The sequence below is a fragment of the Dyella sp. genome (assembly GCF_035486915.1).
Lineage (GTDB): Bacteria > Pseudomonadota > Gammaproteobacteria > Xanthomonadales > Rhodanobacteraceae > Dyella_B.
Window position 1 is genome coordinate 1 of the sequence record NZ_DATHMR010000015.1, and the last position, 57,671, is coordinate 57,671.

Sequence of the window (57,671 nt, forward strand, 5' to 3'; positions counted from 1 at the left end):
CTGCGTCCCGGCAATAAACGTTCGCCGCGCTGCCCCGCGCGATCTTCAACGGTCGTCGTCGATACATGCATGGCAATTTCGACGCCCTCAAGTTGAGGACGCACCTCAATGCTTTGCAACTCATCGGGCGTTGCGATCAAACCTTCGCTCAACGAAAACCCGAGCGCAAAATCTTCAAGATCGAGCGGCGTCACCATCATCACAGCGAACGGCACGTCGTTGTAGATCATCGCAACCGGCACTTCTTCGGTGATGGCGTCGTTCGTGTGCTCATGCTCACCGCGGCGATAGCGATCAACGCGACGCGTCACGTAACCCTTGCCGACGGGTGGCGCTTCAGGGTGTTTCGGCGGCATCCAGCGATTGCTCCAGCAATGATTGCTGTTCTTCGGAGAACGCCTGATACCGCTTCTGCCATTCAGACGGCTGACTCACGCGCGTCACCTGTACGGCAGTCACCTTGTACTCCGGACAGTTTGTGGCCCAATCGGAATTTTCGGTGGTGATGACGTTGGCACCCGATCCCGGGAAGTGGAAGGTCGTGTAGACCACGCCAGGCTGCATGCGCTCGGAGATGCGTGCACGCAGCACGGTTTGACCCGCGCGGCTCTCAATGCCAACCCAGTCTTCATCCTGGATGCCGCGCTCCTCCGCATCGTGCGGATGAATTTCCAGACGGTCTTCGTCGTGCCACATCACGTTGGCGGTGCGGCGCGTCTGAGCGCCCACGTTGTACTGACTCAGTATGCGCCCAGTGGTGAGAATCAGCGGATGCACTGCGTTGACCTTTTCCGACGTTGGCACGTACTCGGTCAACATGAAACGACCTTTGCCGCGGACAAACTCATCCACATGCATGACTGGCGTGCCGTTCGGATGTTCCTCGTTGCATGGCCACTGGATGGAGCCAAGCTGATCGATTTTCTCGAAGCTCACCCCGTGGAAGGTCGGTGTCAGTCGTGCGATTTCATCCATGATCTCCGAGGGATGCTTGTACTGCATCGGATAACCCATCGCGTTCGCCAGCAGCTGGGTCACTTCCCAATCGGCGTAACGCCCCTTCGGTTCCATCACTTTACACACGCGCGAAATGCGCCGTTCGGCGTTGGTGAAGGTGCCATCCTTTTCCAGAAACGAACACCCTGGCAGGAAAACGTGCGCGAATTTCGCAGTTTCATTGAGGAATAAATCCTGTACCACCACGCACTCCATAGCCTCCAATGCAGCGGTGACGTGCTGCGTGTTGGGATCGGATTGCGCGATGTCTTCACCTTCGATGTACAGCCCCTTGAAGCTTCCATCGACGGCAGCCTCAAACATGTTGGGGATACGCAGCCCGGGTTCGTCGTGCAGAGACACGCCCCAGGCAGCTTCGAACTGGCCGCGCACTACCTTGTCGCCGACGTGGCGATAGCCTGGGAATTCGTGCGGGAAAGAACCCATGTCGCACGAACCTTGCACGTTATTCTGACCGCGCAGCGGATTCACACCGACGCCTTCGCGGCCTATATTGCCGGTCGCCATCGCCAGATTGGCGATAGCCATCACCGATGTCGAACCCTGCGAGTGCTCAGTGACGCCCAGACCGTAATAGATTGCAGCGTTGCCGCCTGTCGCATACAGACGCGCCGCCGCACGCACGGTGGCAGCAGGAACGCCGGTCTGGGCCTCCATCGCTTCCGGACTGTATTTATCCTGCGCAACGAATGCGCGCCACTTGTTGAAAGCCTCCGGTTCGCAGCGCGCGGCGACAAACGCCTCGTCAACCAGACTCTCGGTGACGATCACATGCGCCAGTGTGTCGAGCAGAGCAACGTTGGTACCGGGTTTGAGCTTGAGATGGTAATCGGCCTTGATATGAGGCGTGCGCACCAGATCGATACGGCGCGGGTCGACGACGATCAGCTTCGCGCCTGCGCGCAGACGCTGCTTCATCTGCGAGCCGAAGACCGGATGGGCATCCGTCGGATTGGCGCCGATCACCAGCACGACGTCGGTTTGCTCGATGGAATCGAAATCCTGCGTACCGGCCGATTCACCCAGCGTCGCCTTCAAGCCATAACCGGTGGGCGAATGACACACGCGCGCGCACGTATCCACGTTGTTGTTGCCGAAGCCGGCACGCACCAGCTTCTGCACCAGATAGGTTTCTTCATTTGTGCATCGCGACGAGGTGATACCGCCGATCGAGAATTTCCCGTACGTAGCCTGCAGACGCTTGAACTCGCTGGCAACGTAAGCTATTGCCTCTTCCCAACTGACAATCCGCCACGGATCGCTGATCTTCTTGCGGATCATCGGCGTGTTGATGCGATCCGGATGCGTTGCGTAACCGATGGCAAAACGCCCCTTGACGCACGAATGACCGTGATTCGCATGGCCGTCCTTGTTGGGCACCATGCGCACGATTTCCTCGCCTTTCATTTCAGCGCGGAAGCTGCAGCCAACGCCGCAGTAAGCGCAGGTGGTGACGACGCTGTGTTCGGCCTGACCGCGGTCGATCAGTGATTTTTCCGACAGCGTGGCGGTAGGACATGCCTGCACGCATGCGCCACAGGACACGCACTCTGAATCGAGGAAGCGATTGTCCTGACTTGCTGAAACCTTCGACTCGAAACCGCGCCCCTGGATGGTGAGCGCAAAGGTGCCCTGCACTTCGTCGCAGGCGCGCACGCAGCGCGAGCAGACAATGCACTTGGACGGGTCGAAGGTGAAATAAGGATTCGATTCGTCTTTGGCAACGAAGTGAGGATTGGCCTCGCCCTGCTTCGTTTTGGCATACACGTGGTTTTCGCCGTCGTAGCCATAACGCACTTCGCGCAGCCCCACCACGCCTGCCATATCCTGCAATTCGCAATGGCCGTTCGCCGGACACGTCAGGCAATCCAGCGGATGATCGGAGATGTACAACTCCATCACGCCGCGGCGAATCTCCGCCAGCTTCGGCGTTTGCGTGCTGACTTTCATGCCTTCGGTGACGGGTGTCGTGCACGAGGCGGGATAGCCCTTGCGGCCCTCAATCTCAACCAGGCAAAGACGACAGGAGCCAAACGCTTCCAGCATATCGGTCGCGCAGAGCTTGGGAATGCTGATACCCGCCTGCGATGCAGCGCGCATCACCGAGGTGCCGTCCGGCACGCTGATGCTGCGGCCATCGATCTCCAGCACAACCATCTTGTCGGATTTGACTTGCGGTGTGCCGCGGTCGATTTCGACGATGGACAGCATAAGGTTTTACCTCCTCAGGACGCCGCGCGTTGCGGCGTACCCTCGAAATCTTCGGAAAAGTGATCGAGCGCGCTCAGCACCGGATACGGCGCCATGCCACCCAGTGCGCAAAGCGAACCAGCGAGCATGGTCTGACAGAGATCGCGCAACAACACTTCATTGCGCTCGCGCTCGGCGATGCTGCCCGCGACCATACGATCGATCACTTCGACGCCGCGCGTGGAACCGATGCGACAGGGGGTGCATTTACCGCACGATTCAATAGCGCAGAACTCCATCGCGAAACGCGCCTGTGCCGCCATGTCGACGGTGTCGTCGAACACGACGACGCCACCATGGCCGACCATGCCGTTGATCGCAGCAAACGCTTCATAATCGATAGGTGTATCGAGACGCGACACCGGGATATAAGCGCCCAACGGGCCGCCCACCTGCACCGCGCGCACGGGCCGACCACTTGCCGTGCCGCCACCGTAACCCTCAATGAGCTCGCGCAGCGTGACACCGAAAGCGCGCTCGACCAGTCCGGGACGTTTAATATTGCCAGCGAGCTGTATCGGCAACGTGCCACGCGAACGGCCCGTACCAAAATCGCGATAGAACGCAGCGCCGCGATCCAGAATGATCGGCACCGTTGCCAACGTAATCACGTTATTGATTACGGTAGGCTTGCCGAACAAACCCTGGATGGCAGGCAGCGGTGGTTTGAATCGCACTTGCCCGCGCTTGCCTTCCAGGCTTTCCAGTAGCGACGTTTCTTCGCCGCAGATATACGCGCCCGCCGCCATGCGCACTTCCAGATGGAAGGCTTTGCCGCTGCCGCCGATGTTGTCGCCGAGATAACCCGCTACTTGCGCCGCGCCGATCGCCGCTTCGAGCGCGTGCTGCGCATGCGGATATTCGACGCGCAGGTAGATATAACCGCGCGTGGCACCGACAGCGAGTCCGGCGATCGTCATGCCTTCGATCAGCACGAACGGATCGCCTTCCATGATCATGCGATCGGCGAACGTGCCCGAGTCGCCTTCGTCCGCGTTACAGACGATGTATTTTTGATCGGCAGACGCATCGAGGCACGTCTTCCATTTGATGCCGGCAGGAAACGCAGCGCCACCGCGGCCGCGTAAACCGGAATCGGCGACCGCTTGTACGATGGCAGCTGGCTCTATCTTCAAGGCCGCGTCCAGCCCGCGATATCCGCCATGCGCGCGGTAATCGTCGAGGCTGCGCGGATCGACAATACCGACACGGGCAAACGTCAGACGCTGCTGGCTCTTCAGCAACGGAATGTCTTCGGTCGGTCCGAGAGAAAGTTTGTGCTTGCCCGCGCGCAGGAAGTCGGCATCGAACAAACCCACCACGTCGCTTTTCTGCACAGGACCGTAAGCGACTCGCCCTTCGGGCGTTTCCACTTCGACCATCGGTTCGAGCCAATATAAACCGCGCGAACCGTTGCGCACCACACGTACGTCGGCGTTGCGCTTGGCCGCTTCGGAAGCGATAGCGTTCGCCACGGCTTCCGCACCTAGCGAGAGCGCACTAGCGTCACGCGGTATGTAGACCGTCACGCTCATGGTGCCTCCGACTGCAGCCATGCGTCGAAGCTTTCGGGTGTGACACGACCTTTCAATTCGTCATCGACCATTATGGCGGGGGAGCACGCGCAATTGCCCAGGCAGTAGACCGGTTCGAGCGTCCATGCACCATCTTTCGTCGTCTGATGAAAATCCACGCCAAGACGCTGTTTGACGTGCTGCTCAAGCTTCACCGCGCCCATCGACTGGCACGATTCGGCGCGGCACAGGTAAATCACGCGCTTGCCTGCAGGGTGTGTGCGGAAGAAGTGATAGAAGGACACAACACCGTGCACATCTGCGCGCGACAGATTCATTTCGCGTGCAATAAGCGGAATGGCGTCTTCCGGCACATAACCGAGTTCGGATTGAACACCGTGCAGCACGGGCAACAGCGCACCCGGCTGATCCTTCAGCCGGGTCGTTACGCCCAGTACCGCGTCGCGAACTTTCTCGTCGATCGGCGGCAACGACGACACGTTCTTGACGGATTTCATGCACTCGACCTCAGAACAATGCGGCGGCTTTGCTGAGCGCTATCCATACGCCGATCAGGAAGGGGATTCCGACCAGCGCCCACGCAACAACGCCAACTACGCCGAAGCTGCCACGTGCGGCGTCTGCTGCATTTGCCGTCACTTGAGGCGCTTCATGCTGCAGCGCGCGTTCGCGTGCAAGCTCCTCAGGTGTCATATGGTGCGCTTCCTTAACCGGCTTGACCAGCAAGTTGGCGACCAGCCCGATGAACAGCAGACCCGCCAGGATGTACAAGGTTCGGTCATAAACCAGACTTTTCGCGACACCCGCATCGAGCTGCGCCTGACGCACGGCGGCGATCAGGAACGGCCCGGCAACACCGGCTACGGACCATGCAGTCAGCAAACGCCCGTGAATGGCACCGACCATTTGTGTACCGAAAATGTCCGCCAGGTAAGCAGGCACCGTCGCGAATCCACCACCGTACATCGACAAAATGACACACACGGCGATAACAAACATCGCGGCGAGTCCCAGGTGTCCGAGCGTTGGCAGGGTGCAGTACAAGGCGATGCCGAGCACGAAGAACACGAAGTACGTAACCTTGCGGCCGAGGTAATCGGAACTGGATGCCCAGAAGATGCGTCCAAGGCTGTTGAACAGGCTGATCAAACCGACCAGTCCGGCAGCCGATGCGGCAATTGCGGCTTTCTGCGCGACAGTCAGCGTGACGTCGGGAGAAAGGCCGAGCAGGCGGCCGCCAAATACATCCTGAAACATCGGGCTTGCCATCGAGATCACGCCGATACCGGCGGTCACGTTCATGCACAGCACGATCCAGATCAGCCAGAACTGCGGCGTTTTCCAGGCCTCATTCAAATGCACATGGTTTTGGGTAATCAACTTGGACGATGCAGTAGGCGCATTCCAGCCCAGGGGTTTCCAGCCGTTCGGCGGCACGCGGAATCCGAACGCACCCAGTGCCATCACGATGTAATACAGAACGCCCATGGTGATGAGCGTACTGGACACGCCCGGAACGTCCCCGTGAGCGAAGTGCGCCATCAAGGCGACCGCTATCGGAGCGCCGATCATTGCGCCGCCGCCATAACCCATAATCGCGAAACCGGTCGCCAGACCGCGGCGATCGGGGAACCATTTGATCAGCGTCGATACCGGCGTGATGTAACCCAAACCCTGCCCCACGCCGCCGATTACGCCGCAACCCAGGAATGTAAGCCACAGCTGATGCATCGACACACCGATGCCGCCGACCACCAGGCCGCCGCCCCAGCACAGCGCCGCTATAAAGCCTGCTTTACGGGGCCCGGCGCGCTCCAGCCAGCCACCCCAGATCGCCGCCGAAATACCCAGCATGGCGATGAAGGTTTCAAAAATATGTGTGACAGCCGGAACCGTCCAGTTGCACGAGGTGGCAAACAGCTGTGCGAAGAAGCCAAGGTTTTCGCAACTTGGCGCACCCGGCACCAATTTGCTCATCGGCAACCAGAACACCGAAAAACCATAGGCCATGCCAATGCACAAATGGATGGCCAAAGCAGCGGGCGGCACAAGCCAACGATTGAAGCGCGGACCTGCGATGGTGCGCTCCCTCGCCAACAATCCTGGCGTCGATCCTCCGGACGCGGGTACAACTTCAGGCACAACAGTCATCGACCTCTCCCCTTGTGTGAGCACGGTACAACTGCAGCATCGCTATGGCGACACATGTGACTTTAGCCCAAGCGGGGAGCAATCGCTTACGGAAGATTCGCAAAAATGTAGTGCTAAGCAACATGCCTTGCGCAAGTTGCAAATTGTCATAATTTCAAGGGCGCATGTGCACGGGTGGTTTCAAGCGGCAGGCGCAAAAAAACGCCGCACATCGATTCGTGCAGCGCAATATGACATTTCTGTACTCCTCTCCCGCGATGGGAGAGGATTCTCAAGTCAACGTGACGCGAGACGCGCCTGCACTTCGGCGTAAATGCGTGCGCGCTTGGCGCTGAACCAACCAAGCATGCCGTTGATCGGCAGCGGCAGCAGACTGGCGATACGCGACGCATCCGCCACGCGCTGAAGATGCGCCCGGTGGAACTCGGCAAAGGCTTCAGCGAGCGCCGGCGTGTGGAAAGGCACTTCCACATATTCGTCCATTACCGCACCAAGCGTGGCGGCAGCGCGACGCGCGATTTCGATGTTCGCCTGCACCACCGTGGAATCGCCATAGGGCACGTTGTACGCCCCTTCAATCGCCTTGACGAGTTGGCGAAATTCCGTGGCATGCAACGGGCGACACGAAATCGGTGCACGCGAACGTGCGATCAACCACGACTGATCGTTGCGCGACAGCGCGCCGGAGTTGTTCGTGGCGATATCCATGGCGTGGCTATACGTATAGGCGTATTCGCCCATCAGTTCGATCGCCAGGTCTTCGCGCACCATCGGCAGATCGCGGCGAATGCCGTCACGGCCGTACCAACGAATGTATTCGGGCGTCACTTGCGTAAAGCTGCCACGCAAAGGACGCACGAAAAGCTGCTCTTCGGCATCGTTGGTCAAGGTCGGATGCACCGCCTTCATGCCCGCCGCGCGCGCAGCGAGCACGCGATCCATCAATACTTCGGCAGTGACCAGCTCATGGTGATAGTCGGCAAACAAACTATCGTCATCGACATTCGCGAAATACACAAAACGAATATGCCGAATCACCCGGGCAGCGCGACGCGCCCGCTTTGCTGGGTCACTCATACGACGTCTCCATGCACGCACGCGATTGCTCGAGCCGACAGCGCCCACCGTCCGAGGCACGATGCAGACATCGTGTGCTGACGGCAGATTCGTGAGTAAAGCATCTACTTCGCGGCCGGAGACCGCCGCAGGGTCGATAACGTTTTCATCATCGATTGACTGCTTTGAACGTTCTGAATCACACACACCGACACCCTCAAACTGCAAGCGTGCGCAGCGATATCCATCGCCGTTGGCAACGCATGAAGAATCGCCTATCAATTCCATGGCTCAGAGAGCGCCTCGGCAGCGCGATGCAACTAAGATTCGGCCTCCCATGGCCACACGTGCCCTGGCGGCAGCGCAAAAAAACGCCACCGCGTTGCAGGCAACGCCGCGAATACTTTCACTGTGATCGGACTGCCGGTGTTGCCGCAGTCCACAAGCTCCATGTCCGCACTAGGGACAGCCCGGATCAGGGCAACGTGCGCACGACCGCGCACACGAGATCCGCGAATGACATCTGCAAGCTGTAGCTCAGTCTGACGCGAATGCCGAGGGGGACATCATCCGCGGGACTGCACCGCTTGATTCAGCGCGTTGCCAATTCGGCCAACGGGGATCAAGCGCCTTGGGGAACGACCATTATATCGAGGAAATTTTCACAAACGTTAAATTCCTTACTTTCGACACATGTTTTTTTGAACAGAGTGTCGCAGCGGCATCTACGCAGGATTGACCTGGCGGTGCGGCGGCCCTTTTAGTTCGACCATGTTGCCTTGTGGATCAAACAGATAGATCGAGGGCCCCTCGCCTTGGGCGCCATAGCGGCTACCGACGTCGCCGACGTGGACACCCTGCGCTTTCAGATACGCGAGGATGCCCTGTTCGTCGTAGCCATCCACACTCAGGCATAGGTGATCCATGTTGTGCCCGCTTGTACCAGGGCCCGCACCGCCGTGGCGGCCGAGTTTTCCATCGATGCTCACCAGATCGATCAGCGAATGGCCTGCGCGTAATTGCACGAGACCAATTTCGTCTTGTCTGCGTTCGACGCTGCAGCCTAGAACGTCGCAATAGAAAGTGAGCATGGTGGGGACGTCGTAAACGCGCAGTACGACGTGATCGAGCTGTTCGATGCGAAAGGGCGGCTTGTTCATAACGGTTCGCTTACGTCATTCCATTCGTCATTCCAGCGGAGGCTGGAATCCAGTGACTTCAGCGCTTGAAGAGGCTGACTCGGCTGACTGTTAAAGGCACTGGATTCCAGCCTTCGCTGGAATGACGGGGTCGTAGGTTGGGGGCCCCGAGGCTACTCCTCCCAGTCAGGAAATAGCAGTGCGAACGGGCCTATACAAGGTATAATTGCCCCCTTGATGTTCATGGTGGGAGAAGCGGGTAAACCCCCGCTGCCGAAGGCGCAACGCCCGTAATCGCTCAGGCCCCATACCGCCGTGGAACAAGACTCTGGAGAGACCGGTTAAATCCGGCGCCGAAGGGGCACGAAGCAGTTCCATCGCTTCCAAACTCTCAGGCAAAAGGACAGAGGGGCGCCTAGCGTGCGGCATGCACGCGTTTTCGGACGCCCCTTGCCATGAGCCAGAACAACTCCCCTTCGCTGCGCGAACTCGAGCACCACCACGCCTTCATCGAGCGCCACATCGGCCCGAACGATGCCGAGATCGCACAGATGCTGCACGCGATCGGCCTCGATTCGCTCGAAGCGATGACCGACGCCATCGTGCCGGGCCAGATCAAATCCAAGCAGCCGCTCGCACTGCCGCAAAGCATCACGGAAGAAGAAGCGCTGGCGAAGATTCGCACCATTGCGCGCAAGAACAAGGTGTTCAAGAACTACATCGGTCAGGGTTACTACGGCACGCTGACGCCAAACGTCATCCTGCGCAATATTCTGGAGAATCCGGCGTGGTACACGGCTTACACGCCGTATCAGGCGGAAATCTCCCAGGGTCGCATGGAAGCGCTGATCAACTTCCAGACGATGGTCGCCGATCTCACCGGCATGGATATTTCCAACGCTTCGCTGCTGGATGAAGCCACCGCCGCAGGTGAAGCGATGACACTGGCCAAGCGTTCGGCCAAATCCAAGTCCAACGTCTTCTTCGTCGCCAACGACGTGCACCCGCAAACGCTGGAGGTGCTGCACACGCGCGCCGACGGCATCGGCATCGCACTGCATGTCGGCGATGCGGCGGACGCCGTCAAGGTCGACAGCTTCGGCGTGCTGCTGCAATACCCCAACACCTTCGGCCAGATTCATGACTACCGTGCGGTGGCCGATGCGGTGCATGCGCGCGGCGGCATCGTCGCAGTCGCCACCGACCTGCTTGCGCTGACGCTGATCGCTTCGCCCGGTTCGTGGGGCGCGGATATCGTGATCGGCAACACCCAGCGTTTTGGCGTGCCATTCGGTTTCGGCGGCCCGCACGCTGCCTACCTCGCCTGCCGCGATACCTATAAGCGCTCGATGCCGGGTCGTTTGATCGGTGTGTCGATCGATGCGGAAGGCAAGCCGGCGTATCGCCTGACGCTGCAGACGCGCGAACAGCACATCCGCCGTGAGAAGGCCACGTCCAACATCTGTACCGCACAGGTGCTGCTGGCCGTGATGGCCAGCATGTATGCGGTCTACCACGGCCCGGAAGGCTTGGCACGCATCGCACGTCGCACGCATCGCCTTGCCGCCATCCTCGCCGCTGCACTGCGCAGCGCCGGCATGGAAGTAGGTCACGATTTCTTTGACACCTTGCTTGTCACCAACGTCGACGCCGATGCGATCCATGCCAAGGCTGAAGGCCTCGGCATCAACCTGCGCCAGATCCACGGCCAAAGTGTGGGCATCAGCCTCGACGAAACCACCACGCGCGCCGACGTGCTGGCACTCGCCAGCCTGTTCAGCGCCGACGTCGGCGACATCGACGAACTGGACGCCGCCACGCCCGACGCATTGCCTGCTGCGTTGCTGCGCAAGAGCCCGTTCCTGCAACACCCGGTGTTCAACACGCACCACAGCGAACACGAACTGCTGCGCTACATGCGCTCGCTCGCCGACAAGGATCTGGCGATGGATCGCACCATGATCCCGCTGGGCAGCTGCACCATGAAGCTCAACGCCACCGCGGAAATGATCCCAGTGACGTGGCCGGAATTTGGCAACATCCATCCGCTGGCCCCTGTTGATCAGACGCAGGGTTACAAGCAGCTGATCGATGAACTGGAGGCGATGCTGGTGGAATGCACCGGCTACGACGCCGTGAGCCTGCAGCCAAACTCCGGCGCACAGGGCGAATACGCTGGCCTGCTCGCTATTCGCGAATATCATCGTTCGCGCGGCCAGGGGCAGCGCGACATCTGCTTGATTCCTGAATCGGCGCACGGCACCAATCCCGCTTCCGCGCAGATGTGCGGCATGACGGTGGTGGTCACCAAGTGCGACAGTAACGGCAACGTCGATATCGACGACATCCGCGCCAAGGCCGAAAAGTACGCCGACCGCCTCGCCGCATTGATGATCACCTACCCTTCGACACACGGCGTGTTCGAGGAAGACGTGGTGCGCATCTGCGAGATCGTGCATCAGTACGGCGGCCAGGTTTACACCGACGGCGCCAATATGAATGCGCTGGTCGGCGTGGCCAAGCCCGGCAAATGGGGTTCGGACGTTTCGCATCTGAACCTGCACAAGACGTTCTGCATTCCGCATGGCGGCGGCGGCCCAGGTGTTGGCCCTTGTGCGGTGAAGTCGCATCTTGCGCCGTTCCTGCCACGCACGCTCGGTGGCGAAGGCACGGTCGGCATGGTGAGTGCCGCCAGCTTCGGCAGCGCCAGCATCCTGCCGATTTCGTGGATGTACATCACGATGATGGGGCAGCAGGGTCTGCGCAAAGCGACACAGGTGGCGCTGCTCAACGCCAACTACATTGCCAAGCGCCTGGCACCGCATTACGAAACGCTCTACACGGGGCGTAACGGTCTGGTCGCGCACGAGTGCATTCTTGACCTGCGTCCGATCAAGGACAGCACCGGCATCAGCGCCGAAGACGTGGCAAAGCGCCTCATCGACTTCGGCTTCCACGCACCGACGCTGAGCTTCCCGGTCGCTGGCACGCTGATGGTCGAGCCGACCGAAAGCGAATCGCAGCACGAACTGGATCGCTTCATCGACGCGATGATCCAGATCCGCGATGAAATCCGCGCCGTCGAAGACGGCCGCCTGGATCGCGAGGACAACCCGCTCAAGAACGCGCCACACACCGCCACCATGGTGACCGGCACGGAGTGGACGCACGCCTATCCGCGCGAACTCGCCGCCTTCCCGCTGCCGAGCCTGCGGCTGCAGAAGTACTGGTCGCCCGTGGCGCGCGTGGACAACGTCTACGGCGACAAGAACGTCATGTGCGCCTGCATTCCGATTGACGCGTACAAGGAAGAAGCCGAAGCATAAGGCTTAGTCTTCAACCCGTAACCAGAAAGACCCCGCTTCGGCGGGGTCTTTTTTTGGGCGCTCCTCACCGGTGCGCTATGGAAATCCGCGGGCCGGCGACTAAACTCCTGCAAACGACGCATTGAGGAACCCATCGTGACCACCACGATTCAGCAGCCGGTTGTTGCAAAGCTTACGCATGCGGCGATCTTTCTCGTCGTTACGTTGAAGCCCGAACCCCAGCACCGCGCGACCGTGCGCAAGCTTTGCGGCGATCTATCCGGTCTTTTGCGCGCCGTCGGTTTCCGGGATCTCGAAAGCCGCCTCTCATGCATCATGGCCTTCGGTTCCGATGCTTGGGATCGCCTGTTCGGGCAACCGCGTCCGAAGGACTTGCACCCGTTCCGCGAAATAAAAGGCGTGCACCACGCCGTTTCGACACCGGGCGACATCTTGTTTCACATTCGCTCCACACGCATGGACATGTGCTTCGACATGGCGAGATATATTATCGCGCGCCTCGGCGACGCCGTAGAAACGTCAGACGAAGTACACGGTTTCAATTACTTTGACGACCGCGACTTGATCGGTTTCGTCGATGGCACCGAGAATCCGACGGATCAGGCCGCTGTCGAGGCCGCCATCATCGGTAGCGAAGATCCGGCCTTTGCCGGCGGCAGCTACGTGATCGTGCAGAAGTACCTGCACAATTTATCCGCGTGGAATGCGGTACCGGTCGAGCAGCAAGAGAAGATCATCGGCCGAACCAAACTTGAGGACATCGAGCTGGAAGACGATGTAAAGCCAAGCTACGCGCACAACGCGCTGACGACCATCGTGGAAAACGGGGTGGAGTTAGACATCGTGCGCGACAACATGCCATTCGGCGATGCAAGCAAAGGCGAATTCGGCACGTACTTCATCGGCTATGCACGATCTCCGCACCGAATGGAGCAGATGCTCAACAACATGTTCGTCGGCCGCCCACCCGGCAATTACGATCGACTACTGGATTTCAGCAAAGCCGTCACCGGTTCGCTGTATTTCGTGCCTACGGCATCATTCCTGGACGATGTCGCGGCGGATGGTTGATAGCCCATGCAGCCTCTCCCAGCACGAGAGAGGCTGCATGCATGTCATCAACCGTTTTTCTTCAACCACGCATCGATAGCCGGCAGGCGCTGGTTGCGCACGCCGATACGGTATTGAATGTTGGCAATCGCCGTATTCACATTGCGGCGCGCCGAGGCGGCGATATGTGCGTTGGCGAAGTCGTTCAACTTGCCGACCATGGCCGGATCGAGCGACATGCGCGCCACGCGCGGGTAGTACTGGCTAAGCGACGGACCGTCGACGAGCTTCTCAACCTTCTCACGATGTGCGACGACGAAATCGAAAGCCATGTCGGGATGCAGTCGCGAAACGGTGTCGATCATGTTGGCGCTGGTGGTGGCACCGGGCTCATCGGTAATCGACAGATCCAGCGCGCGCTTGGCCAACGCTTCGTCTTCCGACGACGCGAGCATGTCGTACAGACCCGCCTTGATTAACGGGGTCTTTTCGGTCTGCGCTTGCGTGTGCAGCTGATCCCACGTTGCCGCATCGGCATGCGTGGCGACGACGGCGTAAATCGTCTTGCGCAAGGCCGAAGGAATGGCTTTCGGGTCCGTCGACTGCGCGGCGTAACGGCGGCGCGCCTCGTTCACCACATTCTGATCGTCCAACGAAGCAAGCACGCCGATCAATTGCTGACGCAGGTTGGTCACCATGGTCGGTTCGTCGGGCTTGGCTTCCCAACCAATGCGTGTCAGTTCCGGCTCAAGTCGTGCGATCGCAAAGCTACGGAACTGCTGTTGACGCGCGCCCGTGTCACGGTAGTAACTGTCGAAGCTGCTCAGCAGCTCGGCCATCGTTGCCCACAACGCCGGATTGCTGTCGTCGGGTGCGGCTTTGATCAAGTCCATAACCAGCGAGGCAGGTTCGTTACCGGCCATGCCCAGCGCGTACGTGTCCTCCATCAAACCGATCTGATCGATCGGCTGCATCTTCGCGTAATCCGCGCTGAGCGCATTGAATGCGGCGGGTGTGTACAGCGTGCGGTAGTAGCCGGCCTGGCCTGCATTGACCACAACCGGACCGCAACCCGGCACCACGAGCGATGCATGACCATCGACAATCGCGCTGACCGTCTTGCCACCGATCGATTCGGCGATAACGGGCACATGCCAGCGCAACGGCGTCTTGTTCGGACGATCGCGCGTAAACTCGCTCTGCGTCAACGCCAGCGTGGTGCTGCCGTTCTTGCAAGTTTCCGACGTCACGCGGATCAACGGAATGCCCGGCTGCAACGTGAAATCGTGTGCAATCGTGGTCACCGGCTTGTTGGTGACGGTTTCCATGGCGCGCCACAAATCGTCGGACACCGTGTTGCTGTACGCGTGATCCTTGATGTAACGGCGCACGCCATCGCGCCACGTATCGGCACCGATGTAATTCTCAAGCATGCGAATCACCGATTCGCCCTTGGAATAGGTGATGGCATCGAAAGCCTGATTGGCCTGCTCCACCGTTTCGATGCGCTGCACGATGGGATGCGACGTCGCGACGGAATCGAGCGACATGGCCGACTCGCGAATGCCCACCGTATCCAGTTCGGCGTGCCATTCCGGGTGCAGCTTTTCAGTAGTACGCGTAGCCATCCACGAGGCAAAACCTTCGTTGAGCCACAGATCGTCCCACCAGCGCATGGTGACCAGGTCGCCGAACCACTGGTGCGCCATTTCGTGCGCTTCGACGCCGAAGACTTCTTCCTTGTCGCCTTGTGTGGAGATCGACGGATCGAGCAGCATCACGTATTCGAAGGTGAAGATGGCGCCCCAGTTTTCCATCGCGCCGAAGAACTGGCTGGTACCGGGTGCGGCGACGTTATCGAGCTTGGGCAACGGATAGGGGGTGCCGAAGTAATCGTTGTACTCGTGCAGCACGGCTTTTGCCGAATCCAGCGCGAAGCCTGCCTGCGACGAGACGCCTTTCTGCGTGACGACGCCAATCTCGGTGCCATCCGACGTGGTAGTCGCACGATCGAATTCGCCTGCGCCGAAGAACAGCAGATACGTGGACATCTTCGGCGACTGCTGGAACTGCACGCGCGTCATGCCATTGCCAAGATCGGTTTTCTGCGCGGCAGGCATGTTGCTCACCGCCATGTCGTCGGACGGCACGATGGCGGTCAGGCTGAATGTGGCCTTGTAAGCAGGCTCATCCCATGAAGGAATGAAACGGCGTGCATCGGAGTTTTCAAACTGCGTGTACAGCGCGTGCTTCTTTCCGGCTTTGGTGTCGTAATCGAGCACGAACAAACCCACCGGCTGCGTGCCGATCTTGCCGCTGTAATCCATCGACAGTTTGTAACTGCCGATGGGCAGCGGCTTCGCAAACGTGAACGTCGCGGTTTGCGCCTTGGCGTCGATGGACACTTTCGGTGCCGCAAAGCTCGCCTGACCAGATACCGGCGACAGGCTTACCGACGAGAACGTCAAGTCGATCGCATTCAGCGTGATGCTTGCCGTGGGCTTGATCACCTCGACCGCGACCGTAACCTTGCCATCGAACGTGAGCGAATCGGCATGCGGGGTCACGGCAACGTCGTAATGCGTGGGTCGCACGTCGCGCGGCAACTGCGTGGTGCCAATGACCTCGGCAGACGGTGCAGCCGACTGCGCGGCAGCCACGCCACTCATCGACGCACCGGCTAACGCCAGCGCGATGGCGGAAAAAAGAATACGACGCATGACATCCTCTCGAATCGGTTGACCGGCATGCCGGTCGATACGCGAGCAACCCCACCCCTCGGGTCAATCGACTGCTCGCCCTGTTTGCTGCGCGATGCACAGATGCGGCATGGTGCTATGGGTGATGAATGGCCAGATACCGCCGGAAGTCATGACTATGGTCATGGTTCCCTGAAAAACCTGCATTTTCGAAAAATGGCTGCAAAAGAAAGGCCCCGTATGCGGGGCCTTTTGCGATCGACAGGTAGAGATGCTTCAGTTTGCACCGCTCGATGATTTGCCCGGCGCAGAGACCTGCTCCACCGGCCCCACGGTGACATGGCCCGTCCAGCCATCGAATACATTGACGGCGGCTTTGTCGATCGTTTCGGTGTACATCATGACCGGCTGACACGGACGCTGCGGTCCGGAGAGCTGATCCGTCACCCCCTCCATGCAGTACATCTGGCCCGGCGGCGTATCCTGGCGCTGCAGCATGGCCATGCCGTCCTGATAGCGCTTTTCCGCGCGCACCGCAGCCGTCGCATCGCCATAAACGGGGCGCATCTTCGCAAGCAAATCGTCCGCGGCCCTGCGTTCGGCCATCGTCGAGGCCTTGTAGACCTGATCGTAGGAAGCCTTGAAACGGGAATCGGAACGCTCAGATGCCAACGCCAACCACGCCAGCGCCAGTGCGCGATTACGCGGCTGTTGATCGCCGTTCAACGCCATCACACCCAGCACGAACTGCGCGGGCTTGCTGGCCCAGCTAGCTGCCGTCGTAAAGAATCGCTGCGAATCGCTGTAGTTGTGCTGGCCGTAGGTCAGCGTGCCGAGGCAGTAGTAATAGTCGCCAGGGAGAAAACGCTCTTCGCCGATGATGCAGTCCGACTTCGCCAGATCCTTGTCGGTGGGCACCGAGCTGCTGCTGGCCGGCGCGGAATCCTGGGCATACACAGCACCCGTCAGCGACGCTGCAACGAAAGGCGCTGCAAAGAACAACGACCCAATGGTCTTCCTGAGTAGTGGGGACATAAGGCACTCCATGTGACGGGTTGTGGGTGGAACAGGACCTATTTTAACGTGGCACACGCCGTAGGGATGACATCCATGGCGTAGACGGCGTACATCGAACAGCGTCAATATCTGATCGACCAGTGCCAGGTGGCATGCGCCAACAACAAGACGTTCGACGCGCTTGCCTCGGCAAGCATGGGGAGCCTCCCTTCGATAAAGCGCCAGATCCCGGCATCTCGCCTTGTGCAACCCATGCAAGGGGACCTATGGGATCACTTGCGCAAGGCACACCTATTGCTTGCCGTACAAGGTTGTGGTCTGCCACAACATCCAACACCAGCCCGCTCGCGCGGCACGCCTTTGAACGGACCTGACAACGATGACGACAATCGAAAGCAAGATGGACATGGATGGCGCTACGTACAAAACGCTCCTGGAGTCGACCCGCGCCATTCCCTGGAAGATCGATTGGGACACCATGCAGTTCGCCTACATCGGCCCGCAGATCGAAGCGCTGCTGGGCTGGGAACAATCGAGCTGGGCGACGGTTCAAGACTGGGCCGAGCGCATCCATCCGGAAGATCGCGACTGGGCCGTCAACTTCTGCGTGGCGCAGTCCAAGGCCGGCATCGATCACGAGGCGGACTATCGCGCACTCAACAAAGACGGCGATTTCGTATGGATTCGCGACGTGGTGCACGTCGTGCGCAAGGAAAACGGCGACGTGGATTCGCTGGTCGGCTTCATGTTCGACATCAGCGAACGCAAACGCACGGAAGAACAACTCGCCGCGTTGCGCCGCGAACTCGAAGAACTCTCCTTCAAAGACGGTCTCACCGGCGTGGCCAACCGCCGCCGCTTCGATGTGGTGATGGAAACCGAATGGAGCAATGCGTGCCGTAACAAGCAACCGTTGTCGGTGCTAATGCTGGATATCGACTGCTTCAAGCAATACAACGACCACTACGGCCACCTGGAAGGCGATCAATGCTTAAAACGCGTCGCCAAACTTCTTACCGTTGCCTCGAAACGTCCGCGTGATTTCGTCGCCCGCTTCGGCGGCGAGGAATTCATCGTCATCCTGCCGGATACCAACGAAAGCGAAGCTTACAAAATCGCTTCGCACTGCCGAGAGCTGATCGCCAGCGAGCATATTCCGCACAAGGGTTCGGAGGTCGGCAAATATCTGACCGTGAGCATTGGCCTCAACACAACCACTCCGGAATGCGGCGATGAAGTAATTCCGTTTATCGAAGCGACCGACAAACGGATGTATCAGGCAAAGCAACGCGGAAGAAATACGATCGTCAGCGATTGACATCGCGAATTTTGAAAACAAAAACGGGCGACTTGAGCCTTGAACTCAAGCCGCCCGTTCTGTCTAGGCGATCAGCTTTGTTTTTTCTTTGTACCCGGCAACACACCATAGGCCGTTCCAAAGATCGCCAACAATATCGATCCGCCGAACAAATAAGGAACAGCGGGTTTCACCACGCGTTGCCCCGCTTCTCTTCCGGCTTCCGCGGCGTGCGCAGGATCGTTCACTCCCGCGATACCTCCCGCAACAAAACCAATGGCGGCACAACTACCAATGTATAAAACGACAAACCACACGATACCAAGCAGAACGCGCTTCATGACTACCCTCCCTAGATAAACGTTCAATGCCTCGATACCCGAGGCATCCCCTTTCAACCATTCAGATTTTCGCCCCTAGGCGCTATCGATTAAATCATGAAAGTGCTCGCGCCGGGCATACCACCAACGGCCCCATTGGGCGATGATGACAAGCGAAATGCGGATCGAAAGCGGACATCGGCGAGACGGATATTCCGAATGGGTGCGCCCTTTAATCCCGAAAACAATCAGGCTTTAATTTTTTCGTTGGAAACCTGGACGAAGCCATCTCGCATGCGCCGCAGCAAGCTTTGCAGCAATTGCAATTCATCTGGCGAGAGATCAACAAACACTTTCTCCAACCTGTGCGCATTCAACTCCAACGCGCTGGCAATGACGTTCCTGCCCTTCTCTGTCAGCTTCGCGAGTAATCGGCGTCTGTCTTTCTCATCGCCGATCGATTGCACCAGACCTTCTTGCTCCAGAGAAAACATCAGCGCAGAAACTGTCGCGCGCTTGACCTGCAACGCCGCAATGATTTCCTGATGCGGAACAAAGCGATCGCCTGCACCCCACAACAACGCGAGCGCCTGAAATCGCGAGGGTGACCCTGCGGTGCCTTCCAGCCATTCGTTCAACACGTTGTTGATCTGCTGGCTCACCGATTTGAGCGTGAAGACCGTCTCCAGGCGCTGAGCAGCAGCCAGCGGAAACCGGCGCAGGTAGGCCTCGCGCAGATAGGAGGTCGGAAAGCTTTGTTCGTTGATCGAATCGTCGTCTGTCAAAGGATTTTCTCTCGCCAAAACTATCTATAAGTGGATTGTATGCTATACGACAATCCCCTGAAAGAACAAACATGGCAATAAAAACAATGATATATAAATAATAAGCTAACGAACTATCCGCCTATTGACTTGTTTATCGTCTAACGTTATTGTCTGCCTACAGACAAATATCGCGGTACGGACCGCATGAGCGCGGTCACGACCGGCGGGACGAGGCGAGAGACATGTTCACTATCGAGCAACAGGAAGGGGCAACGCCCTGCAAAACCCAGATGACGCTGGCCGCGATCGCCATTGATCGTCAACGCCACAGCTTGCCATCATGGCTGGCCGCGACGTCCCCGCTGACGACGCCTGCACGGATGGTCCCTACCGCCACCGTTGCCTCCAACGCTTCAGCCAGCGTGAGGAGCAAAGATGACCACCCCTTCAAACGCCCGTCAGGCAACGGTTCGCCGTTTTTCACCCATTTATCTGACTAGTCAGATATTCGGCCCGTCAAGCGCCGCACTCACAACCCCATCGCCGCACTGGACCCCACCATGAGCGCATCCACTTCCGCCGCTGCACCGGCCCCTCTAACAGGTATGCGGTTTGCTATCGGCGCTTTCGCCGTTGCACTCGCCACGTTCATGAACGTACTCGACTCCTCCATCGCTAACGTCGCCATTCCCACACTGTCAGGCGATCTTGGTGTGTCGGTGGACGAAGGAACGTGGGTGATCACCGTATTTTCCGCCGCCAACGCGGTGGCGATCCCACTCACGGGCTGGCTCACTCAACGCATCGGTCAGGTCAAGCTGTTCGTTGCTGCGATTCTGCTGTTCACGATTTCGTCTGCGTTGTGCGGCATAGCACCCAACCTCACGGTGTTGTTGGCGGCCCGCGTGCTACAGGGCGTGTCGGCTGGTCCACTCATACCGTTGTCGCAAGCGCTGCTGCTCACCACGTTCCCAAAAGAGAAAAGCGGTAGCGCGTTGTCGTTGTGGGCCATGACGGCAACGGTCGGCCCCATCGCAGGTCCGGCTTTGGGCGGCTGGATCACCGACAGTTACAGCTGGTCGTGGATCTTCTACATCAACGTACCGGTAGGCATATTCGCCGCCGCAGCTGTGTGGTGGATTTATCGCGACCGTGAAACGGCCACTCGTCGTTTGCCGATTGATACGGTTGGTCTGCTTGCCCTGATCGGCTGGGTCGCTGCACTTCAAATCTTGCTCGACAAAGGCAAAGATCTAGATTGGTTCAACTCACCTGTGATCTGTGCGCTGGGCGTCATTGCGCTGATCGGATTCGCGTTCTTTGTGATCTGGGAGCTAACCGAAGAGAAGCCGATCGTCGATCTACGACTGTTCGCCGTGCGCAATTTCCGCGGTGGCACCATAGCGATCTCCGTGGCCTACGCGATCTTCTTCGCGAACCTGGTGCTTCTGCCGCAGTGGATTCAGGAGTACCTCGGTTATCGCGCGGTCGATGCAGGATTGGTGACTGCTCCGCTGGGCATTTTCGCTGTGGTCCTTGCGCCGGTCATGGGCAAGTTGATGATCAAGACGGATGCACGCATATTGGCCACAGTGGCCTTCGCCGGGTTTGCCGCTGTCTTCTTCATGCGCTCGGTGTACACCACCGACATCGATCAATACACCTTGATCCTGCCGACACTGCTGCAGGGTATTCCGACCGCTCTATTCTTCGTGCCGCTGACCGCGATCATCCTGTCGGGTCTGTCGCCCGACAAGATTCCCTCCGCCGCGGGCTTATCGAACTTCGTGCGCGTCTTCGCGGGTGCCGTTGGAACCTCGCTGCTGGCCAATGGCTGGTACGACCGCACGACGCTGCATCATGCACGACTGGTCGAACAGGCTAACAGCTACAACCCGATCTTCACGGGTTCGATCGCACACGTGCAGTCGACGCTGCAGATCGGTGCTTCCAATGCGCTCGCCTTCGTCGAGAACGAATTGGATGCACAAGCCGCCATGCTCGGTCTCAACGACATCTTTTGGATATCCGCAATCCTCTTCATCGTGATCATTCCGCTGATTTGGATCACTCATCCGAGCAAGGATGCGGCGGCTGGAGCGGCAACGGCTGGCGGCCACTGACGATTCGCCGATACGACCGCTAACCGAAAAACCAATAACACATTGCCGCACTACGCCTACAAGGGCTCCGAGGACTTGGACATGGAACATTACACAAAGAAAACCTTTTCGACGACGCAAAGCATCGGCTTCATGTTGACGAAAGCGCGCAACCTTGTGATTGCGGACATGGATGCTGCCTTGGAGCCGCTCGACATTACCAGCCAGCAAATGGGCATTGTCCTGTGGCTCAGTCGCGGTATTGCCGCCACGCCCTTCGAGATGTCCAAACTTCTCAGCATCGACACCGGTCTGATGACCCGCATGCTGGACAAGCTGGAAGCAAAGGGATTCCTGAAGCGTTCCCGTAGCAACACAGATCGCCGTGTCATCGATCTGAAGTTGACCAGAAAAGGCGAGGCGATTGCTGCAGAGATTCCAAGTATCGCCCTGCCAGTGTTGAACGGGCGTCTGAAGAACTTCAGCAAAGCCGAATTTAAAGAACTGCAGCGCCTGCTTGGCAAGTTCATCGACGCCGACACCCAACGTTAACGCTCTTAAGACCGAAGCGCTTGCGCGCTCCATCCGATAACCCCCACCCCACTTACTGAGACTAAGACCATGCGTGTTCATCGAATTGCGGCCGCGGTCGGAATGAGCCTCGCACTGGCAGGATGTGCCAGCAGCGGTGGCCTGCGTCCGAACGGCGCGCCCATCAACCCCAACTCTCTCGCGGTTACGCGCACCCTCGCAAACGTAAAGGTGTCGCCCGCCGCGTGGCCCGAAGCTGACTGGTGGACTTCATTGGGCGACAGCCAGCTCAACGCACTGATTGCCGAGGCCTTGCACGACAACCCGAGCCTCGCAGAAGCCGACGCGCGGGCGCGCCAAGCACAGTCCGAAGCGTCGGAGGCCGATGCTGACCGCAAGCCGGAAGTGGACGCCGGCGGAAGCGTTTCCGAAGTTCGTGCGCCAAAAACGCTAGGCCCTCTTGGCAATGGCCATAACAGCGCCTTCAAGTATGTGGACGTCAGTTTCAAATGGGATCTGGATCTTTGGGGCGGCGAACGCGCTGCATGGGAGGCTGCTCTCGGACAACAGCGCGCTGCGGAAGTTGACGCACACGCGGCGCGCATCGAACTGTCCACGAACGTCGCTCGCGCATACGTGCAACTCGGCTACGCCTATGCACAACAGGATGTCGCATCGGCGGAGCTGCAGCGTGCAACAGACGTGCGCAAGCTGACGCAACAACGTGTTGCTGCTGGCATCGATAGTCAGGTGCAGCTCAAGCAGAGCGATTCAGAAGTCGCCAGTGCACAGGGTCAAAAGGCACAAGCGGATCGTGCGATCGATGCAGCGCGCTCCGCACTATCCGTGCTGTTGGGCAAAGGTCCTGATCGCGGCCTTGCGATCGCCCGACCCCAGCTGTTGTCGCCGGACGCACTGAGTATCCCATCCAACCTACCCGTCGATCTGCTGGGGCATCGCGCCGACCTCGTCGCCGCGCGGTGGCGCGTGGAAGCGGCCGATAAGGACATCGACGCAGCCAAGACCCAGTTCCTTCCCAACGTCAACATCACCGCATTGGCAGGACTAGCCGCGTTCGGCGGCGGCAATCTCTTCCAGGCGAAGTCCCGCTTTTACGACGCCGGTCCGGCGATCAGCCTGCCTATCTTTGATGGCGGTCGCCGCCGCGCGGACTTGAACGGCAAAGATGCGCAATACGATCTAGCCGTGGCGCAGTACAACGATGCGCTCGTGCGTGCCGTCAACGAAGTATGCGACGACAACGATGCACTCGCCTCGTTGCAAGTGCAGATCGACGCGCAGCAGCGCGCACTCGATGCGGCCAACGATGCTTGGACACTAGCCGAACAACGCTACCAAGCCGGCATTGGCAGCTATCTGGAAGCCCTCAGTGTGCGCCAGGAATTGCTGGTCGCCCAAGATCGGATGGCCACGCTGCATGCCGAACAAATCGATTACTCGGTGCAAATCATTCAGGCGCTCGGTGGCGGCTATCGCCCAAGCCAGCCCGCTCCTAACGTGCCGGCCGTTGCTGCCGATGCGAACTCTTCTTCCCTTATCCATCATCGCTCTTGAGGCAGCCGTCATGTCTACTCAAATCTCTTCGGCTTCTAACGAAGCCGCGCAATCCAAGAAAAAAAGCCGCAGCTTCATGCTGCGCGTCCTTGGGGTATGTATCCTCGTGGGCGCCATAGGTTTTGGCACTTGGTATTTTCTGGAAAGTCGCTGGTACGAAGGCACCGACGACGCGTACGTCAACGGCAACATAGTGCAGATCACACCGCAGATCACGGGCACCGTGGTCAGCATCGGTGCCGACGATGGTGACTTCGTAAAGCAGGGTGACGTGTTGGTTACGCTTGATAAAGCCGACGCCGATGTCGCACTACAGAACGCCTCTGCAAATCTCGCCAACACGGTGCGCAAGGTGCGTGGTCTGTACAGTACGGTGTCAGGTGCGCAGGCCGATGTGGCGGTAAGACAGGTCGCGTTGCAGAAGGCGAAGGCCGACTACGAACGCCGCGTTACCTTGGCCAGCTCAGGTGCCATCTCCGCGGAAGAACTCTCGCACGCAAGAGACGCATTGACCGCGGCCGAAAGCTCGCTCACGACGGCTGAGCAGCAATTGCAGACCAATAGAGTATTGGTGGACGACACCATCGTCACGTCGCATCCGGATGTCAAAGCCGCCGCCGCTCAATATCGCGCTGCCTACCTCACTGAAGTTCGCACGACCATGGTGGCACCGGTAACCGGCTATGTCGCCAAACGCACCGTGCAGGTCGGTCAACGCGTACAACCTGGTGCAGATCTGATGGCCGTTGTACCGCTGCACGAAGTGTGGATCGATGCCAACTTCAAAGAAACCCAACTTACTCACATGCGCATCGGCCAACCCGTGGAAGTGACCTCGGACGTCTACGGCCATGCGGTCAAATACGACGGCAAGGTGTTGGAACTGGGCGTGGGAACGGGCGGCGCATTCGCGTTACTGCCGGCACAAAACGCTACCGGCAACTGGATCAAGATCGTCCAGCGCATTCCCGTGCGCGTAGTGTTCACCGATCCCAAGCAGCTGGATCAACACCCGCTACGCATCGGCATGTCGATGGATACGACGGTGAACTTGCACAATGAGAACGGTCTGATGCTTGCTCAGAACGCCCCGACGCAGGCGGCTTTCAGTACGGATGTCTTTCAGCAGCAGTTGGCCCACGCTGACGAGCAGGTCGCTCAGATCATTCACAAAAATATGGCTGGTGATGCGAAGTAAGGACGTCGGCATTGAAGCAACGCTACCGTCGATGCATCGATGATTCGACTGACGTGTGAGTGAACATCCGCGTCGGTCGATTTAAGAACTACGACAGGGCACGCCTGTCATCAGCGCCACACTCGCTGCGGAGTAACCATGAACAAGCACGCGACGCATCATTCTCGCCAGCAAAAAAAGCTCGCGGCGACCGCACCACATCCATTCACGAGCGTCGGCATGCAAGCGTCGACGGAAACCATCTACAAGGTGGCGGAAGTCGCCAGAACGTTGAAGTACGCGACCCACGCCATAGAACAGGTGGTGCATCTTGCTTCAGGAGCGAACGATCGTCTAACGCTGTTGCATTGGCTCGTTCTCGCCCGTCTTTCAAGCAAGCCGACATGCAAGCAGCTGGAACTGAAATCTGAAACGAAAATTACCGCCGCGTATTTGACGAGATTGCTCGACGATCTGGTACGAGCGGGCTTGGTGCGCCGGCACCGCTCATCGACGGACCGCCGACAAATCCTCCTCGCGCTGACAGAACACGGAAGGAATGCAACGCTTGAGCTATTGGCCTCGTTGAACGATGTCACCCAGCCATCCCAACTCAACGCTATCGAACATCTGGGCGCCTCGCTCGAACAATTTGTATCGCTAGCGGCTGGAGAAGGATGGCTCGGAATGGAGGCGTAGCCCTCAAGGGGGACGCGCCCGTATCGGCCATCTCAGATCGCCGATACGGGTATCAGTGGGTCCGCTTCGGGTCCAAAGCGGATGCCGTGGGCACAATCGCTCGAAATGAGCTGCGACATCCAGACAAGACGTCGCCGCTACACGCGCCCGCCTTATGGCGACCCGATTACTTGGCGTTCTTCTTCTTTTCCTGCTTGGCCGCCTTCTTCTCTTTCATGGTTTTGGCCGGTTTTTTCTTGTCGCTCTTTTTTGAATCCATACCTTTGCTCATTTTGTCCCCTCCATCATGGTTATCGTCTGTTGCCGCTTACGTGAAGCCGCCGCAAGCATTTGCGCCTGCATGGTTGCCTATATGCGCAAGAGTACGCCTACCGGTGGATCCATGAAACTAACCGGGCATTTCTGTCCACGTTGAATAAATGCAACTGAATGTCCGCCTTGAGACGGGAAGCGCGTAGCATGCGCTTTTTAGCCTGCCTTCGATGCTTGCAGAGACCTGAGCCATGAGCCACGTCGTTTCTGTCAATGTCGGCCTTCCAGCAGATGTGGAGTGGCGGGGCAAGATCGTTCGCACTGCTATCTGGAAGCGACCGGTAAACGGGCGAGTGATGGCGCGGCGCCTGAATCTCGACGGCGATGCCCAGGGAGATCGCCAAGGTCATGGTGGCTTGCATCGAGCCATCATGGTTTATCAGGTCGCCTCCTACCGATACTGGGAGCAAGTCCTGCGCCGAAGTCTCACCGAATACGGCATGTTCGGTGAAAACCTGACCGTCGATGGGCTAGCTGACGATCAGGTATGCATCGGTGACAGGTATCGCATTGGCGGCGCGCTGTTCGAAGTGTCGGCGCCGCGTGTCACGTGCTATCGCGTCGGCATACGGATGAACGAACCACGCATGCCGGCACTGCTCGTTTCGCATCGAAAGCCCGGATTCTATTTTCGAGTCATCGAAGAGGGAGACATCGGCGTCGGCGACGAAATCATTCGCATCGCGCAAGGACGTGAAGCGATAACCGTCGCCGAAACCGATGCGCTGCTCTATTTGCCGGATCATCCTGAGGATCGCGTGCGCCACGCTGCAAACGAACCATCGCTTAGTCCCGGATGGAAACGTTCTTTCGATGCATTACTAGCGAGCACGGGATTGCCAGGCAACGCAGGGCTCGGGCCGGTGCTTCCAGCGGTAGCGTGGCAGGGTTTCCGCGCGCTCAAGGTGGTCGGTGTCGTTAAAGAGAGCGATGACGTGACGTCGCTGCTCCTATCAGCCAATGAGCCGCCTTCTCTCGCCCCTCCTGCTGCCGGATCGTTCGTGGTGCTGCGTCTTCCTGGTGCCAACGGAAGCGGTACGGTGACGCGCAGCTACTCCATCTCCAACATCGGCGAAGGAGGCGTATATCGCGTTAGCGTCAAGCTCGGCTCCGGTGATGGAAGTCGCTACATACACAGTGGCGTCCACGCGAACGACGTTATCGAAGTCAGCGCACCGCGAGGAGCATTTACCTTACGGAGTGATAAAGCACCGATCGTTTTCTTGAGTGCAGGCATCGGAATCACGCCTGTGCTCGGCATGCTTCATCAACTCGTGGCGGATCGAGCCGCCGAAGATCGCGATGTATATTGGATTCATGGCGCACGTAACGGCGCCGAGCACCCCTTTGCTTCGGAAGTACGTCACTTGCTCGATGCGCTGCCTCACGTCCATGCCTTTATCGCCTACAGTCAACCTCGCACCGAGGATCGACTAGGGCGTGACTTCGACGTCGCAGAACGTATCAGCGCTTCGACCATCCAACGACTGGGCGCACCAGCCACGGCGCAGTTCTATATTTGCGGCCCGTCGAACTTCATGTCTGGCCTCCTCACAGGCCTGAAGGGCATTGGCGTAGCGAGCGCAAATATCCACACGGAGACCTTCGGGAGCGAAGCATCGATAACGCCGGGCATCGTCGGTGGCGCTGTTAGGCGTCCGCATCCACCGGAGGGCGTTCAAGGCAATGGGCCAACCGTCTCATTCAGCCGAAGCGGCTTGGCCGTACCTTGGTCCGACGCATTCCAAAGCGTGCTGGAGTTCGCCGAAGCCTGCGACGTTCCAGTTCGCTGGGCGTGCCGCACCGGTGTATGTCACACCTGCGAAACCGCGCTCATCGGCGGCCAAACCCTCTATGACCCAGAGCCCATCGACCCGCCTGCCAACGGCAACGTGCTTATATGCTGCGCGCGCCCCACAACCGATATCGAACTTGATCTCTAATACTTGGTCAGTCGCCGAAAATAAAAAAGGCTCTGTCCCTTTTTTGAAGCTTCCCACTAGCTGTCTCATGTGCAAGACCGCTGTCGGCTAATGGTGAGCTTTCGCCATTTATAATTCTGCAGAGACTTGAAACCGAGAAGCAATGTGAGCATCGATATTGTCGTAACAGCAGCACCCACCTCTGACGTGGTCGCAAAAATTTCCAACGATCTCGATCTGTTTAATGTAGCTGCGACCGACATTTCCGACCGCACGCCTTTAGGTGTTCTTGTAGTCGATTCCAACACGGGAGTGGCGCTGGGCGGCATTACAGGTCGCACGTCAATGGGCATCCTGTTCATCGACTTATTCTTCTTGCCCGAAGAACTCCGCGGCAGTGGCTTGGGTACCAGGCTTCTTGCAGCCGCCGAAGATGAGGCACGACGGAGAGGCTGTAAAACGGGGGTGCTCTACACGATCAGCTTTCAGGCACCCCAGTTCTACATCCACAATGGCTGGAAGGTTTTCGGCGAGATTCCTTGCGATCCTCCGGGCACCTCTCGCGTCTTCCTTTCGAAAGATCTGGCTGCACAAGGCGCTAACGACGCCTAGAACGTCATAGTCATTGGCATAACGTCCACTCTGGGCCGAGACCAGACTTCAAATGATGGTGTTGCCGCGGACATCGAACTTATTCCATCCCGCAGTCAAATCGTGCGCTGACTCATCGGCTACTTCCACGCGATCACGGCCATTTTTCTTGGCCATGTAAAGCGCCCGATCGGACTCTTCCAGCAGGAACACGGGATCCATGGGAGTATCGGCCGCCTGCATGGCGATGCCGATGCTCACCGTTATGCGCTCATAGGGGCTAAGCGGGTGTGGGATGTTCAAACGTTCAATGGCACCCGTCATGCGCTTTGCCGCTTCTACCGCAGCTTCCGCATTGGCATCCATCAGCACGACGACAAATTCCTCGCCGCCGTAGCGCGCGACTGAATCGCGTGCGCGCAGTTGGCTACTCAGCACTGAAGCCACCTTGACCAGGCATGCGTCGCCGGCGATGTGGCCCAGGCTGTCGTTGTATTGCTTGAAAAAATCGATATCGATCATCAACACCGCGCAGTAGTGGCTTGTTCGCTGTCCTTCCTCCATGGCTTCACGCAGGCGTGTATCCAGGGTCACACGGTTGGCAATGCCGGTGAGCGCATCGCGTCCCACTTGTTGCTCCAGGCGCAAGGAGCTCAGGTCACCGGCGCGCAGCATGTCCATTTGACGGGCTTGGATGAATGCCACGCGCAAGCCGTAAAACAACACGGATGCGCAGCCCGTCAACAGACCCACAACAAAACTGATTCGCGTCATGCTGAAACCGAGCATGACGACCGTCATCGACAGAATGATCGGTGCAAGCGATGCGATGGTTTGCGATACCGCCAGGGATGGATGGTAGGCGCGCAACCAGCGCGGCGGCTGTCGTATCGCTACCAGCGCCAGCAATGCGTGGGGAAGATCTATCAGAGATCCGGCCCACCAGGGTAAGCCATGCATTTCTACTCGGTTATAGATGGTCGCAACGATGGCGTTGACCAACAAATAGCTGCTGGCTGCAAAGTAAAAGAAGCGCCAACGGAAGCTGCGCGCACCTAGCAAACGCAGGATAGCCATGATGGCCAGCGAAAAATCAATCGCATCCGCGTTATAGAGCACTACGTAGATACTGCTGGGATCTTTGGCGAGCGGTCCGCTCAGCATATGCGTGAAGAACTCATACAGCAGTGTCGCGATAACGCACGCCATGACCAGATCCAGCGCGGCTACGACGCGAGGTTCGTCTCGCACGAACGAGCGCGACACCATGAATATGCATGGGATCACATACATGCTGGAGAAAACCGTGGCGAGTGCGTACAGATAACCGCCCTTGTCACCCAGCACCGTCGTAAGCAGATTGGTGCTTCCCCACAGCACCTGCATCAGGACGGCCAGCGCCAGCAGCAACCATGGCAACCGGATCAGCGCCGGGCTGCGCCGGTAGCGCGTGAATACCGCCCACAGTGCCGTCGCCTGCACAGCCAACATGGCCAGCTGCGGCCACGCATCTTCGGTATGGCCACTCCAGTTCGCCAGAGCAAGATGGCCCAGCAGCAGTAGTGCGAGCAGCAAAACGACGCGCAAGAAACCTCTCCCTTAACCACTCCCTTAAAATGGAGTATCGAATGCGACGCAGCATTTATGGACCATCTGCGTCACATTCGCGGGGCTCACCCCATGTCCTCTAAATACTCTTATCGGTTGATCGCAGGGGGATATACAACGCCTGCGCTCATACCGGCCTTGCTTCTCGCCGTGGCGTTGGCAAGTCCGTTAAGACATCAAGCAAGTTATGGGCCTTAAAGGTCTTTTGAACAAACCTTTCCGTGTCGCTCTTCATCCCTACGACAAAAAAGGACCCTCGCGAGAGGGCCCTTTTTATGTCATTCCACGTGCGGTTAAGGCTTATGCAAACGGATCATCCAGCACAATCGTATCCTCGCGATCCGCACCGGTCGCCACGATGGCGAGGTGGCAGCCAGAGAGTTCTTCGACGGCGCGCAGGTAGGCGCGCGCTGCCGGCGGCAGCTTGTTCCAGTCGCGGATGCCGCAGGTGGATTCTTCCCAGCCGGGGAATTCGAGATAGACGGGCTTGCATTCGGCCCAGCCGTCGGCGTCGAGCGGTGCGAGTTCACGGCGTTTGCCACGGTATTCGTACGCGATGCAGACCTTGATGGATTCCAGGCCATCGAGCACATCGAGCTTGGTGATGGCGAGGCCGTTGATGCCGTTGATCTGCACGGCACGCTTCAGCGCAACCAGATCGATCCAGCCGCAGCGGCGCGGACGGCCGGTGCTGGCGCCGAATTCGTTGCCGACCTTGCGCAGGCGTTCGCCCATTTCGTCGTTGAGTTCGGTCGGGAACGGACCGCCACCGACGCGCGTTGCGTAGGCTTTGCAGATGCCGAGCACGTAGTCGATATCGCCCGCGCCGACGCCAGTGCCGGCGAGCGCGCCACCGACGGTGGTGTTGCTGGAGGTGACGTACGGATAGGTGCCGTGATCGATATCGAGTAGCGCACCTTGCGCGCCTTCGAACAGGATGTTGCCGCCGTCTTTGCGCACGTCGTGCAGGATGGTGGCAACGTCGTCGACCATCGGGCGAATGAATTCGCCGTAGGCGAGTGCGTCGTCGAGCACCTTTTGATAGTCGACCGGCTCGGCCTTCAACCATTGGGTGAGGATGAAGTTGTGGTATTCGACGGCGGTTTTGATCAGACCGGGCAGTTCGTGCGGATACATCAGGTCTGCCACGCGCACGCTGCGACGCGCGACTTTGTCTTCATATGCCGGACCAATGCCGCGGCCGGTGGTGCCGATGGCTTTGCCGCCTGCGGCGATTTCGCGCGCCTTATCGACGGCGATGTGGTACGGCATGATCAGCGGCGTGGCCGGGCTGATCTTCAGGCGCGGACGCACACTGACACCTTGCGCTTCGAGTTCTTCGATTTCCTGCTTGAGTGCGGCCGGCGACAGCACAACGCCGTTGCCGATCAGGCACAGCGCGTCGTCGCGCAGAATGCCCGACGGGATCAGGTGCAGCACGGTCTTCTTGCCCTTGATGACAAGGGTGTGGCCGGCGTTGTGGCCGCCCTGGAAGCGCGCGACGGCGCCTACGCGTTCGGTCAACAGGTCGACGATTTTGCCTTTACCTTCGTCGCCCCACTGTGCGCCAAGAATTACGACTGACTTGCCCATGATGTTTCTCGCTCTAAAGACGTTCCGATCGGCGGAACGGGGAATTTTTTGTCCTCGGGAGAAATCCATCCAGGATTTCTTCCGACACGATGAGTCCGGCACAGGTCCGGACTCACCTCCGCCCATCAAGCACCTACGTACCTGATGGGCGGGCGAGACATCCTTGTCTCGCGGATGCTCTGAATGAATCAGAGCACCTTTATCGCGCGCATTGATTACCGCGCGGTGAAAAGTGTTAGTGCACCAGCTGGAGCGTCAACAAACCTACGCCTATGGCCGCCGCGCCGAAGATGCGCAGGGTGCGCGGATCCAGCTTCTGGGCCTCGCGCATCATGGTTTGCCAGCCTTTCGGCGCCGCGAATAGCACAAGCCCTTCGATGACCAGCACAAGGCAAAGCGCAGCGTATAAATCGCGCGGCATGACGTCAGCGACGCCCCGCCGGCGCGGGTGAAGGATTGCCGAAGTAACGCAGGAATTCGGAATCGGGTTTCAGGATGATGGTACCCCTACCGTCGCCGAAGGCTTGCTTGTAAGCCTCAAGGCTGCGGTAGAAATCGAAGAAATCCGGATCTTGCGAGGCGGCCTGCGCGTAGATCTGCGCGACTTGGGCATCGCCCTCGCCTTTTACGCGCTCGGCATCGCTTTCTCCATTGGCTCGGATGATCTGCGCCTGGCTATCGGCGTCGGCCTTGATGGCTTCGGCCTGCTGCTTGCCGTCGGCGCGAATGGTGGCGGCTTGCTGCTGACGCTCGGTCTGCATGCGTTTGTAGACGGCAGTCTTGATGTCATCCGGGAATTCGATGCCGGTGATGCGCACGTCCACAATAGAAACACCGAGCGTTTTTTGCGCTTGTGCGTTGGACTGCTGGATGGCGTTCGCCGTGAGATCGTTCTGGCCGCCGCCGACCAGCTGCTGCAACGTATGCGTATTGACGATGTCACGCAGCGTGTTGCTGACGATGGGGCTGAGACGTTGCCCGGCTTGCAGTTCGTCGCCTCCGGTTGCGCGGTAATAATCGGCCGCGTTATCGATGCGCCACTTCACGTAGTAATCGACGTTGATACTTTGCTTGTCGGACGTCGCGTAGCGCTCGGGCGCACCGTCGTAGGCAAGGATACGGTTGTCGAGCACGAGCGCCTGTTGCGACAGCGGCAATTTGGCATGCAGGCCAGGCTGCTTGTCGGCACGCAGAATTTTGCCGAACTGGGTGACGAGCACGGTCTGACCGTCTTGCACCGTGTAGAAGCTGTTGACGCCAAGCAAGACGAGCAACGCGATGATGATGGCAGCGGTGGTTTTCATGGCTGCTTCCCCTTGTCCGCTTCATCGTTCGCGGGCGGCGCGATGGTTCCAACGCCCGGCAAGTTGGTGGCCGGCGTTTCGCGTTCGTTGGTGATGTTGATGACGCTGCGGCCATCGGAACCGTCGATCACCTTGTTGTTGACGCTGAGTACCTGCTCCATCGTTTCCAGCCATAGGCGGCGGCGCGTGACATCCGGCGCGGCTTTGTATTCCTTCAGGATCAGGTTGAAACGCTCGACATCGCCTTGCGCGTGCGCGATGCGTTCGGCTTTGTAGGCATCGGCCTGGGCGGAAAGACGCTTGGCGTCGCTATTGGCCAGCGGAATTTCCTGGCTGGTGTTGGCGCGTGCTTGATCGATCGCACCTTGGCGATCCTGGCGTGCCGCATTGACGTCATCGAAAGCGTCTTTCACTTCCTGCGGCGGCGTAATCGTCTGGAAGCTGACATCGGTGACTTGCAAACCGCAGTTGTATGCATCCAGCGTGTGCTGCAGCTGATTGCGCACGGACTGTTGAAGGGCAGCAAGCGTCGGGGCAGCCGCAGCGTTGTCGCTTTGACCGGTAAGGATGGTGTCCATCTGCTGCGCACCAATCACGGTGCGCACGGCAGCCTGGGCCGCTTCGTTAAGTGTGCCGTCCGGGTCGCGCGTGTTGAACAGGTATTTCTGCGGATCGGTGACCTGATACTGCACGTTGAAATCGACGGCGACGATGTCCTCGTCTTTGGTCAACATGCGAATCTGATCGGACATGGCCCGCACGCGCGAGGTGGCGACGGACGTGACCGATTCGATCGGCGTCGGGAGCTTGAAATGAAAGCCGGGGCCCACCGTGCGCGCATAGGCGCCGAAGCGCTGCACTACGCCGACCTGCCCTGCACCGATGACGGCATAGCTGCTCAGCAACACCCAAGCCAGAATGATGGCCCCGATGATGGTGAAGATGCCGCCCGGACCGCCGAGCCTGCCGATCCGCTTTAACGAATCCTTGAGTGCGGTCTCAATGCCCGATTTACCACCGGAACTACGCTTGTTCTTGTTCCATGGATCGCGCTGCCCGTTTCCGGGTTCGTTCCAGGCCATGGTCAGTCTCCTTGAGGCCGCTGGGAGGCCGGCAACAACGGCCGGAAAACGCTCTGTGCTGGATGGGACATGGTGACGGGTGAGTGGACGTGCAAGCAGCCAGAAAGGCGTGGTGCACAAACGGTCGCATTCTAACAGAGACGGTTGAAATACGAGCGGCGCGGGTGGCCTCTCGGCCGCCGGGAGGAGTTAGGGTGAGAGTTCGGGGTTTTGCGTCGAGGCGCAGTGGTTCGCTACCGGGCGTACCCTCATCCGCCTGCCGGCACCTTCTCCCGAAGGGAGAAGGGTCAAATGTTTAGCGTTACGGGTCTAGTGTCGGGGCGTCGATGGCGGCGTCGGGGTTGCCAAGCAAGTCGCGCAGTAACTCCATGTCCGGACCTTTGCCTCCGGTGAGCGGTGCCAGCACGCTGCGCGGTGCATCGATGCGCAAGCGCCAGCCGTATTCGTCCACCGCTTCATCGGCAATGGCGCCCGCGGCGTGAAGTCGCGCGTGCAGACGGCCGGCTGACAGTGGCAAAAGCAGTTCGGAGCGAATGCGATCGCCACCCAGTACCTCACCCAATGCATCGCGCAACAGATCGAGACCTTGGCCCGTGGCTGCGGAAACCCACACTTGCTGGGGCACGCCCTCTATATCGCGCACAATGCGCGGCTCGCCGCCGGCAAGATCGATCTTGTTCATCACGTGCAGTTGCGGCACGTCGCCCGCACCGATTTCTTCCAGCACTTGATCGACCACACGATGCAGACGCTCGCGTTCTTCATCGGCGGCATCGCTGACGTGCAAAAGCAGATCCGCATCGCGTGCTTCGGCCAACGTGCCACGGAAGGCAGCGACGAGATCGTGCGGAAGTTCGCGGATAAAGCCGACGGTGTCGGCCACTACCGCAGGTCCGCAACTGAGATCGTCGAGCTTGCGCACAGTGGGGTCGAGCGTGGCGAACAGTTGATCCGCCGCGTACACCTCACCCTGCGTGAGCTTGTTGAAGAGCGTGGATTTGCCGGCGTTGGTGTACCCCACCAAGGCCACACGCGGCACGGTATTGCGCAAACGCGCGCGACGTTGCTGCACGCGCTGCGTCTGCACTTTTTCCAACCGTTTGCTGAGCATCTTGACGCGTTCGGCCAGCAGGCGGCGGTCGGTTTCCAGCTGCGTTTCGCCGGGACCGCGGTTGCCGATGGCACCACCGCGCTGGGCGTCCAAGTGCGTCCAGCCGCGTACCAATCGGGTAGCGAGATGTTTGAGCTGCGCCAGCTCCACTTCCATCTTGCCTTCGTGCGATCGGGCGCGCTGAGCGAAGATGTCGAGGATCAACCCGGCGCGATCGACCACGCGAGTGCTCAGCAACTTCTCAAGGTTGCGTTCCTGCACCGGCGTGAGCAGATGGTCGACCAGCACCAGATCTGCGTCGAGCGCACGTACGGCTTCGGCCACCTCTTCGGCTTTGCCGGTCCCGATGTAGTAACGAGGATTCGGGGATTCGATGCGCGCAGGAATCGTCGCCAGCACTTCTGCGCCAGCCGACTTCACCAGTTCGACGAATTCTTCCGCACGCTCTGCCGTATCGCCCTCGCCGCGGGAATGCGGGAGGACTAATACGGCTCGTTCGCCTTTCTTTTGTCTATCAAACAGAGTGGATCAACCTTCGTCGGCCGACGCGTGCGCCTCGAGGTGGTTCTCATGGCCGTCATGGCCTTCATGACCGTTGCCGACACGCACGTTACGGCTCGGGACCACTGTGGAGATGGCGTGTTTATAGACCATCTGACTGACCTGGTTGCGAAGCAGCACGACAAACTGATCGAACGATTCGATCGTGCCCTGCAGCTTGATACCGTTGACCAGGTAAATAGCGACCGGTACGCGCTCGCGGCGCAAAGCGTTAAGAAACGGATCTTGCAAGGATTGCCCTTTTGACATTGTTGTTCTCCCCCACGTGCAACGGATGGGCCGAAGAAATGTGGGGCCAAACGGCGCCCCGGCCCGAGTTCACTTGAATGTTAACCGCTTTTAAATCGTGGTTGAAAGAGTTTTGTAAGTTATGACAAAGAGATAACAAAACTGGGTCACATCCTCGCTTAAGAAATGGCCATAGAGCTGTCATCCAAGGAATAGCCGGACGGCATCGGCCGCCCGGGCAGCCGTATGGGGACTTTCTGGGTCCAACGTGCGGGCGTCGAGCTCGCTTCGCAACCAGGTGATCTGCCGTTTGGCGAGCTGCCGGGTGGCGAAGATGCCTCTGTTGCGCAGCTCGGATGCGTCGTAGAGGCCTTCCAGGTGCTCCCAGGCCTGGCGGTAGCCCACCGCACGGATAGCTGGGAGATCCGGCCGTAGGTCGCCGCGCCTGCGCAAGGCGGCTACTTCGTCGAGCAAGCCGTGCTGAAGCATGTCTTCGAAACGCCGGGCGATCCGGGCGTGCAGAGGCGCGCGGTCCTGGGGAAGCAATGCGAGCTTGAGCACCCGCCAGGGGAAAGGCTCACCCCGGCCACCCTGTTGCTGCACGCTTAGCGGCTGGCCCGTCAGTTCGATGACTTCCAGGGCGCGCTGAATGCGTTGGGCGTCGCCCGGCTTGATGCGTTCGGCGGCAGCCGGGTCGAGTTCGGCCAGACGTCGATGCATACCGTTCCAGCCGATGTCGGCGGCCTGTTCGGCCAACTTTGCCCGTATCTCGGCGTCGGCTTCGGGAAGGCTGGACAGGCCGCGCTGCAGCGCCCGGAAATAAAGGCCGGTTCCACCTACCAGCAACGGCACCTTGCCTGCTTGATGCACGCGTTGCATGGCTGCCTGTGCATCAGCGCTGAAATCCGCAGCCGAATAGGGTTGAGCGGGATCGCGGATATCGATCAGTTCATGCGGATAACACACCAGCGTTGCTGCGTCGGGCTTGGCACTGCCGATATCCAAACCGCGATAGACCAGCGCCGAATCGACGCTGATCAAGCCAAGCGGAAACTGCTCGCTCAAGGCGCAAGCCAGCGCGGTCTTGCCCGACGCGGTCGGACCCATCAGGAAAACGGCAAGCGGGCGGCGATCAACGGGCATCGCCCATTCTAATCGGCGCTGACAGCATGCAGGCGCGTGCACGGGATCGTGCGTGACGCGTTCGATTGCAAAACCTCCTGCGAATGAGGGCACAATGATCGTTCACCGTCCTTTTGAAGCCCGGCACATGTCGCTATCGAAATTCTCTGGCTCGTTATTCCTGATGCTCGCGGTTGGATCACTTTCTTGCGGTAACGCGAAAGCCGCAACGCCGCCTGCACCGGATTTCTCGGGCGTCTGGCAGCTCAACGATGCCCAGAGCGACAGTGCCTCAGACGTCAACAAGCGCTATCACGTCGAAAAAAAGCACGAGGAAGCGCCATCGGCGAATACGTCGAACAACAACGGGTCAGCGCCATCGACGGTAGGTGACCTGCTTGGTGGCGGCGGCGGCGGACACCATGGAGGCGGCGGCGGGGGCCATGGCGGCGGTGGCGGTAACCATGACTACGAAGAAAGCCACAGCTTTGATAAGAACAAAGGGCCGGTCGATCCCACCCCGCCCCTTTTCGCCGACGATGCGTTGTTGAACATCCAGCAACGCACTGCCGACATGCAGGTGGACTTCAACAACACCGATCGGCTCGATACGAAGTTCGATAGCGTCACGCGTCCGTCGCTCAACGGCACGGCACAAATACAGACGCAGCTCTCGTCGGATGGCATGCACCTGACGATGGAGTTCAGCGATGGCACCCGGCTGGAACAGGACTGGGTGAAATCGGCGGATGGCCATCATCTGACCGTCACCGAGACGTGGACGCCGGTGGACATGAAACAACCCATCGTATTCAAGCGGGTTTACGATCAGCTGGGCGCCCAGTAACGGCGTCGCCTTTGATGCGGCAGTGCGTCAAGGCAGGGCAGCGGGCTGGCGATCTATAATTGCGGTCTTGTCTCACTCCCCCGCCCGCTGTTGGAAACCCCCATGCCGCAAACGATGAAAGCCCTGGTCAAGCGCCATGCCGAGAAAGGCATTTGGATGGAAGAGGTGCCCGTACCGGAAGTCGGCCCTAACGAGGTGCTGATCAAACTTGAGAAGACCGCGATCTGCGGTACGGACCTACACATCTACAAGTGGGACGAATGGTCCCAGCGCACCATCAAACCGGGCCTGACCATTGGCCACGAATTCGTCGGCCGCGTCGTGGAAATCGGCCCCGGCGTGACGGGCTACAAAATTGGCGACCGCGTTTCGGCCGAAGGTCACATCGTGTGTGGCCATTGCCGCAACTGCCGTGCGGGACGTCAGCATCTGTGCCCGAACACCGTCGGTATCGGCGTGAACCGCAACGGCGCATTCGCCGAATACATGACGATGCCCGCATCGAATCTGTGGCCGATTCCGGATCAGATTCCGTCGGAACTGGCGGCGTTCTTCGATCCGTACGGCAACGCTGCACATTGCGCGCTGGAATTCGATCTGATCGGCGAAGACGTGCTGATTACAGGCGCCGGTCCGATCGGCATCATCGCCGCGGGTATCGCCAAGCATGTCGGTGCACGTAACGTGGTTGTCACCGACGTCAACGATTACCGCTTGAAGCTCGCTGCCGATATGGGCGCAACGCGCGTGGTGAACGTTGCCAACCAGTCGCTGAAAGACGTGATGAAAGACCTTCACATGGAAGGCTTCGACGTCGGCCTGGAAATGAGCGGCAATCCGCGCGCCTTTAACGACATGCTCGATTGCATGTACAACGGTGGCAAGATCGCGCTGTTGGGCATTCTGCCCAAGGGTGCAGGCATCGATTGGGACCGCGTGATTTTCAAGGGTCTCACGCTGCAGGGCATTTACGGCCGCCGCATGTACGAGACCTGGTACAAGATGACGCAGATGGTGCTGACGGGCTTCCCGCTGCAGAAAGTGCTGACGCATCAGATTCACATTGACGATTTCCAGAAAGGTTTCGACCTGATGGATGCCGGTGTGTGCGGCAAGGTCGTTTGCTCTTGGCATTGATCGTTTGACCCTTCTTTCACAGTAAGGGTCTGGCGCGCCCTCTCCCACCGAGAGGGCGGCGCTAAGGTGCTTGACATCGTTTCTCCGGCAACGAGGTTTGTGAACTGCGTCGCCAACGCTGCGCAAATGCCTACGCTGCACGTTACACTCCCTGACAGGCGTGCCGACTTGAGTATTTGGCTTACGGATGTGCACGGCTAGCACTGCTGGGCACGGTCGGTCCGCGATGTCACGGGAGCATCGTGGTTATGGCAAACCGAAATTCGTCCCCTGGTTCAATGATCGAGGCTGGGCGCGAACGCGCGAAAGGCCTGTATCGATCGCGCGGCCTGCGCATCACGGCGCTGGTCATTGTCATATTCCTGGTGCTGCTGGGCCTATTCGGCTTCTTCATTGCGCCCTCGATCATCAAGACTCAGGCGCAGACGCGGCTCGGCGCCATGTTGGGCCGTCAGGTTTCCATCGGTGCCATTCATTTCAATCCGTACACGCTACGGGTGGAAGTGGACAAGCTGCATATTGCCGATCGGGATGGCACATCGCCGTTCGTCGATGTGGATCAGCTGGTGGTGGATGCGTCGTGGGGTTCGGTCTTCCACATGGCGCCGGTGCTGGATCAGCTGCTGGTGCAAACGCCGCAGATTCACATCACGCGCACCGGACCGCAAGCATTCAATTTCGCGGACATCATCCAACGCTTCAACGCGAAGCCTGCGGATCCGAACGCTTCGCCCGCTCGCTTTGCGTTATCCAATATCAGTGTGCACAACGGCGACATCACCTTCGACGACAAGGTGCAAAACACGACGCACCACATCTCGCAGTTGGAACTGGGCATTCCCTTCGTCGCCAACCTGCCCCACGACGTGGATATCTTCGTGCAACCGTTGCTTGCCATGCAGGTCGATGGCAGCCCGTTGCGCATTGAAGGTCAGACCAAACCGTTTGCGGACACCCATGAATCGGTGATCGGTTTCACGCTGGATCATTTCGATCTGCCGCGTTACCTCGCTTACGTGCCCGAGCCGCTGCCTGCACAAATTCCCAGCGGACAACTGTCGGGTCATCTCGAGCTGAATTTCATCGATACAAAGCCAACGCAGCAATTGATCCTCAAAGGTCAGTTGCAAGCCGACAACTTTGCATTGACCGGGCAAGACAACGGACAACTGCTTGAATTGGGTCACGGCAGCGCGACACTGGATGATGTCGAGCCCCTGGTATCGCGCTATCACTTTGGCGCGATCCAGATTGGTCAGGCGACATTGCATTACGCAAAGTTGCCAGGTGGGCGCACGAATTTCGACAGCTTGCTCGGTAAGGACAAGCCGCCGCCGAAACCGGGAACGCCACCTACCGACGCGCATATCGATACGCTCGGTTTGCAGAACAGCACGTTTGAATACAGCGATCTCACCAGCGGCAAGCCTGCACGCCTGACGCTGGAGGGGCTCGCCGGCACGATCCGCAATCTTTCCACGGTATCGGCGCAACCGGGCACCATCGATCTCACATCCGGTCTCAATGGCGGCAATTTGCACGTCACCGGCAATTTGCTGATGAGCAGCAGCCGCTTCAATGGCGAAGTGACGATGAACAACGTGGCATTGGACCCGCTGATGGGCATGGCGCCCCCCATGCTCAATGCGCAGATCGCCAACGGCACGCTCGACGGCGACATGCACCTGCAAGCCGATTGGAGCAAGACGATGGAGCTGACCATGGATGGCAGCAAACTCGTCGTGAATAACTTCGCGCTGGATCAGCACGGGCACAAACCGGTGTCATGGCAAGCGCTGACGACGGAGATCTCCCACCTGGATCTCGGCAGCAGCGTCGCGCAGCTCAGCAACGTGACGATGGATGGCTTGAAGATAGATGCGCGCCGCCTGAAGGACGGGAGCATCGACCTCACGCGTCTAATGAAATCTTCGCCGCCGAGTCACGGCAAGGCGGCCGCATCGCCGTCGTGGCACTGGAGCATTACGCATCTGGGCGTGGATGGAAGCACGTTTGCGCTGACAGATCCGACACTGCCAAACAAGGATGGGCGCATCGTCATCAAAGCCGACAAGTTCGGTCTGGACAATCTGTCTGACGACATGCACAAGCCAATCAAACTGAATCTTGCCGGTGGCATAGGCCGTGGCAAGTTCAACATTGACGGAACGGTGAAGCCGCAGCCCGCCGATGCGGACCTGCGTGTAGTGGCAACACGTCTGGACGTGGCGCCCTTCGAGTCACTGGTGAAGGTACCGCTGAATGTTCGCGTCGATACCGCTCTGCTCAGCTTGAACGGACGGGGGCGTTATCGTGATCACAAGCCCGATCCGCTGGTGAACTATCAGGGCCGCGTCGTGTTGGGTCGCGTGCATGTGCTGGATAAAGTTACCAACGACGATTTTCTCCGCTGGAATTCGCTGTCGCTTACCAACATGAAGGTACGCATGGGCGACGGTGCGCCGCATGTCGATATCGGGGGCATCGCGCTGGATGATTTCTACGCGCGTGTGATCATCAACGCCAACGGCCGCATCAATATCCAGGACGTGGTTTCCAACCCTTCCGCTGCGCCCGTTTCAGTGACGCGCGCACAAAACGGCCCGGCTCCGGCTGCCACCGCACCGCCACCACCGCCCAAGGTTGTCACGCGTGCTGCAGGTGGCGGCACGTCGACAACGGCGAACATCGCCAGTGCCAGCACCACCGCAGCGCCGCCAGCAGAAATTCATATCGGTCAAATCGTGCTGTCCAATGGCAACCTCAACTACACCGATAACTTCATCAAACCCAATTACACCGCCAACATCACGCAACTGGCGGGCAAGATCGGCGCATTCGGCACAGCTACTACCGGCACGCCGGCCGATGTCACGCTGCAAGGTTCGATCGACAACAACTCGCCGGTGAACATCAACGGCACCATCAATCCGCTCACACCGGTGGCGTTTTTGGACATCACGGCGGGAGCGAACGATATCGAGCTGACGCATCTGTCGCCGTATTCGGGCAAATATGCGGGCTATCCCATCACCAAGGGACGCCTGACGATGGATGTGCATTACCAGCTCGATCAGGGCAAGTTGAACGCCGACAATCACATCGTGCTGACGCAGCTGACCTTTGGCGACCGCATCGAAGGGCCCGGTGTCAGCCACCTTCCGGTGAAACTGGCCGTCGCGCTGTTGAAGGATTCCAACGGCAACATCGATATTCACGTGCCGGTGTCGGGCTCGCTCAACGATCCGCATTTCAGTCTGGGTGGCGTGATTTGGCAGGCCTTCGTCAATCTGATCAAGCGCGCGGTGACCGCGCCGTTCCGATTGTTGGGCTCCGCAATGGGTGGCGGCGGCAATCAGGACCTGGGCTACGTGGAATTCGCACCTGGTTCGGACAAGCTCGATGCGCAAGCCAACTCGCGGTTGGCGCAGATTGTCACCATCCTCACCAAGAAGCCCGATCTGAAGCTGGATGTCACGGGCCGCGTCGATCCATCCTTCGATCAGGACGGTTTGCGCACGGTGATGGTGGACGACCTGGTGCAAAAGGAACAAGCCGATGACATCGGCACGGCTGCGGCCACGGCCGCACCGGTGAAACCGGGCACCGACGATTACAACAAGTATCTCGAAAAAGCCTATAAGCACGACAAGTTCAAGAAGCCGCGCGACCTCGTTGGCCTGGCGAAGTCGGAGCCGCCCGATACGATGATCAAACTCATGGAAGCCAATGTCGTAGTCGATCAGGATGCGCTGCGCCACCTTGCAGAGCGGCGTGCCGACGCGGTGCGTCAATACATGCACGGCAAGATCGACGACGGCCGCGTGTTTGTACTGGCGCCCAAGCTCGACGCCAAGGGCATCGACGATAAGGGCAAAACCACACGCGACGACTTCGGATTGCATTAGGTCCTGCGATGAACCCGCTCGGTGGGACGGGTTCGGTTTTCACACGCCCATGGTTTCCCCCGGCGCAAGAAAGACCGACAATTGGTGCTTTCCCCACCTCGGCATGTCCCCATGACCTACTCCGGCCAGGCGCGTTACGCCCAAGAACTCGAATCCATCCGCGAACAGGGCCTGTTCAAGGCCGAGCGCATCATCACCTCGCCGCAATCGGCCGAAATCGAACTACAGGGCGGCCGCAAGGTTCTGAATTTCTGCGCGAACAATTACCTCGGCCTCGCCGATCATCCGGACGTGGTCCAGGCGGCCAAGGATGCGCTGGATACGCATGGCTTCGGCATGGCTTCGGTACGCTTCATCTGCGGCACGCAGGATCTGCACAAGCAGTTGGAGAAGAAGATCGCCGAATTCTTCGGCACGGAAGACACGATTCTCTACGCCGCCTGTTTCGACGCCAACGGTGGCTTGTACGAACCACTGTTTGGTGAAGAAGATGCAGTGATCTCCGATGCGTTGAATCATGCATCGATCATTGATGGCATTCGCCTGTGCAAGGCCAAGCGCTTCCGTTACGCAAACTGCGACATGGCCGATCTGGAAGCACAATTGAAAGCTGCGGATGCGGCAGGCGCACGCACCAAGCTGATCACCAGCGATGGTGCGTTCTCGATGGACGGGTTTATCGCACCGCTCGACAAGATCACCGCACTTGCCGCCAAGTACAACGCACTGGTGCATATCGACGAGTGCCATTGCACCGGCTTTCTCGGCCCCCACGGCCGCGGTTCGGCCGAGGTGCATGGCGTGATGGACAAGATCGATATCTTCACTGGAACGCTCGGTAAGGCATTGGGCGGTGCGCTGGGTGGTTTCACGACCGGCCGTGCGGAAGTGATCGAGATGCTGCGTCAGCGCTCGCGTCCGTACCTGTTCTCCAACTCTCTGCCTCCGCACGTCGTCGCCGCGGCCATCAAGGTGTTCGACATGCTCGGCTCGGCGGGCGACCTGCGTGAGCGCGTACAAGAAAACACGCGTTATTTCCGCGAACAGATGACGAAGGCGGGTTTCGATATCAAACCTGGCGTGCATCCCATCGTGCCGGTGATGGTGTACGACGCCAAGAAGGCGCAAGCCATGGCTGCTGGGTTGCTGGAGGAAGGCATTTACGTCACGGGTTTCTTCTATCCCGTGGTGCCGCAAGGTCAGGCGCGCATTCGAACACAGATGAGCGCCGCGCATACGCGCGAACATCTGGATCGCGCGATTGCAGCGTTTACGAAAGTCGCACGCTCGCTGGGTGTCATTGGCGCTTGAACCCGTTGCATCTCTCTTTGCGGGGAGAGGCAACTTGGCGGCATCAGTGAGTTTGCAAACCTGCCACTTCTTCCGCACTCAAATGCCGCCACTGGCCCTTGGTGAGATCGCCGAGGGCCAGATTGCCGATGGCTACGCGAATCAATCGAAGGACGCCGATGCCCTGGGCTTCCAGCAAGCGCCGGATGTGCCGGTTGCGCCCTTCATCCAGAACCACTTCCAGCCATGCGTTTTTCTCGCCGGAACGCAGTAGCGATACGCGTTTCGCGGCGAGCGTTTCGTTTTTGTCGGCGACGCCCTGAATCATCCGATTCAGTACGTGCCGGTCGGGAATCGTGTCGATCTGCACGTGATAGGTCTTGTCGACATGAAAGCGTGGATCGGTGAGATGTGCTGCCCACACGCTATCGTTGCTCAATAGCAGCAAGCCTTCGCTCGCTTTGTCCAGTCGCCCTACGGGGCCAAGCCACGGCAAACCGGAAGTCGCGAGCAATTCGTACACGGTGTCGCGACCTTGTTCATCGGCTGCACTCACAACCATGCCACGTGGCTTGTTGAGCGCGATGTACACCCGTTTGGCGGCGAATACCGCCTCACCATCCAGCAAAATGCGTTGACGATCGGGATCGGCAGTTCGTTCCGGATCCAGCACGACGCGGCCATCCACGCTTACCCTTCCTTCGCGCACAGCGCGTTCTGCCTGACTGCGTGAGCACACGCCAAGCTTGCTGAGCACTCGCGCGAGACCGAAGCGCGTCTGGTTCGAAAAAGGGTTACGTGGTGCTGGCATCGGCTTGCAAGCCTACTCGGGTTTTGCGTATACAAAGAAAAAGCCCGGCATACGCCGGGCTTTTTCGTGTTGCTTGCCGTTCGATTACTGCTGAACCTGCAGTTCCGTACGACGGTTGCGAGCGCGACCTTCGGCCGTCTTGTTGGTGTCGATCGGATCGTTCATACCATGACCGATCGGACCTTCCAGACGACTTGCATCGATACCGTGCGAGGTCAGGTAGTCGTACACGATCTTCGAACGACGCTCCGACAGGCCCTGGTTGTAGGCCGGTGTACCGACGCCGTCGGTGTAACCCGCCACCGTCACGTGCACCTGCGGATAGCGCTTGAGCGTATCCACAGCCTGGTCGAGGATCGCCAGCGAGTCGCTGCTCGGCACAGCCAGCGTCGGCTCGATGTTGGTCTCGCCCTTCTTCGGACGGTCGAACTTGAAGTTGACACCCTTCAGATCGATCACAACCTTCTGCGGGCAGCCATCCGGACCCACGATCGTGCCTTCCGGCAGATCCGGGCACTTGTTGTCGCACAGGTTCACGCCATTGCGGAACTGCTTGGAGCAATCCGGTTGCGGCGGCGGCGGCGGTGCAGGCGGAGCAGCCGGCGCTGGAACCGCACCGATGTGAGCAACAATGCTAAAGCCCAGGTACCAGTCGCCATAGGCGTTGTTCTGCGGCAGGGTCTTGTCGTCCCAGTCGTAGCGGTAAGCGGCTTCCACACGGAAGTCGGCGCTGTCAGTGATCGACTTGGAAATACCCACGCCTGCCTGTGCAGCCGGTTCCCAACCCTTATCGAGCGGGTTGTGGTGGTAGCTGCCCATCACGCCACCCATCAGGTACGGACGCCAAGAGTTCCAATCGCCGAAGAAGTAGCGTGCGGCCACACCGTAGTTGTTGTTCGACCAGGTGTTGCCCTGACCGAACACGTCGCTGTCTGCCTTGCGCTTGGTGCGATCGACAAACAGTTCGATCGCCACGTTCGACGAAATGAACTTGCCCACGCCGAGGCCATAGAAGAACTGACGGCTGCGCGTATCACGATCGGTGTCATTGTAGTAACCACCGACATAAGGAGCGATATACCAACGATCATCGAAGCCATTCGGCCAAGCGGGAGCGCTGGTGCTAGTGCTGCTGGTGTCGCTGCTGCTGGTGCTCGAGCTGCTTGCAGCAGAAGACGTGTTGTCTTGCGCGTGAACAGCGCTTACGCCGCCCAGTGCAAGAGCAATAAGAAAATAAAGGCCCTTACGCTTCATCAGATCTCTCCTCTTCTTAATGATTAGGGCACTTCCCGCCAAGATAAAAATCCGCGCCTCGTTTATTGGCTCTGAATCCAATTAACGAATTTCCTGCGAAAGTTACTGCACCCGGCATTACGGAGTTTAACAAAATCTAAACGATCTGCAAAATCCCTGCGAATTACCTTACATTCTCCCTTCACGCTGTCTTTACAACGTGAAGAGCCCCAGGAACGACTGGATGGGCATAGCGTCCAGCTTAGCCGGGTCCGCCGTGGCCTCTAGGATGGCCTTAACGCGGTGCGACGGCAAATGCCCACGCATGGCGCCCTCAAACTTCTTCAAAAGCACGGGGATACCTTCGCCACGGCGCTTGCGATGGCCGATCGGATAGTCGATGGAGACCTTTTCGGTACTGCTACCGTCCTTGAAGAACACCTGGACCGAATTGCCGATGTAACGCTTGTCCGGGTCGAAGTAGTCCTTGGTGAACTGCGGGTTCTCGGTCACCACCATCTTTTCGCGCAGGGCGTCGATGCGCGGGTCGGCAGCCACATCGTCGTTATAGTCGTCAGCGGTCAGACGGCCGAAGATCAACGGCACGGCCACCATGTACTGGATGCAGTGGTCGCGGTCGGCGTAGTTGGCCAGCGGACCGGTCTTGTCGATGATGCGGCAACCGGCTTCCTGCGTCTCAAGGACCACCTTCTCGATCTGGTCGAGCTTGCCCGCCACCTGACTGTGCAGCTTCATCGCACACTCCACGGCGGTTTGCGCGTGGAATTCAGCCGGGAAGCTGATCTTGAACAGCACGTTTTCCATGACGTAGCTGCCGAACGGGCGCTCGAACTGGAACGCGTTGCCTTTGAAGGCCACGTCGTAATAACCCCAAGTCTTGGCCGAAAGCGCCGACGGATAGCCGACCACGCCACGGTAGACGGCGTTGATAGCGTGCGTGACGGCACGGCGGCAGGCGTCACCCGCGGCCCAGCTCTTGCGCGGCCCGGTGTTTGGCGCATGGCGATAGGTGCGCAGCGCACCGTTGTCGATCCAGCTGTGCGACACAGCGGTCGTAATCTGCTCCTTGTTGCCACCCAGCATCGCCGTGGCGACTGCCGTAGAGGCGAGGCGAACCAGAATCACGTGATCCTGACCCACGCGGTTGAAGCTGTTGAGCAGCGCGTAGCAGCCCTGGATTTCATGCGCCTTGATGGCGTAGGTCAGCACGTCGTGCACGGTCAGCGGCTTGCCGCCTTCGCGCTCGGCCTTGCGGCTGAGGTAATCGGCCACGGCAAGAATTGCGCCGAGGTTGTCCGACGGATGGCCCCACTCCGCGGCGAGCCACGTGTCGTTGAAATCCAGCCAGCGGATCTGCGTACCGATGGCGAACGCGGCCTGCACCGGATCGAGCTCATGGCTGGTGCCCGGCACGCGCGCGCCGCCCGGCAGCGTGGCGCCCGGCACCAAAGGACCCAGATGCTTGACGCATTCGGGAAACTTCATCGCCATCATCGCCGTCGCCAGCGAATCGAGCAGCATGTAGCGCGCGGTGTCGTAAGCCTCTTTCGAATCGATCCGGTAGTCGGCAACGTAGTTGGCAATGTCGACGAGCGGCTGATCGGGGTCAGGACGCTTGGCGGAACGAATATCGTGAGCGCTCATGGCAGGGTCTCAGGTGTAGGGAAACGCACATTGTAGCCGCCCGGACCGCTCCGAGGCACCGTTCGCCGACTTGACCGGCCGTGCCGCCCTCTCGAAAATCCATGCGAATCATCCCAAAGGGGAGTAGTTCCGGATGCAGCAGCCCGCATCCGCGCGGTGGACGTCATCACGAGCGAGACATCGCTCCGGGCACCGCGGTGGTTTTATGCCACGAACGAGACTTTTGCGGTGATGGCGGGCCGCGCGCGTCCGTCGTCGCCGCTTGAGTCCCGCGCGCCAAGGAATCTCAATGGCCTTTCCCACTCACCTGCTATACGACCTGCTGACCATTGTTTTGCTGGATCTAGTCCTGGCGGGCGACAACGCCATTGTGATCGCCCTCGCCGCACGCAAACTACCCAAGCAGTTGCAGAAACGCGCCGTATTCTGGGGAACCGTTGGCGCCGTCGCTGTGCGCATCGTGCTGACGTTGCTGGTGGTATATCTGCTCAATCTTCCGGGGTTGATGCTGATTGGCGGCCTATTGTTGTTGCCTATTGCTTGGAAACTGTTGAAACCCGACGACGGCAACGAGCACGCCGTCGCCCCCGCTGAAAACTTTGTCGCGGCATTGCGCACGATCATCGTCGCCGATGCACTGATGGGTCTGGATAACGTGCTCGCCATCGCAGGTGCTGCAAAGGGACACATGGGATTGGTCGTAGCCGGTCTGTTGATCAGCATTCCATTGGTCGTGTGGGGCTCGACGCTGATACTGAAATTGATCGAACGCTTTCCCATCATCGTCTACGCCGGCGCAGCGGCCATTGCGTGGACAGCTGGTCGCATGATCAGTCACGAGAAGTTGTGGCTCGATTGGTTCACCGCGCACGGATGGATGAAGCACGTGCTTGAGGTTGCTTTGGTCGTCGCCGTTTGCGGCGGGCGATGGTTGTTCAATCGCCGCACACGCAAAGCTTGAGCCGAGCGAGCCAAAGACCCTCCTCCTTGCCCGGCGCCGATGCGCAACTCCCGCAAGACGCAACGGCTCCGGGTCACCGCCCTCAGAAGCGGAAACGCAAGTAGACCGACGGACCGTCGAGATCCAGTGCCACGTCATCGTGGTAATACTCTTTTCGATCGTGCACGCTGATGCGCGTGTAATCGTACTCGGCGCCAAAGCCGACATTCTTCCAGGGGAACCATTCGACGCCCAGCGCGCCATCGTAGATGTGGCCGCCGAGATCGCCGTTCTTCTTCAAGCCCTGCGCGTTGAAGTACATGCGAATGTTGTCGGTGAAAGCGTGACGCCAGCCAAGCTCGAGCTCAGGCGCCCAGGCGTTTTCGCTGGCACTCGCGGACGCCTCGCCCAAGAAATTCCCGTTCAAGCTCGCTTGGCCCTTGATGCCCGCAAAAATGTGGTAGTAGCCCGCACCAAGGCCTACACCAAATACGTCGCTGCTGTGCCCAAACCACCATTTGTACGCGGCGCTGCCGAAGTCGAAATTAAGCCTGCCGGTGATGGAAGCATTCGCATTGTACGTATTACCGTCGAAATCGAAGGCTGCGCCTGCTGATCCGGTGCGCGACTGCTCGACGCGATAATAGTCAAAAGAAAAACCCTGGCTATCGCCTAACAAGAAGTCGAAGCGAAGTCGCGGTACGACCTCGTGCTGGGGAAAGCCAAGGTCGTGCTGTAGATTGAGATTGCCATGCACATCGTATTGATTCAGCCCCGCACCAATCGTCGTGCTTGTATTGGCGTAATAGCCACCCAGCCATAAGCTAACGCGGTCGAGTGCAGGGGAAATGGTATCGGAGCTTGAACTGTCGGTACTTTGCGCAAATACAGAACCACTTGTCAGGGCGAGTCCTACAAACATGACTCGGCTGCAAGCGGTTAAGCGAGCGGTACGGTGCATGGTGCGTCTCCTTGTTGGATTTTTTTGGCAAATGCATGCCCGGAACGATTCATTGCGTTCCCAAGAAGTAATGAGTGATTCCCCGGCTTAAATAGTAGGGATGCCAAACGTGCACGCACCGTGCAAAGCACGGGATTTTTTTGCGCACAACATACTCGCGAAGGATTTATCTGCCTTGCGCTGGGTGTATGTTCAGTGATGTCGACGTCGCGCGGCGGGCAAGCAACGCAAATTCCATGAAGTCATCATCGATATGATGATGACTTTCACACTCGCGCGAATCAGTACATCATCGGCACGCGAACGGTGACGGTGGCGTCAGGCGTATCTCGTGTCACGCCAACACCCAACGTGAAATTCAGCGTGCGCTTTTCGTTAAATCGATAAGAACCGCCGATCAGCAGCGAACCTAACCAAATCTTGGTTGAGCCCGGCACTTTCTGGTTACTCTCGTACGTTGTGCCAATAAACGTCTGGTCGTAGCCAATACTGAGCGATGCCTTGTCGTTGAGCGCCATGCCCATGCCGATGCTGATATCGGCCTCGTTACCCATCTTCACGTTACCTAAATACTGTCGCCCGGCCAGCAAAATGTTTTCGTACACATTGTGGCGTTCGACGTTATAGAGATAACTCAAATTACCGAAGAACACGACCGGATCGGAAGGGAACAACCACGTCACGCCGGGCTGAAGCGTATAGAAACCCGAACCCGTGGGTTGCTGCAATGGCAGGCCCGTGCCGGTGAGGTTCTCGACACAACGCGTCACGCAGTCGGTGACGACCTGGAAAGGATCGGTACCCGTGCGCGATTTGAAACGGAACCAACCGATGTAATACGCGCTATCGGCGCCACCGTTGTTGATCTGATAGCGTGCGGTCGCTTCGATATCGCCAAGTCCTTTGCCGCTGGAACTGAACACGCTGTTCACGGCAGAACCGGTAAGCACGGCGCGGCTGACGGTGTCATCGTGCGTATCCACATAAGGCACGCGCACTTCCAGTTCAAGGCGATTGGTGATGCCGTAACGCGCGGTCAGCACCGCGGTCTGCGTGGTGTCGCGTACTTCTCGCACATCGATCAAACCGATCAGGATCGCCGGGATAATGGTGTAACCCACCAACGCGACACGATCGGCGGTTGAATAGCCGAACTGATAAGCCGGCTCGATGACGATCTTGTTTTTCGGCGTCAGCACACCCGGCTGCTGGAAGATCGGCGCCACTTCCGGCGGTCGCGAATTCTGTGCCGGTGCCTGTCCGACCGGTTCCGAAGGAGCGCCAGGCGCTGCGGGGGTTTGCTGCGATGCTTGTTGATCCGGAACCGCATCCGGCGACGGCATCGGCAACGCCGTGGCCGTGCCGCCCGCAGCTGCAATATTTCCGCCGCGCTGTTTGTCCAGCTCATCCATGCCGACAGCATGTCGCAACGCCTTGTAATCGGCCGCTTGCTGGGCGAGTTGCTGTTGAAGCGCGTCGATCTGGCTGCGCATCGCTTCAATGCGCTTGTCCTGATCTTCTAGACGCTGCCGAATGACAGGCGATGACGCAGTATCGGCTTTCGTCGGTATCGATACCGACGAAGACGATGCCGGCACATCCTGACCAACCGCCACGCCACAAAACAGCACCAAGCCGGCACAGCCGGCTGCGCATGCCCACTGGTTGCGTTTAGGTTCCATCTTCCTTCCCCCTTCCTTTGTGCACATGTCGTTCCCCAACTGGGCTATGTCATCGCTATCAATGTCCAAGGGCTTGTACAGACGCGTTCTGCAATGCTTGCTGCAGAGCTTCGCCGCGGAATGCGTTGAGCGTATTCACCCCCACATTCAGGGTGGTGAGGTTGCTGATGGTTTGATTGTTCAGCGTGTTCTGAATCACCGTCGCGCCAGCGGTTTGTCCCATCGACGACGGTGTGAAGGAATTGCCGGAGCCTATCTGTATATTCACCGTGCCAAGCGCCGATGCGAGCGCTGTAGCCTGTTGCGTGGTGATGCGCGCAATGTCGGGGACATTCACGCTCGTGTAGGAAACAAGCGCGCCATCGACGTAGACAGCGCGCACGATACCAAACGAGGCCTCCAGACCATTTCCCAGATCGAATCCACCGCGCACCGTGTCCAAGCGCGCGTTGGGAACGGGAAATCCAAAACCGGCCACCTGATGCACCGCGATGGGCGCTGAAGGCACAGACTGTGCGTGCGCGAGTGCCGCGCAACCCAATGCTCCGAGCGCAATGCTTATGCGCAGCGCGAGATGTAACGCAGATATAGGCCGCCTCATATGTCACCCGGTCCGTATTTGGACATGGTGATCGTGTCCAGCCCGCGCCGGTCGATACCTATGCCCAGTGGTGCGACAGGCGCGGAACGCCAATCGCTGTCGGCATTGAAGCGTGCGAATTCGCGCCGGTTGTGTATGACGAACAACAGTCCGCTCTTCCACAACGTGTTGAAGCGGTTGATGGGAATGACTCGCGTACCTAGCGCAGGATCGCCCACCAGCACGCGACCATAGCGAATGCCTTTGATCACCACGAAATGGTGATAGCCACGATCCTGGATCAACACGATCGCCGGAAGCCCAGCCTTTTGCAGTTGATCCAGCGATGCGTGAAAACCATCCGCATCGAAGCCAATGCTTTCCAGATAAAGCTTGATGTCGAGCAGCGAGAAACCTTCCTTGTTGATCTTCCTGCGATCGCCATGCAGGTACATCTGGGCAAAGACGATCTGCTCGTTCACCGGAAAGTTGTATTGATAAGTCAGCAACGTCGCCACGGCAGCGGAGCCGCAGCTGAAGTCATATTTCTGATGGATCGTGTTACGGAACTTGACTTCCTTCAGCGTTGCCAGATGCATCGTGTAGGTTTGGCCTAAGTTATCGTTGATAGATACCGTCGCCGCCGACACACCACTCACCGCAGTCGCCGCGAAGAGGAGCGTCGCCAACGATGGCATCCATCGATTCATGGCTTCATCTCAACGTTGACGATCACACCGTTCTGAATCAGAACATTGTTTCCACTGTTCTGAATCACCGACGGAAGGCCTGATGCATTTGAAAAAGCATCCCCTGTGATGGCGTTGCTTCCGGTGACGACTTGCGAGGCACTGTCATTGGAAACGGTACCAGTGATGGCTTGCGTGCTGTTGGTAGTGATCGCGCCACCGCTGTAGCGCTTGAGCGTATCGGTACTCACCGGCGCGCCAAAAATATCGACACTGCTTTGCTGCACACTGGCAGAAGGAGGAGTGCTTCCACGCGGCGGATTGCCGGCACTCGCAGGCGGATCGCCCGCCAGCACCCATCCTGGCAACCCCATTGCACATACCACTGCCGCACTCACAACGATTGTTGACCGGGACATGGCACGACTCCGAACGCATGAGCGCATCGAATACGACCGTGCGCCGACCGGTTGCATGCGCAGCCGGTCGGCCCGCACAGCAACGGTGAAGCGATGCGCGCTTCACCGTGCTGATCAGTCGCTACTCAATGGCCGCCTACGTTCAGATTGGCTTGAACGGTCACGCCCTGCTGAATCAACGCAGCTGCGCCACTGTTCTGGGCAATCGTCGTAATGCCAGCTGCTGCCGCTGCGGTGCTGTCCATGGTGTTGGACATATTGAAGGTGCCAGCATCTGCCATGGTGCTGCCGCCTGCACCGCCTGCGCCGCCTGCGCCACCCGCACCGTTACCGCCAGTGGGTGTGCCGCCTGCACCGCCTGCACCGCCTGCACCGCCGGCACTTGCAACAGTTCCGCTCGTTCCGCCCATTGAACTGCTGCTGCCGGTCGTCGACGAAGCTGCGCCAGCCGTTGAGGTACCGCCTGTACCCTCTCCCTCACCCGCGGTCGCGGTACCGCTGCCGCCACCGGCCTTGGCTCCGCCGCCATCGCCCGATGCACCCGCGCCGCTCGCTCCGCTTCCTGCAAACGCACCGCCACTGTTGGAGAGCGATCCACCGGCTTGTCCGCTGTGAGCATTGGCATTGCCGCCGCTACCGCCGGATCCGCCACCGCCATCTACGGCTATGCCGCCCAGACCTGCACCACCCTTGCCACCTTTTCCGCCGTTGGCATTGCCGTTGTCCTGTGCCCAGTTGCCAATGCCGGAGACAGAAACATTTGACACCTCTCCGCTCAAGTCGCTGCTGGCGGTTGCTGTGCTGTTATTGAATGCGTCGCTGACTGTCGACGTTGCGTTACCAGCATTCGCGGCGGCACTGCCCATGCCGTTACTGGTGGAGTCGTCACCGCTGTCAGTAATGGCGACGGCGTTGGAGTGTGTGCTCGAGTTGGTGTTGGTGTTGGAGTGTGTACTCGAGTTGGTGTTGGAACTCGTGATGGAGCCATGATTCTTGTTGTTCTGGTTGGAGTTGTCGTCAGCCATAGCAGGGAGGGCAAGTCCCAAGCCAACCGTCACTGCCATAAAGATTAGAGTCTTGCGCATGTTGATTCCTCCCGGGAACGGATGCGGTTTGACCCCCTGTTTTTTACTCGTGAAGCTCCGATATGTGGCAAGACGCGTGCCAGTCGTGCGTAGGTAACGTACCGTCAGCAACATGTAGTGAAATCAGTCGATTGCGGCTCATTCACGTATCTGAAAATCGTCAGTTTCTTCAGGTGGTGATGCACGAATGCAACACCGACGATGGCAGCGCGTTCGTTTTCAACGACATGTCGACGCGCAGGTGCCGTGGCAACAGCAATTCATGCAACAACTGTCATGCATGGATGGGTGTATCAACCGTGCTACATCAGGTATGCACCATTGGCACGTCGCCAAACGAATGTTTAGTCAACGCAATGTAAAAAAAGAGGAAGCTTGCGCTCCCTCTTTCTTCGGCCTGACAACCCTGTGATCAGCGTTTTTCGATCGGCACGTATGTGCGATCTTCCGGACCGGTGTAATTGGCGCTGGGTCGGATGATCTTGCCGTCTTCGCGTTGCTCGATCACATGTGCGCTCCAACCCGACGTGCGCGCAATCACAAACAGCGGCGTGAACATGGCGGTGGGCACCCCCATCATGTGGTAGGCGCTGGCCGAATACCAATCGAGATTGGGGAACATCTTCTTCAGGTCCCACATCAGTTTTTCGATGCGTTCGGACACTTCGAACAAGGTCGGATTGCCACCTTCGGCGCACAGCTTGCGCGAGATCTCCTTGATGATCTCGTTGCGCGGATCGGACACGGTGTAAACCGGGTGACCGAAGCCGATGATGATTTCCTTGCGCTCGACACGCGCACGGATGTCCGCTTCCGCATCGGCGGCATTGTGATAACGCGCGATGATTTCCATCGCCACTTCGTTAGCACCACCGTGCTTGGGACCACGCAATGCGCCAATGGCGCCGGTGATGGCCGAATACATGTCCGAGCCGGTACCGGCAATCACGCGCGCAGTAAAGGTCGATGCATTGAACTCGTGCTCGGCGTACAGCACCAGCGAACGATCCAGCGATTGTGCGCACAGCTCGCTCGCTTTCTTGCCGTGCAGCAGATGCAGGAAGTGCGCGGCAATCGATTCGTCGTCGGTCTCCGTTTCAATGCGCTTGCCGTTGTGGCTGAAGTGATACCAGTACAGCAGCATGGAACCGAAGCTTGCCATCAGGCGATCGGCGATGTCGCGCGCGCCGGTGATGTTGTGATCTTCCTTCTCCGGCAACACGGTACCAAGCACGGAGCAGCCAGTGCGCATCACATCCATCGGGTGCGTGGCGGCCGGCAGCAATTCCAGCGCGCTCTTCACCGGCGCGGGCAGGCCACGCAAGCGCCTGAGCTTGGTGCGATAGGCCTTCAACTCTGCCCAATTCGGCAGAACGCCGTGGACCAGCAGGTACGCCACTTCTTCGAAGCTGCCTTTGGCCGCGAGGTCATGAATGTCATAACCGCGGTAGTGCAGGTCGTTGCCACTGCGGCCGACCGTGCACAGCGCGGTATTGCCTGCCACCACGCCGGAAAGGGCGACGGATTTTTTCGGCTTGGGGGCGGTGGATTGCTCGCTCATCGGATCATGCTCCTGGTGCGGTACTTGAACTTCGGCGACGCAGGGTAGCGTCACCAAACACGAAATGACGAATTACTTCTGGTTTGCAAACAGTTCGTCGAGTTTGTCTTCGTAGGCGTGGTAGCCAAGGAAGTCGTACAGCTCTTCGCGCGTTTGCATCGTAGGAACGGTGTTCTTCTGCGTGCCTTCGCGACGCACCGTTTCATAGAAATTCAGCGCTGCCTTGTTCATGGCGCGATAGGCGCCACAGCAATAGAGCGCGATGTCTACGTTCGCACTTTGCAATTCGTCGGTGGTGAAGAAAGGCGTAGTTCCGAATTCGGTCAGATTCGCCAGGATCGGCACTTTCACGGCAGCGCGGAAGCGACGGTAATCATCAAGCGTCTTCATCGCCTCGGGGAAAATCATGTCGGCGCCGGCTTCCACATAAGCGCAGGCGCGATCTATCGCCGCATCGATGCCTTCGACGGCGGCGGCGTCCGTCCGCGCCATGATGACGAAGCTCGCGTCGGTGCGCGCATCAACGGCTGCTTTCACGCGATCGACCATTTCTTCCTTCGGCACCACTTCCTTGCCGGGACGATGGCCGCAGCGCTTCTGACCGACCTGATCTTCGATGTGTACGGCAGCGACGCCCACGTTGATGAAAGAGCGAATCGTGCGCGCGATGTTGAAAGCGCCACCCCAACCCGTGTCGATATCGACCATGAGCGGCAGCTGCGTGGCATCCACGATACGGCGTGCATCGGTGAGTACATCTTCCATCGTGCTGATGCCCAGATCCGGCACACCCAGCGAATTGGCAGCGACACCGCCGCCGGAAAGATAGAGCGCCTTGTAACCCACGCGCTTGGCCATCATGCCTGCGTAGGCAGTAATAGCGCCCATCACCTGAAGTGGTTTTTCGGCGGCAAGTGCGGCGCGAAAGCGGCTGCCGGCAGAGTCGAGTTGAGTCATCGCGGTTCTCCGAAACCATCCATTGTAAGTGATGTCTGGTTCCGGCGACGTAGCGTTGCGATATCTCGCTGTAACAAAAAGAAAAAAATGCACTGCGGCACTAGCTGGAAACTTCCGCCTCATCGTTTTTCAGACAAAAAAACGCCCACAAAGGGCGCTCTTTTCGTCTGGCAGAGACGGAGGAATTGTCCGGTCCATCCATGGACCCACTGCAGCGTGCTTCGCACTTCGTAACCAGCCTTCGGCTGGCTTGATTCGTACCCGCGAATCGAGCGAACCCTTCGAGGCTTCTCATTAATCGCCCTGGCAGAAACGAAAAAACGCCCTAAAAAGAGCGTTTTTTTGTTTCTGGCGGAGAGAGAGGGATTCGAACCCTCGATAAGGCTTTTGACCCTATACTCCCTTAGCAGGGGAGCCCCTTCGGCCTCTCGGGCATCTCTCCAAAAAGCTGTTTCCGTGGCGTCACGGAGCCGGAAAGGATACTGGTCAGAGCCTTTCAGGTAAAGAGGCGATCAATGCGCGCCTGATTCACCCGAGCTGCCGCCCTCGCCTTCATTCTCGCCCTTGATGCGCTGGTAGATCTCTTCGCGATGTACGGCCACGTTCTTGGGCGCATTGATACCAATGCGAACCTGGTTTCCTTTTACGCCGAGAACGGTAACGGTCACCTCGTCGCCGATCATCAGGGTTTCACCGACCCTGCGGGTCAGAATCAACATAGCTGCTACTCCATTTTAATGCTTGTGGTTACGGGCCTTCTGCAT

Annotated in this window: 47 protein-coding genes, 1 tRNA gene and 2 riboswitches; of the genes, 16 read left to right on the top strand and 32 right to left on the bottom strand. The window is 58.9% G+C overall.

What is annotated here, in order from left to right; all coding sequences use genetic code 11:
• The 7 genes from VK725_RS01195 to VK725_RS01225 all read right to left on the bottom strand — a co-directional run.
• On the bottom strand, positions 1 to 356 hold a 356-nt coding region (locus tag VK725_RS01195; protein WP_325316237.1), incomplete at its 3' end, for a formate dehydrogenase accessory sulfurtransferase FdhD.
• Positions 337 to 3,228 carry a formate dehydrogenase subunit alpha gene (gene fdhF / locus VK725_RS01200; RefSeq protein ID WP_325316238.1) on the bottom strand — a complete coding sequence of 964 codons (2,892 nt, stop codon included), beginning with the start codon at positions 3,226 to 3,228 and terminating at the stop codon, positions 337 to 339. The genes fdhF and VK725_RS01195, both read right to left, overlap by 20 nt.
• Before the next feature lie 14 nt (positions 3,229 to 3,242).
• Positions 3,243 to 4,802: an NADH-quinone oxidoreductase subunit NuoF gene (locus tag VK725_RS01205; RefSeq protein WP_325316239.1), complete on the bottom strand. Its 1,560-nt coding sequence runs from the start codon at positions 4,800 to 4,802 to the stop codon at positions 3,243 to 3,245.
• Positions 4,799 to 5,299 (bottom strand): formate dehydrogenase subunit gamma, encoded by a 501-nt coding sequence (locus VK725_RS01210; protein ID WP_325316240.1) that lies wholly within the window; start codon positions 5,297 to 5,299, stop codon positions 4,799 to 4,801. Before VK725_RS01210 ends, VK725_RS01205 begins: the two co-directional genes overlap by 4 nt.
• A gap of 10 nt (positions 5,300 to 5,309) precedes the next feature.
• Positions 5,310 to 6,953, bottom strand: coding sequence for an L-lactate MFS transporter (locus VK725_RS01215; protein ID WP_325316241.1), 1,644 nt, complete (start codon positions 6,951 to 6,953; stop codon positions 5,310 to 5,312).
• A gap of 276 nt (positions 6,954 to 7,229) precedes the next feature.
• On the bottom strand, positions 7,230 to 8,030 hold the full coding sequence (locus tag VK725_RS01220) for a hypothetical protein (protein WP_325316242.1): 801 nt from the start codon (positions 8,028 to 8,030) through the stop codon (positions 7,230 to 7,232).
• Positions 8,031 to 8,734: 704 nt separating this feature from the next.
• Entirely contained in the window at positions 8,735 to 9,169 is a 435-nt protein-coding gene (locus VK725_RS01225; RefSeq protein ID WP_325316243.1) for a VOC family protein, read from the bottom strand.
• Positions 9,170 to 9,385: 216 nt separating this feature from the next.
• Positions 9,386 to 9,471, top strand: a riboswitch (glycine riboswitch).
• Between the two features lie 3 nt (positions 9,472 to 9,474).
• Positions 9,475 to 9,557: riboswitch (glycine riboswitch) on the top strand.
• 46 nt (positions 9,558 to 9,603) lie between these two features.
• Between VK725_RS01225 and gcvP the strand changes: the two genes are divergently transcribed.
• Positions 9,604 to 12,474 carry an aminomethyl-transferring glycine dehydrogenase gene (gene gcvP, locus VK725_RS01230; protein WP_325316244.1) on the top strand — a complete coding sequence of 957 codons (2,871 nt, stop codon included), beginning with the start codon at positions 9,604 to 9,606 and terminating at the stop codon, positions 12,472 to 12,474.
• Positions 12,475 to 12,609: 135 nt separating this feature from the next.
• Positions 12,610 to 13,545, top strand: a complete 936-nt coding sequence (locus VK725_RS01235) for a Dyp-type peroxidase (RefSeq protein WP_325316245.1) — start codon at positions 12,610 to 12,612, stop codon at positions 13,543 to 13,545.
• A gap of 47 nt (positions 13,546 to 13,592) precedes the next feature.
• On the opposite strand, the gene VK725_RS01240 is transcribed toward VK725_RS01235, so the two are convergent.
• Both VK725_RS01240 and VK725_RS01245 read right to left on the bottom strand, forming a co-directional pair.
• On the bottom strand, positions 13,593 to 16,244 hold the full coding sequence (locus VK725_RS01240; RefSeq protein WP_325316246.1) for a M1 family metallopeptidase: 2,652 nt from the start codon (positions 16,242 to 16,244) through the stop codon (positions 13,593 to 13,595).
• Positions 16,245 to 16,499: 255 nt separating this feature from the next.
• On the bottom strand, positions 16,500 to 17,258 hold the full coding sequence (locus tag VK725_RS01245; protein WP_325316247.1) for a hypothetical protein: 759 nt from the start codon (positions 17,256 to 17,258) through the stop codon (positions 16,500 to 16,502).
• A 361-nt stretch (positions 17,259 to 17,619) separates the two neighbouring features.
• Here VK725_RS01245 and VK725_RS01250 point away from each other — a divergent pair, with 361 nt between their 5' ends.
• Positions 17,620 to 18,558 carry a sensor domain-containing diguanylate cyclase gene (locus tag VK725_RS01250; RefSeq protein WP_325316248.1) on the top strand — a complete coding sequence of 313 codons (939 nt, stop codon included), beginning with the start codon at positions 17,620 to 17,622 and terminating at the stop codon, positions 18,556 to 18,558.
• A gap of 71 nt (positions 18,559 to 18,629) precedes the next feature.
• Here VK725_RS01250 and VK725_RS01255 read toward each other — a convergent pair whose 3' ends face one another.
• Complete coding sequence (locus VK725_RS01255) at positions 18,630 to 18,878, bottom strand: hypothetical protein (RefSeq protein ID WP_325316249.1); 249 nt, start codon at positions 18,876 to 18,878, stop codon at positions 18,630 to 18,632.
• 227 nt (positions 18,879 to 19,105) lie between these two features.
• Positions 19,106 to 19,642: a MarR family winged helix-turn-helix transcriptional regulator gene (locus tag VK725_RS01260; protein WP_325316250.1), complete on the bottom strand. Its 537-nt coding sequence runs from the start codon at positions 19,640 to 19,642 to the stop codon at positions 19,106 to 19,108.
• A 224-nt stretch (positions 19,643 to 19,866) separates the two neighbouring features.
• Here VK725_RS01260 and VK725_RS01265 point away from each other — a divergent pair, with 224 nt between their 5' ends.
• From VK725_RS01265 to VK725_RS01300, 8 genes are all read left to right on the top strand, one after another.
• Positions 19,867 to 20,124 (top strand): hypothetical protein, encoded by a 258-nt coding sequence (locus VK725_RS01265; protein WP_325316251.1) that lies wholly within the window; start codon positions 19,867 to 19,869, stop codon positions 20,122 to 20,124.
• Positions 20,125 to 20,184: 60 nt separating this feature from the next.
• Positions 20,185 to 21,747, top strand: coding sequence for a DHA2 family efflux MFS transporter permease subunit (locus VK725_RS01270; RefSeq protein WP_325316252.1), 1,563 nt, complete (start codon positions 20,185 to 20,187; stop codon positions 21,745 to 21,747).
• A 42-nt stretch (positions 21,748 to 21,789) separates the two neighbouring features.
• The gene (locus VK725_RS01275; protein WP_325316253.1) at positions 21,790 to 22,278 is read left to right on the top strand and encodes a MarR family transcriptional regulator; all 489 of its coding nucleotides are present in this window, start codon (positions 21,790 to 21,792) and stop codon (positions 22,276 to 22,278) included.
• Positions 22,279 to 22,347: 69 nt separating this feature from the next.
• On the top strand, positions 22,348 to 23,832 hold the full coding sequence (locus VK725_RS01280) for an efflux transporter outer membrane subunit (RefSeq protein WP_325316254.1): 1,485 nt from the start codon (positions 22,348 to 22,350) through the stop codon (positions 23,830 to 23,832).
• 10 nt (positions 23,833 to 23,842) lie between these two features.
• Positions 23,843 to 25,030 (top strand): efflux RND transporter periplasmic adaptor subunit, encoded by a 1,188-nt coding sequence (locus VK725_RS01285; protein ID WP_325316255.1) that lies wholly within the window; start codon positions 23,843 to 23,845, stop codon positions 25,028 to 25,030.
• Positions 25,031 to 25,168: 138 nt separating this feature from the next.
• Complete coding sequence (locus VK725_RS01290) at positions 25,169 to 25,708, top strand: MarR family winged helix-turn-helix transcriptional regulator (RefSeq protein ID WP_325316256.1); 540 nt, start codon at positions 25,169 to 25,171, stop codon at positions 25,706 to 25,708.
• Between the two features lie 503 nt (positions 25,709 to 26,211).
• Positions 26,212 to 27,963, top strand: coding sequence for an MOSC and FAD-binding oxidoreductase domain-containing protein (locus VK725_RS01295; RefSeq protein WP_325316257.1), 1,752 nt, complete (start codon positions 26,212 to 26,214; stop codon positions 27,961 to 27,963).
• A gap of 144 nt (positions 27,964 to 28,107) precedes the next feature.
• Positions 28,108 to 28,554, top strand: a complete 447-nt coding sequence (locus VK725_RS01300) for a GNAT family N-acetyltransferase (protein ID WP_325316258.1) — start codon at positions 28,108 to 28,110, stop codon at positions 28,552 to 28,554.
• 48 nt (positions 28,555 to 28,602) lie between these two features.
• On the opposite strand, the gene VK725_RS01305 is transcribed toward VK725_RS01300, so the two are convergent.
• The 8 genes from VK725_RS01305 to miaA all read right to left on the bottom strand — a co-directional run bounded on the left by VK725_RS01305 (position 28,603) and on the right by miaA (position 37,163).
• The gene (locus tag VK725_RS01305; RefSeq protein ID WP_325316259.1) at positions 28,603 to 30,120 is read right to left on the bottom strand and encodes a GGDEF domain-containing protein; all 1,518 of its coding nucleotides are present in this window, start codon (positions 30,118 to 30,120) and stop codon (positions 28,603 to 28,605) included.
• Between the two features lie 321 nt (positions 30,121 to 30,441).
• A complete protein-coding gene (locus VK725_RS01310; protein ID WP_325316260.1) occupies positions 30,442 to 31,734 on the bottom strand; it encodes an adenylosuccinate synthase in 1,293 nt (430 codons plus the stop codon).
• 235 nt (positions 31,735 to 31,969) lie between these two features.
• Positions 31,970 to 32,155, bottom strand: coding sequence for a DUF2065 domain-containing protein (locus VK725_RS01315; protein WP_325316261.1), 186 nt, complete (start codon positions 32,153 to 32,155; stop codon positions 31,970 to 31,972).
• A 4-nt stretch (positions 32,156 to 32,159) separates the two neighbouring features.
• Complete coding sequence (gene hflC / locus VK725_RS01320; RefSeq protein ID WP_325316262.1) at positions 32,160 to 33,038, bottom strand: protease modulator HflC; 879 nt, start codon at positions 33,036 to 33,038, stop codon at positions 32,160 to 32,162.
• Entirely contained in the window at positions 33,035 to 34,120 is a 1,086-nt protein-coding gene (gene hflK, locus VK725_RS01325; RefSeq protein WP_325316263.1) for an FtsH protease activity modulator HflK, read from the bottom strand. The genes hflC and hflK overlap by 4 nt, the downstream gene beginning before the upstream one ends.
• A 301-nt stretch (positions 34,121 to 34,421) precedes the next feature.
• Positions 34,422 to 35,753 carry a ribosome rescue GTPase HflX gene (hflX, locus tag VK725_RS01330; RefSeq protein ID WP_325316325.1) on the bottom strand — a complete coding sequence of 444 codons (1,332 nt, stop codon included), beginning with the start codon at positions 35,751 to 35,753 and terminating at the stop codon, positions 34,422 to 34,424.
• A gap of 6 nt (positions 35,754 to 35,759) precedes the next feature.
• Complete coding sequence (gene hfq, locus VK725_RS01335) at positions 35,760 to 36,041, bottom strand: RNA chaperone Hfq (protein WP_126671967.1); 282 nt, start codon at positions 36,039 to 36,041, stop codon at positions 35,760 to 35,762.
• A gap of 180 nt (positions 36,042 to 36,221) precedes the next feature.
• Complete coding sequence (gene miaA, locus VK725_RS01340; protein WP_325316264.1) at positions 36,222 to 37,163, bottom strand: tRNA (adenosine(37)-N6)-dimethylallyltransferase MiaA; 942 nt, start codon at positions 37,161 to 37,163, stop codon at positions 36,222 to 36,224.
• A gap of 127 nt (positions 37,164 to 37,290) precedes the next feature.
• Between miaA and VK725_RS01345 the strand changes: the two genes are divergently transcribed.
• From VK725_RS01345 to kbl, 4 genes are all read left to right on the top strand, one after another.
• Entirely contained in the window at positions 37,291 to 37,989 is a 699-nt protein-coding gene (locus tag VK725_RS01345) for a hypothetical protein (RefSeq protein ID WP_325316265.1), read from the top strand.
• Positions 37,990 to 38,091: 102 nt separating this feature from the next.
• On the top strand, positions 38,092 to 39,126 hold the full coding sequence (gene tdh, locus VK725_RS01350) for an L-threonine 3-dehydrogenase (RefSeq protein WP_325316266.1): 1,035 nt from the start codon (positions 38,092 to 38,094) through the stop codon (positions 39,124 to 39,126).
• Between the two features lie 248 nt (positions 39,127 to 39,374).
• Positions 39,375 to 43,034, top strand: a complete 3,660-nt coding sequence (locus VK725_RS01355; RefSeq protein WP_325316267.1) for a DUF748 domain-containing protein — start codon at positions 39,375 to 39,377, stop codon at positions 43,032 to 43,034.
• 111 nt (positions 43,035 to 43,145) lie between these two features.
• A complete protein-coding gene (kbl, locus tag VK725_RS01360; RefSeq protein ID WP_325316268.1) occupies positions 43,146 to 44,345 on the top strand; it encodes a glycine C-acetyltransferase in 1,200 nt (399 codons plus the stop codon).
• Positions 44,346 to 44,388: 43 nt separating this feature from the next.
• On the opposite strand, the gene VK725_RS01365 is transcribed toward kbl, so the two are convergent.
• The 3 genes from VK725_RS01365 to VK725_RS01375 all read right to left on the bottom strand — a co-directional run bounded on the left by VK725_RS01365 (position 44,389) and on the right by VK725_RS01375 (position 48,033).
• Complete coding sequence (locus tag VK725_RS01365) at positions 44,389 to 45,135, bottom strand: pseudouridine synthase (RefSeq protein WP_325316269.1); 747 nt, start codon at positions 45,133 to 45,135, stop codon at positions 44,389 to 44,391.
• An 84-nt stretch (positions 45,136 to 45,219) separates the two neighbouring features.
• Positions 45,220 to 46,389 (bottom strand): OmpA family protein, encoded by a 1,170-nt coding sequence (locus tag VK725_RS01370; RefSeq protein ID WP_325316270.1) that lies wholly within the window; start codon positions 46,387 to 46,389, stop codon positions 45,220 to 45,222.
• 192 nt (positions 46,390 to 46,581) lie between these two features.
• On the bottom strand, positions 46,582 to 48,033 hold the full coding sequence (locus tag VK725_RS01375) for a bifunctional 2-methylcitrate dehydratase/aconitate hydratase (protein WP_325316271.1): 1,452 nt from the start codon (positions 48,031 to 48,033) through the stop codon (positions 46,582 to 46,584).
• Positions 48,034 to 48,322: 289 nt separating this feature from the next.
• Between VK725_RS01375 and VK725_RS01380 the strand changes: the two genes are divergently transcribed.
• Positions 48,323 to 48,994 (top strand): TerC family protein, encoded by a 672-nt coding sequence (locus tag VK725_RS01380; protein ID WP_325316272.1) that lies wholly within the window; start codon positions 48,323 to 48,325, stop codon positions 48,992 to 48,994.
• A gap of 82 nt (positions 48,995 to 49,076) precedes the next feature.
• On the opposite strand, the gene VK725_RS01385 is transcribed toward VK725_RS01380, so the two are convergent.
• The 10 genes from VK725_RS01385 to csrA all read right to left on the bottom strand — a co-directional run bounded on the left by VK725_RS01385 (position 49,077) and on the right by csrA (position 57,626).
• Positions 49,077 to 49,895 carry an autotransporter outer membrane beta-barrel domain-containing protein gene (locus VK725_RS01385; protein ID WP_325316273.1) on the bottom strand — a complete coding sequence of 273 codons (819 nt, stop codon included), beginning with the start codon at positions 49,893 to 49,895 and terminating at the stop codon, positions 49,077 to 49,079.
• Positions 49,896 to 50,215: 320 nt separating this feature from the next.
• Positions 50,216 to 51,616, bottom strand: coding sequence for an acetate kinase (locus tag VK725_RS01390; protein ID WP_325316274.1), 1,401 nt, complete (start codon positions 51,614 to 51,616; stop codon positions 50,216 to 50,218).
• A gap of 58 nt (positions 51,617 to 51,674) precedes the next feature.
• The gene (locus VK725_RS01395) at positions 51,675 to 52,217 is read right to left on the bottom strand and encodes a hypothetical protein (RefSeq protein WP_325316275.1); all 543 of its coding nucleotides are present in this window, start codon (positions 52,215 to 52,217) and stop codon (positions 51,675 to 51,677) included.
• The gene (locus VK725_RS01400) at positions 52,214 to 52,906 is read right to left on the bottom strand and encodes a C39 family peptidase (RefSeq protein ID WP_325316276.1); all 693 of its coding nucleotides are present in this window, start codon (positions 52,904 to 52,906) and stop codon (positions 52,214 to 52,216) included. The genes VK725_RS01395 and VK725_RS01400 overlap by 4 nt, the downstream gene beginning before the upstream one ends.
• Positions 52,903 to 53,304, bottom strand: coding sequence for a hypothetical protein (locus tag VK725_RS01405; protein ID WP_325316277.1), 402 nt, complete (start codon positions 53,302 to 53,304; stop codon positions 52,903 to 52,905). Before VK725_RS01405 ends, VK725_RS01400 begins: the two co-directional genes overlap by 4 nt.
• Before the next feature lie 125 nt (positions 53,305 to 53,429).
• Positions 53,430 to 54,389, bottom strand: a complete 960-nt coding sequence (locus VK725_RS01410; RefSeq protein ID WP_325316278.1) for a hypothetical protein — start codon at positions 54,387 to 54,389, stop codon at positions 53,430 to 53,432.
• 412 nt (positions 54,390 to 54,801) lie between these two features.
• Positions 54,802 to 55,950, bottom strand: coding sequence for a bifunctional 2-methylcitrate synthase/citrate synthase (gene prpC / locus VK725_RS01415; protein ID WP_325316279.1), 1,149 nt, complete (start codon positions 55,948 to 55,950; stop codon positions 54,802 to 54,804).
• Positions 55,951 to 56,022: 72 nt separating this feature from the next.
• Positions 56,023 to 56,907 (bottom strand): methylisocitrate lyase, encoded by an 885-nt coding sequence (gene prpB / locus VK725_RS01420; protein ID WP_325316280.1) that lies wholly within the window; start codon positions 56,905 to 56,907, stop codon positions 56,023 to 56,025.
• Between the two features lie 349 nt (positions 56,908 to 57,256).
• A tRNA-Ser gene (locus VK725_RS01425) sits at positions 57,257 to 57,349 on the bottom strand.
• A 70-nt stretch (positions 57,350 to 57,419) separates the two neighbouring features.
• Complete coding sequence (gene csrA / locus VK725_RS01430; RefSeq protein WP_325316281.1) at positions 57,420 to 57,626, bottom strand: carbon storage regulator CsrA; 207 nt, start codon at positions 57,624 to 57,626, stop codon at positions 57,420 to 57,422.
• Between the last annotated feature and the right edge of the window lie 45 nt (positions 57,627 to 57,671).

Coding starts and splice junctions, on each gene's coding strand:
- VK725_RS01380 (WP_325316272.1), top strand. CDS start 48,323: ATGGCCTTTCCCACTCACCTGCTATACGACCTGCTGACCATTGTTTTG.
- VK725_RS01345 (WP_325316265.1), top strand. CDS start 37,291: ATGTCGCTATCGAAATTCTCTGGCTCGTTATTCCTGATGCTCGCGGTT.
- prpC (WP_325316279.1), bottom strand. CDS start 55,950: ATGAGCGAGCAATCCACCGCCCCCAAGCCGAAAAAATCCGTCGCCCTT.
- hflC (WP_325316262.1), bottom strand. CDS start 33,038: ATGAAAACCACCGCTGCCATCATCATCGCGTTGCTCGTCTTGCTTGGC.
- VK725_RS01400 (WP_325316276.1), bottom strand. CDS start 52,906: ATGAATCGATGGATGCCATCGTTGGCGACGCTCCTCTTCGCGGCGACT.
- prpB (WP_325316280.1), bottom strand. CDS start 56,907: ATGACTCAACTCGACTCTGCCGGCAGCCGCTTTCGCGCCGCACTTGCC.
- VK725_RS01370 (WP_325316270.1), bottom strand. CDS start 46,389: ATGAAGCGTAAGGGCCTTTATTTTCTTATTGCTCTTGCACTGGGCGGC.
- VK725_RS01315 (WP_325316261.1), bottom strand. CDS start 32,155: ATGCCGCGCGATTTATACGCTGCGCTTTGCCTTGTGCTGGTCATCGAA.
- VK725_RS01385 (WP_325316273.1), bottom strand. CDS start 49,895: ATGTTTGTAGGACTCGCCCTGACAAGTGGTTCTGTATTTGCGCAAAGT.
- VK725_RS01355 (WP_325316267.1), top strand. CDS start 39,375: ATGGCAAACCGAAATTCGTCCCCTGGTTCAATGATCGAGGCTGGGCGC.
- VK725_RS01225 (WP_325316243.1), bottom strand. CDS start 9,169: ATGAACAAGCCGCCCTTTCGCATCGAACAGCTCGATCACGTCGTACTG.
- VK725_RS01375 (WP_325316271.1), bottom strand. CDS start 48,033: ATGAGCGCTCACGATATTCGTTCCGCCAAGCGTCCTGACCCCGATCAG.
- VK725_RS01295 (WP_325316257.1), top strand. CDS start 26,212: ATGAGCCACGTCGTTTCTGTCAATGTCGGCCTTCCAGCAGATGTGGAG.
- kbl (WP_325316268.1), top strand. CDS start 43,146: ATGACCTACTCCGGCCAGGCGCGTTACGCCCAAGAACTCGAATCCATC.
- VK725_RS01270 (WP_325316252.1), top strand. CDS start 20,185: ATGAGCGCATCCACTTCCGCCGCTGCACCGGCCCCTCTAACAGGTATG.
- miaA (WP_325316264.1), bottom strand. CDS start 37,163: ATGCCCGTTGATCGCCGCCCGCTTGCCGTTTTCCTGATGGGTCCGACC.
- VK725_RS01290 (WP_325316256.1), top strand. CDS start 25,169: ATGAACAAGCACGCGACGCATCATTCTCGCCAGCAAAAAAAGCTCGCG.
- VK725_RS01365 (WP_325316269.1), bottom strand. CDS start 45,135: ATGCCAGCACCACGTAACCCTTTTTCGAACCAGACGCGCTTCGGTCTC.
- VK725_RS01405 (WP_325316277.1), bottom strand. CDS start 53,304: ATGTCCCGGTCAACAATCGTTGTGAGTGCGGCAGTGGTATGTGCAATG.
- VK725_RS01395 (WP_325316275.1), bottom strand. CDS start 52,217: ATGAGGCGGCCTATATCTGCGTTACATCTCGCGCTGCGCATAAGCATT.
- VK725_RS01255 (WP_325316249.1), bottom strand. CDS start 18,878: ATGAAGCGCGTTCTGCTTGGTATCGTGTGGTTTGTCGTTTTATACATT.
- VK725_RS01215 (WP_325316241.1), bottom strand. CDS start 6,953: ATGACTGTTGTGCCTGAAGTTGTACCCGCGTCCGGAGGATCGACGCCA.
- VK725_RS01240 (WP_325316246.1), bottom strand. CDS start 16,244: ATGCGTCGTATTCTTTTTTCCGCCATCGCGCTGGCGTTAGCCGGTGCG.
- hfq (WP_126671967.1), bottom strand. CDS start 36,041: ATGTCAAAAGGGCAATCCTTGCAAGATCCGTTTCTTAACGCTTTGCGC.
- csrA (WP_325316281.1), bottom strand. CDS start 57,626: ATGTTGATTCTGACCCGCAGGGTCGGTGAAACCCTGATGATCGGCGAC.
- hflK (WP_325316263.1), bottom strand. CDS start 34,120: ATGGCCTGGAACGAACCCGGAAACGGGCAGCGCGATCCATGGAACAAG.
- VK725_RS01410 (WP_325316278.1), bottom strand. CDS start 54,389: ATGCGCAAGACTCTAATCTTTATGGCAGTGACGGTTGGCTTGGGACTT.
- VK725_RS01220 (WP_325316242.1), bottom strand. CDS start 8,030: ATGAGTGACCCAGCAAAGCGGGCGCGTCGCGCTGCCCGGGTGATTCGG.
- VK725_RS01265 (WP_325316251.1), top strand. CDS start 19,867: ATGTTCACTATCGAGCAACAGGAAGGGGCAACGCCCTGCAAAACCCAG.
- VK725_RS01205 (WP_325316239.1), bottom strand. CDS start 4,802: ATGAGCGTGACGGTCTACATACCGCGTGACGCTAGTGCGCTCTCGCTA.
- VK725_RS01210 (WP_325316240.1), bottom strand. CDS start 5,299: ATGAAATCCGTCAAGAACGTGTCGTCGTTGCCGCCGATCGACGAGAAA.
- VK725_RS01245 (WP_325316247.1), bottom strand. CDS start 17,258: ATGTCCCCACTACTCAGGAAGACCATTGGGTCGTTGTTCTTTGCAGCG.
- VK725_RS01285 (WP_325316255.1), top strand. CDS start 23,843: ATGTCTACTCAAATCTCTTCGGCTTCTAACGAAGCCGCGCAATCCAAG.
- VK725_RS01390 (WP_325316274.1), bottom strand. CDS start 51,616: ATGGAACCTAAACGCAACCAGTGGGCATGCGCAGCCGGCTGTGCCGGC.
- VK725_RS01250 (WP_325316248.1), top strand. CDS start 17,620: ATGACGACAATCGAAAGCAAGATGGACATGGATGGCGCTACGTACAAA.
- fdhF (WP_325316238.1), bottom strand. CDS start 3,228: ATGCTGTCCATCGTCGAAATCGACCGCGGCACACCGCAAGTCAAATCC.
- gcvP (WP_325316244.1), top strand. CDS start 9,604: ATGAGCCAGAACAACTCCCCTTCGCTGCGCGAACTCGAGCACCACCAC.
- VK725_RS01310 (WP_325316260.1), bottom strand. CDS start 31,734: ATGGGCAAGTCAGTCGTAATTCTTGGCGCACAGTGGGGCGACGAAGGT.
- tdh (WP_325316266.1), top strand. CDS start 38,092: ATGCCGCAAACGATGAAAGCCCTGGTCAAGCGCCATGCCGAGAAAGGC.
- VK725_RS01280 (WP_325316254.1), top strand. CDS start 22,348: ATGCGTGTTCATCGAATTGCGGCCGCGGTCGGAATGAGCCTCGCACTG.